The 57,671-nt window shown below is 62.8% G+C and carries 49 protein-coding genes, 1 tRNA gene and 2 pseudogenes (2 of these 52 only partly in view); 16 read left to right on the plus strand and 36 right to left on the minus strand.

Features of this window, described 5'->3' with window-relative positions:
* Positions 1–897 carry the 3' portion of a beta-N-acetylhexosaminidase gene (locus tag PALO_RS10265; protein ID WP_015583497.1) on the plus strand. The gene continues 648 nt to the left of window position 1, outside the view, so the window shows 897 of its 1,545 coding nt (coding positions 649–1,545); its start codon lies off the left edge, out of view; the stop codon is at positions 895–897.
* Here PALO_RS10265 and PALO_RS10270 read toward each other — a convergent pair.
* Genes PALO_RS10270 through PALO_RS10295 form a run of 6 tightly spaced genes read right to left on the minus strand, consistent with a single transcriptional unit; the run spans position 881 to position 9,118 of the window.
* Positions 881–2,179 carry a glycoside hydrolase family 125 protein gene (locus PALO_RS10270; RefSeq protein ID WP_015583498.1) on the minus strand — a complete coding sequence of 433 codons (1,299 nt, stop codon included), beginning with the start codon at positions 2,177–2,179 and terminating at the stop codon, positions 881–883. The genes PALO_RS10265 and PALO_RS10270 overlap by 17 nt on opposite strands.
* On the minus strand, positions 2,176–2,820 hold the full coding sequence (locus tag PALO_RS10275) for an HAD family hydrolase (protein WP_015583499.1): 645 nt from the start codon (positions 2,818–2,820) through the stop codon (positions 2,176–2,178). Before PALO_RS10275 ends, PALO_RS10270 begins: the two co-directional genes overlap by 4 nt.
* The gene (locus PALO_RS10280) at positions 2,814–3,869 is read right to left on the minus strand and encodes an alkaline phosphatase family protein (RefSeq protein ID WP_015583500.1); all 1,056 of its coding nucleotides are present in this window, start codon (positions 3,867–3,869) and stop codon (positions 2,814–2,816) included. The genes PALO_RS10275 and PALO_RS10280 overlap by 7 nt, the downstream gene beginning before the upstream one ends.
* The gene (locus PALO_RS10285; RefSeq protein WP_015583501.1) at positions 3,866–6,988 is read right to left on the minus strand and encodes an alpha-mannosidase; all 3,123 of its coding nucleotides are present in this window, start codon (positions 6,986–6,988) and stop codon (positions 3,866–3,868) included. The genes PALO_RS10280 and PALO_RS10285 overlap by 4 nt, the downstream gene beginning before the upstream one ends.
* Positions 6,981–8,369: a 6-phospho-beta-glucosidase gene (locus PALO_RS10290; protein ID WP_015583502.1), complete on the minus strand. Its 1,389-nt coding sequence runs from the start codon at positions 8,367–8,369 to the stop codon at positions 6,981–6,983. The genes PALO_RS10285 and PALO_RS10290 overlap by 8 nt, the downstream gene beginning before the upstream one ends.
* Positions 8,366–9,118: a DeoR/GlpR family DNA-binding transcription regulator gene (locus PALO_RS10295; RefSeq protein WP_036910077.1), complete on the minus strand. Its 753-nt coding sequence runs from the start codon at positions 9,116–9,118 to the stop codon at positions 8,366–8,368. The genes PALO_RS10290 and PALO_RS10295 overlap by 4 nt, the downstream gene beginning before the upstream one ends.
* A 353-nt stretch (positions 9,119–9,471) precedes the next feature.
* Here PALO_RS10295 and PALO_RS10300 point away from each other — a divergent pair, with 353 nt between their 5' ends.
* From PALO_RS10300 to PALO_RS10335, 8 genes are all read left to right on the plus strand, one after another.
* Complete coding sequence (locus PALO_RS10300; protein ID WP_015583504.1) at positions 9,472–10,776, plus strand: ABC transporter substrate-binding protein; 1,305 nt, start codon at positions 9,472–9,474, stop codon at positions 10,774–10,776.
* A gap of 102 nt (positions 10,777–10,878) precedes the next feature.
* On the plus strand, positions 10,879–11,775 hold the full coding sequence (locus tag PALO_RS10305) for a carbohydrate ABC transporter permease (RefSeq protein WP_021108154.1): 897 nt from the start codon (positions 10,879–10,881) through the stop codon (positions 11,773–11,775).
* Positions 11,772–12,596 (plus strand): carbohydrate ABC transporter permease, encoded by an 825-nt coding sequence (locus tag PALO_RS10310; protein WP_023033261.1) that lies wholly within the window; start codon positions 11,772–11,774, stop codon positions 12,594–12,596. Before PALO_RS10305 ends, PALO_RS10310 begins: the two co-directional genes overlap by 4 nt.
* 219 nt (positions 12,597–12,815) lie before the next feature.
* On the plus strand, positions 12,816–13,472 hold the full coding sequence (locus PALO_RS10315) for a response regulator (protein ID WP_004810162.1): 657 nt from the start codon (positions 12,816–12,818) through the stop codon (positions 13,470–13,472).
* Positions 13,473–13,600: 128 nt separating this feature from the next.
* On the plus strand, positions 13,601–14,656 hold the full coding sequence (locus PALO_RS10320) for an ABC transporter ATP-binding protein (RefSeq protein WP_015583507.1): 1,056 nt from the start codon (positions 13,601–13,603) through the stop codon (positions 14,654–14,656).
* Positions 14,656–17,133 (plus strand): ABC transporter permease, encoded by a 2,478-nt coding sequence (locus PALO_RS10325; RefSeq protein WP_015583508.1) that lies wholly within the window; start codon positions 14,656–14,658, stop codon positions 17,131–17,133. Before PALO_RS10320 ends, PALO_RS10325 begins: the two co-directional genes overlap by 1 nt.
* A gap of 224 nt (positions 17,134–17,357) precedes the next feature.
* On the plus strand, positions 17,358–18,029 hold the full coding sequence (locus tag PALO_RS10330) for a hypothetical protein (RefSeq protein WP_023032193.1): 672 nt from the start codon (positions 17,358–17,360) through the stop codon (positions 18,027–18,029).
* Between the two features lie 24 nt (positions 18,030–18,053).
* Positions 18,054–18,578 (plus strand): hypothetical protein, encoded by a 525-nt coding sequence (locus tag PALO_RS10335; RefSeq protein ID WP_015583510.1) that lies wholly within the window; start codon positions 18,054–18,056, stop codon positions 18,576–18,578.
* 53 nt (positions 18,579–18,631) lie between these two features.
* On the opposite strand, the gene PALO_RS10340 is transcribed toward PALO_RS10335, so the two are convergent.
* Complete coding sequence (locus PALO_RS10340; protein WP_015583511.1) at positions 18,632–19,042, minus strand: hypothetical protein; 411 nt, start codon at positions 19,040–19,042, stop codon at positions 18,632–18,634.
* A gap of 233 nt (positions 19,043–19,275) precedes the next feature.
* Here PALO_RS10340 and PALO_RS10345 point away from each other — a divergent pair, with 233 nt between their 5' ends.
* The 5 genes and pseudogenes from PALO_RS10345 (at position 19,276) to PALO_RS10365 (ending at position 24,793) form a co-directional block, all read left to right on the plus strand.
* Positions 19,276–20,253 carry a LacI family DNA-binding transcriptional regulator gene (locus PALO_RS10345; RefSeq protein WP_267257685.1) on the plus strand — a complete coding sequence of 326 codons (978 nt, stop codon included), beginning with the start codon at positions 19,276–19,278 and terminating at the stop codon, positions 20,251–20,253.
* Positions 20,254–20,286: 33 nt separating this feature from the next.
* Positions 20,287–21,546 (plus strand): annotated as a pseudogene (locus PALO_RS12945) (ABC transporter substrate-binding protein).
* A 5-nt stretch (positions 21,547–21,551) separates the two neighbouring features.
* On the plus strand, positions 21,552–22,445 hold the full coding sequence (locus PALO_RS10355; RefSeq protein WP_015583515.1) for a carbohydrate ABC transporter permease: 894 nt from the start codon (positions 21,552–21,554) through the stop codon (positions 22,443–22,445).
* On the plus strand, positions 22,442–23,299 hold the full coding sequence (locus tag PALO_RS10360) for a carbohydrate ABC transporter permease (protein WP_015583516.1): 858 nt from the start codon (positions 22,442–22,444) through the stop codon (positions 23,297–23,299). Before PALO_RS10355 ends, PALO_RS10360 begins: the two co-directional genes overlap by 4 nt.
* An 18-nt stretch (positions 23,300–23,317) precedes the next feature.
* A pseudogene (locus PALO_RS10365) lies at positions 23,318–24,793 on the plus strand (arylsulfatase).
* Between the two features lie 74 nt (positions 24,794–24,867).
* Here PALO_RS10365 and PALO_RS10370 read toward each other — a convergent pair.
* Both PALO_RS10370 and PALO_RS10375 read right to left on the minus strand, forming a co-directional pair.
* Positions 24,868–26,577 carry a formate--tetrahydrofolate ligase gene (locus tag PALO_RS10370; RefSeq protein WP_004810137.1) on the minus strand — a complete coding sequence of 570 codons (1,710 nt, stop codon included), beginning with the start codon at positions 26,575–26,577 and terminating at the stop codon, positions 24,868–24,870.
* A 108-nt stretch (positions 26,578–26,685) separates the two neighbouring features.
* The gene (locus tag PALO_RS10375) at positions 26,686–28,122 is read right to left on the minus strand and encodes an APC family permease (protein WP_015583518.1); all 1,437 of its coding nucleotides are present in this window, start codon (positions 28,120–28,122) and stop codon (positions 26,686–26,688) included.
* 356 nt (positions 28,123–28,478) lie between these two features.
* Here PALO_RS10375 and PALO_RS10380 point away from each other — a divergent pair, with 356 nt between their 5' ends.
* Positions 28,479–29,822 (plus strand): MFS transporter, encoded by a 1,344-nt coding sequence (locus tag PALO_RS10380; protein WP_015583519.1) that lies wholly within the window; start codon positions 28,479–28,481, stop codon positions 29,820–29,822.
* 3 nt (positions 29,823–29,825) lie between these two features.
* Here PALO_RS10380 and PALO_RS10385 read toward each other — a convergent pair whose 3' ends face one another.
* The 11 genes from PALO_RS10385 to PALO_RS10435 form a co-directional block, all read right to left on the minus strand.
* Entirely contained in the window at positions 29,826–32,597 is a 2,772-nt protein-coding gene (locus PALO_RS10385; protein ID WP_041710153.1) for an AfsR/SARP family transcriptional regulator, read from the minus strand.
* Complete coding sequence (locus tag PALO_RS10390; protein ID WP_015583521.1) at positions 32,594–33,031, minus strand: TadE/TadG family type IV pilus assembly protein; 438 nt, start codon at positions 33,029–33,031, stop codon at positions 32,594–32,596. Before PALO_RS10390 ends, PALO_RS10385 begins: the two co-directional genes overlap by 4 nt.
* Positions 33,028–33,336 (minus strand): TadE/TadG family type IV pilus assembly protein, encoded by a 309-nt coding sequence (locus PALO_RS10395; protein WP_004810127.1) that lies wholly within the window; start codon positions 33,334–33,336, stop codon positions 33,028–33,030. Before PALO_RS10395 ends, PALO_RS10390 begins: the two co-directional genes overlap by 4 nt.
* A gap of 65 nt (positions 33,337–33,401) precedes the next feature.
* Positions 33,402–33,614, minus strand: coding sequence for a hypothetical protein (locus tag PALO_RS10400; protein ID WP_004810125.1), 213 nt, complete (start codon positions 33,612–33,614; stop codon positions 33,402–33,404).
* A 69-nt stretch (positions 33,615–33,683) separates the two neighbouring features.
* Complete coding sequence (locus PALO_RS10405) at positions 33,684–34,586, minus strand: type II secretion system F family protein (RefSeq protein WP_015583523.1); 903 nt, start codon at positions 34,584–34,586, stop codon at positions 33,684–33,686.
* Positions 34,579–35,454, minus strand: a complete 876-nt coding sequence (locus PALO_RS10410) for a type II secretion system F family protein (RefSeq protein WP_004810121.1) — start codon at positions 35,452–35,454, stop codon at positions 34,579–34,581. The genes PALO_RS10405 and PALO_RS10410 overlap by 8 nt, the downstream gene beginning before the upstream one ends.
* Entirely contained in the window at positions 35,445–36,641 is a 1,197-nt protein-coding gene (locus PALO_RS10415) for a TadA family conjugal transfer-associated ATPase (protein ID WP_187290354.1), read from the minus strand. Before PALO_RS10415 ends, PALO_RS10410 begins: the two co-directional genes overlap by 10 nt.
* A gap of 284 nt (positions 36,642–36,925) precedes the next feature.
* Positions 36,926–37,744 (minus strand): hypothetical protein, encoded by an 819-nt coding sequence (locus tag PALO_RS10420; RefSeq protein WP_015583525.1) that lies wholly within the window; start codon positions 37,742–37,744, stop codon positions 36,926–36,928.
* The gene (locus PALO_RS10425; RefSeq protein WP_256998267.1) at positions 37,744–38,280 is read right to left on the minus strand and encodes an SAF domain-containing protein; all 537 of its coding nucleotides are present in this window, start codon (positions 38,278–38,280) and stop codon (positions 37,744–37,746) included. Before PALO_RS10425 ends, PALO_RS10420 begins: the two co-directional genes overlap by 1 nt.
* A 433-nt stretch (positions 38,281–38,713) precedes the next feature.
* Positions 38,714–39,373 carry a hypothetical protein gene (locus PALO_RS10430; protein ID WP_004810111.1) on the minus strand — a complete coding sequence of 220 codons (660 nt, stop codon included), beginning with the start codon at positions 39,371–39,373 and terminating at the stop codon, positions 38,714–38,716.
* Positions 39,374–39,399: 26 nt separating this feature from the next.
* Positions 39,400–39,972 carry a GNAT family N-acetyltransferase gene (locus PALO_RS10435; protein ID WP_004810109.1) on the minus strand — a complete coding sequence of 191 codons (573 nt, stop codon included), beginning with the start codon at positions 39,970–39,972 and terminating at the stop codon, positions 39,400–39,402.
* A gap of 50 nt (positions 39,973–40,022) precedes the next feature.
* Between PALO_RS10435 and PALO_RS10440 the strand changes: the two genes are divergently transcribed.
* Positions 40,023–40,901: a patatin-like phospholipase family protein gene (locus PALO_RS10440; RefSeq protein ID WP_041710155.1), complete on the plus strand. Its 879-nt coding sequence runs from the start codon at positions 40,023–40,025 to the stop codon at positions 40,899–40,901.
* Between the two features lie 3 nt (positions 40,902–40,904).
* Here PALO_RS10440 and hisC read toward each other — a convergent pair whose 3' ends face one another.
* From hisC to gyrA, 16 genes are all read right to left on the minus strand, one after another.
* Positions 40,905–41,963, minus strand: a complete 1,059-nt coding sequence (hisC, locus tag PALO_RS10445) for a histidinol-phosphate transaminase (RefSeq protein ID WP_015583528.1) — start codon at positions 41,961–41,963, stop codon at positions 40,905–40,907.
* Between the two features lie 242 nt (positions 41,964–42,205).
* Positions 42,206–42,958: an amino acid ABC transporter ATP-binding protein gene (locus tag PALO_RS10450; RefSeq protein WP_023033253.1), complete on the minus strand. Its 753-nt coding sequence runs from the start codon at positions 42,956–42,958 to the stop codon at positions 42,206–42,208.
* Positions 42,955–44,418, minus strand: coding sequence for an amino acid ABC transporter substrate-binding protein/permease (locus tag PALO_RS10455; RefSeq protein ID WP_015583530.1), 1,464 nt, complete (start codon positions 44,416–44,418; stop codon positions 42,955–42,957). Before PALO_RS10455 ends, PALO_RS10450 begins: the two co-directional genes overlap by 4 nt.
* A gap of 156 nt (positions 44,419–44,574) precedes the next feature.
* Positions 44,575–45,924 carry a GntP family transporter gene (locus tag PALO_RS10460; RefSeq protein ID WP_015583531.1) on the minus strand — a complete coding sequence of 450 codons (1,350 nt, stop codon included), beginning with the start codon at positions 45,922–45,924 and terminating at the stop codon, positions 44,575–44,577.
* A gap of 1 nt (position 45,925) precedes the next feature.
* Positions 45,926–46,807: an NAD(P)-dependent oxidoreductase gene (locus tag PALO_RS10465; RefSeq protein ID WP_004810097.1), complete on the minus strand. Its 882-nt coding sequence runs from the start codon at positions 46,805–46,807 to the stop codon at positions 45,926–45,928.
* Between the two features lie 30 nt (positions 46,808–46,837).
* A complete protein-coding gene (locus tag PALO_RS10470) occupies positions 46,838–48,271 on the minus strand; it encodes a four-carbon acid sugar kinase family protein (protein WP_015583532.1) in 1,434 nt (477 codons plus the stop codon).
* A gap of 96 nt (positions 48,272–48,367) precedes the next feature.
* Positions 48,368–49,069, minus strand: coding sequence for a FadR/GntR family transcriptional regulator (locus PALO_RS10475; protein WP_015583533.1), 702 nt, complete (start codon positions 49,067–49,069; stop codon positions 48,368–48,370).
* A 459-nt stretch (positions 49,070–49,528) separates the two neighbouring features.
* Positions 49,529–49,605: transfer RNA gene (locus tag PALO_RS10480), tRNA-Ile, on the minus strand.
* A 94-nt stretch (positions 49,606–49,699) separates the two neighbouring features.
* Positions 49,700–50,083 carry a D-ribose pyranase gene (gene rbsD, locus PALO_RS10485; RefSeq protein WP_015583534.1) on the minus strand — a complete coding sequence of 128 codons (384 nt, stop codon included), beginning with the start codon at positions 50,081–50,083 and terminating at the stop codon, positions 49,700–49,702.
* Positions 50,080–51,021 (minus strand): ribokinase, encoded by a 942-nt coding sequence (locus PALO_RS10490; protein WP_015583535.1) that lies wholly within the window; start codon positions 51,019–51,021, stop codon positions 50,080–50,082. The genes rbsD and PALO_RS10490 overlap by 4 nt, the downstream gene beginning before the upstream one ends.
* A complete protein-coding gene (locus PALO_RS10495; RefSeq protein WP_015583536.1) occupies positions 51,018–51,962 on the minus strand; it encodes a D-ribose ABC transporter substrate-binding protein in 945 nt (314 codons plus the stop codon). Before PALO_RS10495 ends, PALO_RS10490 begins: the two co-directional genes overlap by 4 nt.
* Before the next feature lie 50 nt (positions 51,963–52,012).
* Positions 52,013–53,014 (minus strand): ABC transporter permease, encoded by a 1,002-nt coding sequence (locus PALO_RS10500; protein WP_036909896.1) that lies wholly within the window; start codon positions 53,012–53,014, stop codon positions 52,013–52,015.
* A 53-nt stretch (positions 53,015–53,067) separates the two neighbouring features.
* Entirely contained in the window at positions 53,068–54,579 is a 1,512-nt protein-coding gene (locus PALO_RS10505) for a sugar ABC transporter ATP-binding protein (protein WP_015583538.1), read from the minus strand.
* Entirely contained in the window at positions 54,576–55,583 is a 1,008-nt protein-coding gene (locus tag PALO_RS10510; protein ID WP_004810081.1) for a LacI family DNA-binding transcriptional regulator, read from the minus strand. Before PALO_RS10510 ends, PALO_RS10505 begins: the two co-directional genes overlap by 4 nt.
* A 237-nt stretch (positions 55,584–55,820) precedes the next feature.
* Positions 55,821–56,453: a DUF3566 domain-containing protein gene (locus tag PALO_RS10515; protein WP_015583539.1), complete on the minus strand. Its 633-nt coding sequence runs from the start codon at positions 56,451–56,453 to the stop codon at positions 55,821–55,823.
* A protein-coding gene (gyrA, locus tag PALO_RS10520; RefSeq protein ID WP_015583540.1) for a DNA gyrase subunit A crosses the window boundary here: on the minus strand, positions 56,446–57,671 show its final stretch. 1,450 nt of this gene lie beyond the right edge of the window; the window shows 1,226 of its 2,676 coding nt (coding positions 1,451–2,676); its start codon lies beyond the right edge, outside the window — the gene reads right to left on this strand; its stop codon occupies positions 56,446–56,448. Before gyrA ends, PALO_RS10515 begins: the two co-directional genes overlap by 8 nt.

A 57,671-nucleotide genomic window follows, 5' to 3' on the forward strand; every position in this document is an offset into this window, starting at 1 on the left:
TGTGACGACGTCGCCGAGCATGATCACGTACCTCACGGAGGCGCCTACACCGTCGAGCAGCTGAGCGCCATCAACAAACGGGCAGGGCTGCTGGGTATCACGGTTGTGCCAGAAATTGACCTGCCGGGCCACACCGAATCGGTAGTGGCCGCCTATCCCGCGCTGGGCTGCGGAATACCACTGGATCACCCACGTACTGCTTTCGGGGTGTCGGAGCATCACATCAACCTGACCGACGATTCCTTGGGTTTCTGCCGCGATGCCTTAGACGCCGTGATGGAGATCTTCCCGGACTCACCAATCCACATCGGTGGTGACGAATGCCCCGGAAAGGAGTGGTTCGACCACCAGCAAACCCGGGCTCGGCTTACCGAACTGGGGATCACGACACCACACCAGGCCCAGGCTTGGTTCGAGCGGCAGATCTGTGATCACGTGGTCGCCGCAGGCCGTCAGATCATTGCCTGGGACGAGGTGTTAGAGGCCGGTGCCCCCAAGGAAGTGACGGTGATGGTGTGGCGAGACGCCGACGACATCTCCCGCGCCGTCGCCGCAGGCCACGACGTCATCGGCGCACCCGCCCGGCACACGTACCTGGATCACGGCATTGAAGCGGGTCCGGAGGCACCAGTGACGATAGCTGCCCCGATGACCATGGACGACGTCGCCGGGCTGCAGGATGTACTTGCCGCAGTGGACTCGCCACACCTGCTGGGTGGGCAATTCCAACTGTGGACTGAATACCTGCGCACCCCCGCCCAAGTCGAAGACGCCGCCTTCCCGCGCGGCACATCGATCGCCGAACAGCTGTGGACCGGCGATCCGGCTCGGCCGCAATCAGAGTTGGAGGCCCAGACCCGCCGACTCACCGCAATGGGGGTCAACTGGCACCGGTGATGGCGTCGATACCGGCCACCTTCATCATGAGCAGGCAAGCCATTGAGTTCGACCAACTGAACCACCCGCGCGTGAACCGAGTGGGGTCATGTGGATCGAAACTCTCGTGCGTCCAGCCAGTGCCACCATCGGTGGCGAGGATCGTCCTCAGACAGTCGCGCGCCTCAACGTCGTCCCCAGTGAGCCCCTGCACCGCCAAACCGATGTGCCAGATGTAGCCGTCGGGGCTGTGCGGGCTGCCAATGCCCCGTGCTGTCGGGCCGCTGAACAGGTAAGGGTTGGCCTCGCTGAGCACCCAGTTCCGGGTGGCCTGGTAGAGCGGATCGTCACGGGCAAGGTCGCTGGTCAGAGGCAGCGACAGCAGCGACGGCATGTTCGCGTCGTCCATCTCCACTACTGATCCGAGCCCGTCGACCTCGTACGCAAGGTGATCCGTCACGACGCCGAATTGCCTCACCCCGGCGTCGATGTCAGCGGCCAACCTCGCGGCGCATTCGGCAAGGCTCTCGTCGTCCCAGACACGACAGAATTCGCCAATCTGCCGCAACGCACGTATTGCCATGAACTGTGCCGGGATGTTGTATCCGTAGCGGCAGGCGTCATCGGAAGGCCGGAACCCGCTCCACGTCATCCCGGTGGGCGCTACCGGCCCGCCCGAGCCATCAGCGCCAAGGGTGTCGACGGGTTCGCTGGGGCGCACATGACGATAGGTGGAGCGGGTGGCATGGTCCTGTTCCAGGTTCCAGACCTCGACGATGCGTTGACACCCCTCGTGCACCGCACGGTTGAGGTGGTCCGGACGTCCCGTGGCCTGCCACAACCGCCATGCGAGATCGACGGGGAAGGCCAGCGAATCAACCTCGTACTTGCGCTCCCACAACTCATCGAGCAGATCAACATCGTCGGGGTCGAAATGTGCTCCGGTCGGACCAGAGTTAAAGGCGTTGGCGTAGGGGTCGACTCCGATGCAGTGCCACTGCCGAGCGACCACGTCGCCGATCTGACGGGACACCGCAGGCAGGTCGCACAGTGCCAGGAAGGGCCACAGCTGAGCTGAGGAGTCGCGCAACCACATGGCCGGAATGTCACCAGTGACGACGAAGACGCCGTGGTCGTCACGGGTCATGGTGCGAGTCCACGTGTCCGTCATCCAGGCCACGAATCGGCCCGCAGCCTGCCGACCCGATGCCTCATCAATGTGTTCGCTGACACTCGAACCGATCTGAGCACCGACCTCGTCCAGGCGCCGCTGCAGGGCGGGCGTCAACTCGCACGCCGTCATCGGTAGGGCTCCCATGAGGTCACGCGCTCATCATCCAACCCCGGGACCCACATGTCCCCCTGGCCCTTGAGTCGATCGCCGAGCGCGAGAACCCACGCCCCGGCAGCCTGTCCAGCACGCAACCCGAAGGCAGAGTCTTCGATGACGACACATCTGGCCGGGTCGACTCCCATCCGCCTCGCTGCTGCGAGGTAGGGGTCGGGGGCCGGCTTGCCGGCAGCGACGTCGTCGAACCCAAGGACGGTGTCGAAGAGGTCCAGCCAGCCTTGCGAGGCCAGTCCGTCACGCACGAGGCGGGTGGGGGAGTTGGAGGCCACCGCGATGGGCACGTTACCGGCCAGCCTCCTCACCAGACGGTCCGCCCCGGGCATCGGCTCCGTGTTGTCAGCCAGGCAGGCGTCCAGAAGGTCGACGAGACGCTCACTGGTGGCCTGCGGATCTGCCTGCGGGTGGTCACGCAGGTACAGCTCGACGACATCGTCAACGGTGCCCCCGTCAACGTCGGCGCTGACAGCGTCAGCCAGACAGCCGCCCCACAACCGTTCGGAGGCTGCACGCCATGCAGACAGGGTGTCGAGCAGGGTACCGTCCATGTCGAAGAGAACGCCGTCGACCTTCTCAGGCAAGTGCGTCGTCACCATTCAAAATCCATCTCTCTACTCGGGCCGACTGGCTTCACATCGCGCAAGACGCCGACATCGCTGGCGTCCATGTGACCAGGGTGCACTCCGATCGCCCTGAGCAACAGCGGCGTCAGTTCGTGGCTGCGAATGGGATCGGTACGAAGCAATGGATCGGGCAATGCCCCACCGATGTGGTGAGCTGCCAGGAAACTACGACGCACCTCAACCTCGTCCTCGCCGTGGCCTCCCTCGGGTTTGTGCCCGTGGTCGGTGGTGACGGCGACGAGCCATTGCTCGCCGAGCTGCTCGTGACGCTCTGCGACGGCCTTGACGAGGCGACGGGTGAGTTCATCGACGTGGCGCACGGCTTGGCGATACTGCTCGGAGTCCGCCCCGTAACTGTGCCCAGCGTGGTCCACCCCCTCGAAGTAGACGACGGCGGCGTCCGGCCCCTCGTGCAACAGGTGCCAGGCGGCCCACGACGCCACCTGCTCGTCAGCACGGTCAATCCCCTCGGACAGGTCGGGTCCGAAAAGCTGGTGCTGGCCGGTGCGTTGCTGGTCCACCCGCTGGTGAATGATCGGCCCAGGCCCGTAGGGGCTGACAAAAGCGTCCCACGTGGCTGCTGCGATGGTGCGCGCCGACGGGTTGGCAAAGAAGATCTGGGACAGGATGTCGGGGTGCCGGGCGAGGTCGTGGCCGACGAACTCGTTCCACCACACATTGCACTGCTCATGGGTGGCCCCGGTGAGGATCGTCGTCCAGCCGGGAGCCGAATCGGTGGGCGGAGTCATCCACATGGGGATGATCGTGCCCTGGGAACGGTCGTCACCTCGCACCAGGCGGGCGAGGGTGGGTGCCAGCCCGCTGGGGGCCTGGTCGACGGGCAGGGTGTGGTCGAGGGCTGGGGCGGGGTGCTCGGGAACCGGCTCGCCCTCACCCACCCCGCGCACGAATCGCGGGTCGGCCGGGTGATCGGGGTGGGCGAATCCGGGGTTGTGCTGCAGTGCCTCGGGTAGTGCCATGTCAAGGCGCATCCCATCGATACACACCAGAAGCAGTTTCATCGCTGACTCACTCTCAACGTCAAGATCTGGAAAGGACGCAGGGAGAGGTCAACCGCGCTCACGGCGATCGTCGGAAGCTGTTGGGTCGGGTCGCTCACGCGTTCCTCGAGCAAGTCCACCTCGCTGAGGTAACCGTCCCGGTCCAGTAGTAGACGCACCCGGCTGCGGGCACCGTTTGCTTCGTGCATCCGGATGACGAGATCACCAGACTCGTCGAAGGCCTGTTTGACGGAGTCGACGACGGCGAGCCCGCGTTCCGGTTCGATCCGGGCCATACTGGGCAGATTTAGCACGCCGTCTCGCACGTGGAGCGGCTGGTTGAGCCGCGCCGCCTCGACATGCGCCGACGCGACTGTGGCGTCAGTGAGCAGGCTGTAGACAAGGTGATGACTGCCCCGGTCGGGGTGGGGGTCTGGGTTCTGTGGCGAACGCAGCAAGGTAAGCCGGGCCATCACCCCCAGGGTAGATGTGTGCTCGTCTCCTCCCGCTGGGCTCACGTCATGGCCGTAAGTGGACTGGTTGGCCAACGCAACGGCGTATCCAGGTTCGCCCAGCAACATCCACTGCTGTCCACAGCTTTCAAAGTGGGCGTCATCCCATGACGTGTTGGCACCGATTGGTCGCTTGATATGACCGAACTGGATCTCGTCGACGCTGGTGTCAGCGGCCACGTCGAGCGGAAAGTCGACTTTGAGTACTCGGGCCTGCTCAGTCCAGTCGACGTCAAGGCTGAACTCGACCGCTCGGCTGTCGGCGTCAAGGGTGATGGCCTGAATGAAGCCGGACTCCCCGCGTTCAACTCGCACCGTGCTCCGCAGCGGGTCCTCGAGGACGTCCACCCCGGTGAGGTCATCCACCACAACAGCACTATGGCGGTACTGGTGCTGCAATTCCCATGCGTCGAAACAGTCGGGATAATCGGGGTGCAGGACGAGTCGGTTGGCGCGCTGCCCGGGCAGCAGGAGCTCGCGGTCGGCCACCAGGTCAACAACCGAGCTCACCAGTCCGTCGTGCGTGTCGATGCACACCTCGACCAGTCCGTTGGACATTCGGATCGAGTCGAGCTCCCGCTCCACCCGTACCGGGTGCTCAGGGTCAACCACCGCATCGGTGAGCGGCTGCGCCGCCATGGCTGACACCTGTACGAGTGTGGACCGACCGTCAACGGTGACAACCTCGCGTCGGTCACTGTGGGATGGATTGATCAGACTCGCCCCGGGGATCTCGCCTCCAGACGCCTGTGACAGTGTCTGCCAGGCCTCATCCATGAGCTGATCCAACTCAGCACGAATAGCGGTGAACTCGGCGATGGCCTCCTGATTCACCCACGCGATCGACGAGCCGGGCAGGATGTCATGGAACTGCAGCAACAGCGTACGTCGCCATAGCTGTTCCAACTGCTCGTGCGGGTAGGGATGACCGAGGCGAGCTGCCGCGGCGGCTAACCACTCGGCGGCGGTGAGAGCCTCCTCGGCGCGTCGGTTGCCGTCCTTGAGGGCATGGACAGAGGTGTAGACGCCCCGGTGGAACTCCAAGTACATCTCGCCGCGCCACACTGGCGCCTGGGGGTAGTCATCGCGAGCTTGGGCGAAGTAGTCGTCAGGTGAGCCCAACCGAACCTGAGGCGCGTCCTCCACATTGGCGAATCGGTGGACGCGTTCCACCTGCTCAGCTGTGGGCCCCCCACCGCCATCGCCATACCCGAATGGCAGGATCGAGCGTCGCGCCACACCTTTCTCTTTGAAGTTCGCCTCAGCCTTCTTGACCTCGTCGGCACTGACGATGGAGTCGTAACAATCCACCGGCGGGAAGTGCGTCCAGATACGAGTCCCATCGATGCCCTCCCACCAGAATGTGTGGTGGGGCAAGGTGTTGGCCGTGTTCCAGCTGAGTTTTTGGGTGAAGAACCAGTTCATGCCAGCCAGTCGGGCGATCTGGGGCAACGCACCGGTGTAGCCGAAGGAATCCGGTAGCCACAGGCAGTCCGGGCGTACCCCGAGCTGTTCACGCATCCAACGCAGACCACTGGTGAATTGACGCACCAATGATTCCCCCGAGGGCAGGTTGGTGTCGGATTCCACCCACATGCCACCCACCGGGTGCCACTGGCCACGTTCAATGGCGTCCCTGACGCGCTCGAAGAGTTCTGGCGAGGAGTCCTGAAGCCAGGCGTAGTGCTGGGCGCTGGTGCAAGCGAAGTGGAAGTCGGGATATTCCTCGGCCAGTGACACGACGTTGGAGAAGGTACGCACTACCTTGCGGCGGGTCTCACGCAACGGCCATAGCCATGCCGAGTCGATGTGCGCGTGTCCGATCGCCGTCATCTGTTGAGCCGATGAGTTCGCCCCCGAGCCAAGGTACCCGGCAAGGGTTTCTCGCGCCTGTCGGGCACCGGCGAGGATGCCATGGCGATCGACCTCGTCGGCAGCCTGCTCCAAACCGTGAAGCAACTGGGCGCGGTGGGTGGAGTCGGACGGCAGCTGGCGCATGAGCCCATCGAGGACATCAATGTCGAGCCACAGGTCCCACACCTCCTTGCGACGCACCGAGAGTTCCGCTCCCCTGAACTGCCACAGCGGTTCATCGCCTGCCGTGCGACGATCCCCCAGCTCAGTGGGTCCGCCCAGATGCAAGGTCATGTCGGGGTTACCAGCGGCCTCCACCCACAGCTCGACGCCCCCATCGGTCCCGATGAGCGGCTCACCCTCGTCAGCGAATCGTTGGGCCAGCGCCCCGTGGTTGAGTGCAACCCTATGGTTGCGTGGGTTGAGGGCTTTGAGGGGGCGTCCCGAAGAGGTGTACACCATGGCTTCGGACTGGTTTCCGGCCCAGTCGCCGACGAATCCGAGGTCCATCGAGAGGTCGATCTCGTCGCCGGCGTGGCCTTCGGGCAGAGTGCCGGTGACGTGGAGCCACCAGGTACTCCATGGCGCACCCCACCAGGTTCCAGGCGGGAACGGACGGTAGTTGGCGACGACGGCTTCCTCGAAACTCACCGGTTCGCCGGGAGCTTGCCAGGCCGTCACGTCCAGTGGACAGATCTTCTGGGTGATTTCTCGTTCGAGACGCTCTTTGAGGTGACCAATGCGGTCTTGGGTGAGCTCGGTGTGATCATGCATCGTCATCCACAAGGTAGTCCAGGCCGTCGAAGGCATCGGCGAAATCATTGAGAAGCTGCTCGGCAACGTACACGGAGTCAACTAATGGGTGGTGGCTCAGGGCCAGCAACGCGGCGGTGCGGCTGTGGTTGACAGCGGCATCGATAGTGCGTTGCTCGACGTACTTGGCGTTGATGACGAGCCCGCGAGCATGGTCGGGCAGCGCCGGTGCAGGAAGTCGGTGAATCCCGGAACCGTCCACTCGACACGGGATTTCCACGACGGCGTCGTCCGGCAGGTCGGGGAGAGCCCCCCGGTTCGCAACGTTGAGGATGAGTTCAGCGGGCACGTCGTTGGCGATGGCGTGCATGATCGCAAGGGCGACCTTGTCGTATCCACCAGTTTCCAGATCGGCCTCGTCGCGCTCGAACTCCCCCGAGACCTCGCGATTGGTGGCCATGTACGTTTCTTCGCGCTCGAGGCGAGTGGCCTCCCACAGTCCGGCGACATCGTCAGTGTGTTGGGCCTTGGTGTAGAAGCGCCGCTGCTGGGCTTCCAGAAACGCCCCGCGCGGAGCCTCGGCGTTCTGATCGACGGAGAGGTCGTCGCGAGAATAGTAGTAATAGTGCAGGTACTCGTTGGGTACGGCGCCCAAGGCTTGCACCAGATCAGGACCGAAAAGCCGACCTTCCTCAAAACTCCCGATGAGGTCGGGGCGCTCCATCAGACGCGGCAGGACGTCGATGCCGTCGACCTCCAAGCTGGTGAGCCAGCCCAGGTGATTGAGCCCGCTGTATCCGATGTGGACGCGTCCATCAGCATCGAACAGGGAACCCAGGTCAGCCGGTGCCAGCCCGGCATTCTGCAAGGTGGAGAGGGCGCGACGGGCCAAGCCGACCGGGGAGTCACAGATACCGACCACTTGGTCTCCAAGGCGGTGCTGCATGACCTCGGTCATCACCCCGGCAGGATTAGTGAAGTTGATGACCTTGGCATGGGGGGCGTATCGCGTTATCTGCTCGACGAGGTCGAGCACCACCGGGATACCCCGCAAGGCATATGAGATACCGCCAGCCCCGACAGTCTCCTGGCCGATGACACCGCGCGCCAGACACATCGACTCGTCCAAGGCGCGTCCACGCGTTCCGGCGACGCGAATGGCCGAAAAGATGAAGTCGGTTCCCGCTAAGGCAGTGGGTAGGTCAGTGGTCGCCACGACGGACGGCGCGTTAGGCAGGCCGGGGGCCAGCTGGGACAACACTGTTTCGATGACACCTAGTCGGAGTGAGTCGGTGTCGTAAAGCCGCAGCTCGGTGACTCGTTGAGGTGAGTCGTCGCGAGCAAGGGCCTTGAATACCAGCGGAACGCGGAATCCCCCGCCACCGAGGATGGTGAGTTTCATACCGTGACGACCTCCATGCCTGTTGATTCGTAGTGGGCGTCGAGGTCCGGCGGCAGTGGCCCAGTCGTGATGACCCCACTGACGTCCTCGACAGTGAACGGGGAATGCGCCCCGACACCTGGGAATTTCTCGGAGTCGACGAGCAGGTAGCTTCGACTCGCTGCAGCGACAATCGCCTGTTTGATCTGAGCTTGGGAACGACTTGTGTCACGCACCCGCCCGTTGGCACTCACCCCGGAGCAGCCCAGGAAAGCTAGGTCGGCCTGATGATGAGTCAGCGCATCGGCGACGAACTGACCGTCAAAGCACTGGTATCGCTCCGACCACACTCCCCCAAGCACAACCACGGTGACGTCCGGGGCACTCCTGAGAGCTTCAAAGACGGGCAGGGAAGCAGTGAGGACGGTGACGGAGCGCTCGGTGAGCAGCCCGGACAGATGATGGACGGTGGTGCCGATGTCCATGATGATCGTGTCGCCGTCGTGGACAAGCTCGGCGGCCTTGCGGGCGATCGCAGCCTTGGCGCGAGTGCGGTAGTTCATCACGTCACCGAAATGATCGTCCACGTTCGTGACGAGTTGGATGCCTCCCCAAGAACGCTCGATGATGCCCTTGTTTTCCAGAGCGATGCAGTCACGCCGCGCTGTGGCCATGCTCACGTTCAGATTCCGAGCGATGTCGACGGTTCGCATGGCAGGTCGATCCCGGAGTAGTTCGACGATCGCGTCGTGACGAGCGGCCTTGAGCATGTGCCCATCGTACCGATCCAGGGTCGCCGATCTGCCGATTTTCGTCATTTCGATCAATTTGCACCATTCCGCCACCCGCCGGACGCTACAGTTATCTCACGGGTTGACCCCTTCCGGCCAGCTCAACCATATCCGAATCAAGCATTGACAAGGTTGTTTCCTGGATATCACCTACAGTTAACCTCAGGTGCACACAGTCGTGACACCCTGAACCACTGGCGGGTAAAAGAGCCCCCAACCCCCTTAGAAGGCGTTTTTACCATCGAGGGTCGGCTCGAGTCCCGCCTCCACAATGAACATTATTGAGCGATTTTGTCAGTGACGATTTCCGTTCAACCCCAAGGAGGGACCTCATGAATTTGTCGCGTCGTCACCTGCTCGCCGGCAGCTTTGCCGGACTGGGCGTGTTAGGAGTATCGGCATTGACCGGATGCTCCACTTCCACCGAGCCCTCGTCCGACAAGGGTTCCGGTGATGCCAAGAAGCTCGTCCTGTGGATCTGGCCGGAAGGATTCGACAAGCAGACGCTGGCTGCCGTCTCCAAGGCGCACTCGTCCTACAGCGTGCGTCAGGACATCATCGGCGGCGATTTCAAGCAAAAGCTCACCACGACGTTCACTGCTGGCTCCGGCCTGCCCGACATCACCGGCGTCAAGGGTGAGGACATCGCCTTCTTCCGCGACCACGCCAAGTACTTCGTCGACCTCAACACTCTGGGTGCCAAGGACCTCAAGCCCACCTTCCTGGATTGGAAGTGGGACCAGGCCTCCACCACCGACGGCAAGCAGCTCGGCATTCCTTCCGACATTGGCCCGACGGCCCTGTTCTATCGGGCCGACATCTTCGAGCAGGCCAAACTGCCCGCCGACCCCGACAAGCTCGCCGCCCAGATCACCAGCTGGGACGCCTACATCGAGCTCGGCACCAAGCTCCGGGCGGCCAAGGACAAGACTTACCTCGTGCGTAACTCGGCAGGCTTGTTCGACACGATCTGGCCGCAATCGGGCAAGGGATTCATTGACGAGAAGAAGACCTTCATCGGCGATCAGGACCACGTCCGCAAGGCCTGGGACATCACCGTCAAGGCGTTCGAGGCCGGCATCATCGCCGGAATCCAGTCCGACACGTCCGATTCCACCGCCGCCGTCAACGAGGGACGCCTACCCGCCGACTTCGGTGCCTCCTGGCACCTGGCCGACCTCATGGTTGACGCTCCCGAGACAAAGGGCAAGTGGCGAGTCTGTGCTCACCCCGGCCCGGCTATCAACCAGGGCGGCTCGTTCCTGTCCATCCCTGCTGGGGCATCCGATCCCAAGGCCTCGTTCGAAGCGATCCGCGAACTGCTCAGCGTGGAATCCCAGGTGCGCGAGTACGTCCACAACGGCAACTTCCCCGTGTCTCCGAAGGCCTACGATGATCCGAAGGTGTCCGGGCCAGTGGAGTTTCTCGGTGGGCAGCATGCCGCGAAGGTCTTCGGAAAGGCTGCTGAGTCGGTACGTCCGATCTACGAAGATTCGCACTCCGATGCCGTGTCCGCTCCGTTCCGGGCCCAGTTGGAGCAGGTCGAATCGTCGCACAAGAACCCGGAGACCGCCTGGAACGACGCCGTCTCCGAGGCCAAACGGATCGCCAAACAGCTCCATCTCACCGTCAAGTGAGGCAGCTTTCCGAGTGAGTTCTGTGACGAGATGAATTCTGCGAACACCGCCGTTGAAACCGCGCCCACGGGAGAGCTGCGTCACTCTTCCGTGGGCCGACGGATGCGCAAAGCGTTGCCGATATATGCCGCCCTGAGTCCGTATTTCTTCTTCTTCCTCATCTTCGCGGCTGTACCGATGATCTTCACCCTGCTGCTCGCGTTCACCGACTGGTCAGGGTTGGGCAGCGCGAACTTCGTCGGTCTGGAGAATTTCAAGTACCTGGTCAGCGACCACCTGTTCTACAAGTCGCTGGGCAACACGCTCATTCTGTGGGCGATGGGCACGATCCCGACGCTCATCATCGCCACGATCGTCGCCCTCATGCTGAACAAGACGATGCGGTTCTCCACGACATATCGGGTCATCTACCTCGTGCCGAACATTACGTCGATGGTGGCAATGGGCATTCTGTTCAGCTCGATCTTCGCCAGCCAGTTCGGGCTCGCAAACGCTATCCGCAACATGCTCGGCCAGTCGAACATCGCCTGGTTGCAAAGCGAATGGGGCATCAAGATCGCGATCTCGTCGCTGACGGTGTGGTCATTCGTCGGGTATAACGCTCTGCTCATCCTCGCCGGACTGCAAGCTATCGACAAGAGTCAGTACGAGGCAGCCGCCATCGACGGGGCGAACGGGTGGCGCACATTCTTCCACGTCACTTTGCCGCAGCTTCGAGCCATCGTCCTGTTCATCACCCTCATGTCGACGATCGGTTCGTTGCAGAGCTTCACCGAAGCCCAGGTGATCACCAGCTCCGGATCCACCGGGGCAGCCTCTGCGGGTGGGGTGAACAACTCTGGTCTCACGATGGTGCTCTATTTCTACTCGGTGGCTTTCCAGGAGAACCGGTACGGCTACGGCGCGACAATCGCCTGGGGAGTGTTTGTCGTCGTGCTGTTCTTCTCGATCATCAACTGGCTCGTCACCCGCGAGCATGATCGCGAGGTGGCGCGATGAGACGGCATGTGGGTACGGCCCTGAGGCACATCTTCCTCGCCTTGGGCGGGCTGGTTTCGCTGTTCCCGTTCTATTGGATGTTCGTGCTGGCCAGCCAGCCTTCCTCGGTGATCTACAAGTACCCGCCAGTGCTCACCCCTGGCGACCGTCTGGGCGAAAACGTCCACACCATCACTGACAAGATCAACATCTGGGCGGCCATGACCAACACAGCCCTGGTGGCGGTGACGGTGTCGGTGCTCGTGCTGCTCATCTCCTCACTGGCAGCCTTCGCCTTCGCCAAGTTCAATTTTCCCGGTAGGAAAGTGCTCTTCGCTGTAGTCCTGGCGACCTTCCTGTTGCCCACCCAGCTAGCGACGATCCCGCAGTTCGTCCTCATGAGCAAGATTGGGTGGGTGGGCGATCTCAAGGCCGTCATCGTGCCTTCCCTGGCAAGTTCGTTCGGAGTGTTTTGGCTGCGCCAGTACGCCACCAACGCCATCCCGAAGGAACTCATGGAAGCAGCGACCCTCGATGGCTGCGGGTTCTGGCGCCAGTACGCGCACGTGTGCGTGCCCATCATCCGTCCTGCCATGGCATTCCTAGGGATCTTCACCTTTATCGGCTCATGGAACGACTTCATGTGGCCCCTCATCGTCCTCAACGATCCCAGCAAACTGACTTTGCAGGTGGCATTGAGCCAGCTCAAAACAGCACACGGCACCGACTACGGCATGCTCATGGCCTCCTCGCTCATCGCCGTCGTCCCGCTGTTGCTCGTGTTTGCCGTCGGCGCCAAGCAACTCATCGCCGGTATTTCGGAGGGAGCAGTCAAGAGCTGAACCGCATCGAAACACGACCGACTGCGGCCGCAGCTCTGTTGATCGAACCGCGCGATGGCCATAGTGGGGCTCCTCCTTCTTCGCTCGACCGATGAGCGTCTGGAGCGATTCGCCGAGACCTGGTGTGGCGACGATGACAACCCAGCGAATCCGGAGATCGACAAATTCCTGCACGGCACGCAATCGGTAAACTCCGACTGACGAACAACTGGAGGTGCCATGCCTGATCCGATCCGCGTCATCCTTGTCGACGACCAGTCCCTCGTCCGCTCTGGATTTCGTATGCTCATCGAGGCCGAGGACGACATGGAGGTTGTCGCGGAGGCGTCCAGCGGCGTCGAAGCCCTCGACGTGCTACGGCGAATGCCCGTCGACGTCGCCCTCATGGACATCCGGATGCCGCAGATGGACGGCGTCGAGGCAACTCGGCGTATCACTGAGTCCCCACTGGACACCAAGGTGCTGATTCTCACCACCTTCGACCTCGACGAGTACGTCTACGCCGCGCTCAAGGCCGGCGCATCCGGATTCCTCCTCAAGGACGCCCGCCCCACCGAGCTGTTGAGCGCAATACGCAATGTCGCAGCTGGTGACGCGGTCGTCGCCCCATCTGCCACCCGACGTCTGCTCGACCACGTCGTGCCCACCCTGCCCAGTGATCCCAAGGCTGCCGACAAGAGGCTGGCGGTGCTGACGGACCGCGAGCGGGAGGTGTTGGTGGAGATCGCCAAGGGGGCGACGAACGCCGAGATCGCCCAAACTCTCTACATGGCAGAGGGGACCGTGAAAACTCACATTGGTCGGCTACTATCGAAATTGGAGTGCCGGGACCGGGTGGGCCTCGTGTTGTTTGCCCATGAAGTCGGTCTCATCTGACAACTTCAGACCGGACATATATTCGATATTGGATGCTCCCAGCGTCCACATTATTATTCACGTCACCTAAGGCGTGAGGGGCATCGTCCACCTGTCGATGCCCCCCTTCGGGAACCATGAAAGGCATCATGAGCGACCAGAACCGACCTTACGAATCTGACGAGCCCTGGCAGCCGAGCCACGCCGCCCCCGGCGAGCCGGGATCCCTCGAGTCCCCGCAACACGGTGTCCCCTCTGAGCAGGGCGCCCCATCGGCCTGGGCCAAGCCCTCGCCCCAGCGCGGCGGGGAGCAGGACCAGCAGCTGAGTCAGCCGTGGGTACGACCACAATCGCCTGATCCTCAACCGGCTCACGCCACCGGAACCTTCCCGACACGGGCTGAGTCCGCCCAGCCTTCCCGCGCCACCAGCTCAGCCCGTTCTGACGATCTGGCTCCTGGGATGTTGAACACCCCCGTCGAGACGGACGCTGCCGCTGGTATCGACCTGACCAAGGTCTATGGGGACGGGGAGACTCGGGTCACCGCCCTGGATTCCATCAACGTTCGCTTCACCCGCGGCACCTTCACCGCGATCATGGGCCCGTCCGGATCCGGCAAGTCAACCCTCATGCACTGCCTCGCCGGCCTGGACCGAATCACCTCCGGTCGAGTGTTCCTGGCTGGCCAGGAAATCTCGGGCCTTCCAGACCCCAAGTTGACGACCCTGCGCCGCGACAATGTCGGCTTCATCTTCCAGTCGTTCAACCTGCTGCCGATGCTCACCGCTGAGGAGAACATCCTGCTCCCCCTCGACCTGGCCGGGCGTAAGCCTGACAAGGCCCTGTGGGATCAGCTCATCACCGGTCTGGGCATCGCTGATCGCCTCAAGCACCGTCCCTCGGAGCTATCGGGTGGTCAGCAACAACGCGTCGCCTGCGCCCGCGCCATGATCACCAAGCCGCATGTCGTCTTCGCTGACGAGCCCACCGGAGCCCTAGACTCCAAGTCGGGAACGAACCTGCTGAGCTACCTGCGCCACTGTGTCGACGACCTGGGTCAGACGATCATTATGGTCACTCACGACGCCAAGGCTGCCTCCTATGCCGACCGCGTCCTCATGCTGCTGGACGGTCGCATCGTCGACGACATCGCCTCCCCCACCGCCGAGGCGGTCAACGAGGCGATGGCCGGGTTGGAGGGCTGATGTTCACCGAGGCTTTCCGGGAGTTGCGTCAGCGTCCAGGCAGGATGGCCGCAACCCTCATTGCCATCGCGGTCTCCGTCGGGTTCCTCGTCGGCATCTCGATGTTCGTACGGACCCAAGGAACGGCCTTGGGCAAGGAGCAGGCGGTCGCCACCTCGAAGGCTGACGTCGTCGTCTACAGCGCCGACACCGAGACCAATCCCAAGGACATCACTCAGGGGATTCGCGACACTCCCGGCGTCCGGACCGTCGACATCGTCCAGTCCACCACCATGGCCGCTTCTCATGGCCGGGACTCCACGATGATTGATGTCCACAAGACGCCGGCAGAACCGTTCCGTTGGTCCTCGGTGACCTCGGGCAACTGGCCATCAGGACCCGGTCAGATCGCGCTGTCCAAGGCGGCGGCCGAGAACCTGCACGTCAGTGTCGGGGACACCGTCGACATCACCGGTAAGAACATCAAGGTGGTGGGAATCACCGACGACGCGGACGCCCTGCAGACCGCTCCGGCCTACAGCAGCGAGGACGTCAGCCAATTCCCTGACACCTGGATCGTCAAGGCCAAGGACGGGACGACTCCCGAACAGCTCGTCACCAACCTTGAAAAGACGCTGCCCACCGTCAAGGGCGCCCCCGAGTTCAACGTCACCAAGGGGCAAGGATCGACGATCGAGACCGCGGCTGACCATCAGAAGAAGACCGTCACTGACCTGGCTCAGGGATTCGACGTCACCAAGTACCTGCTGATGGTCTTCGGGGCCATCGCTCTGCTGGTGGGCGCGATCATCATCACGACGACCTTCCTCATCCTGTTGGCCCAACGACGCCGTCAGATCGGTCTCATGCGGGCTGTCGGAGCGTCGAGCAGCCAGGTGAGGAGACGAGTTCTCGGCGAGGCGATCCTGTTGGGTGTCATCGGCTCGGCCTTGGGTGTCGTGCTCGGAATCCTGCTGACGGTAGCTGGCACTGCCTACACGGGCGCCTTGGCCTTCGGGCTGGAATGGCCCTGGAAGGACATCGTCATTGAGTTCTTCATTGGCATCGTCATCACCGTCCTGGCCGCCTTCCTGCCGGCGCTTCGAGCCACTCGCGTGGCACCTCTGGAGGCGCTGCGCCCGGTTCCGACGGTGGAGCAGAGGCGCCGGGTCGGACTGGCACGGATCATCATCTGTTCCCTGCTTACAGTGATCGGAGTCATCACCTCCGTGGTGGCGATCACCGGGCACGGCAACGGAATCATCGGTTGGGCCGTCCTGTCGGCCGCCTGCCTGTCGCTGGCCTTCCTTATCGCCACACCGTTGTATGTGCCGTGGCTCATCAAGGGGTTCGGGCTCCTGTTGCGTCCACTGGGGTCAACAGCCCGGCTGTCGACCTCCAATGCCACGCGCAACCCGACGCGTACCTCCCTGACGGCGGTGGCCCTCATGCTGGCCATCGGGCTGTCGGTGACCCTGCAGGTCGGCATCTCCACGACGCGGACGACGGTCATGGACCAGATCGACGAGCACTATCCGATCGACATCACCTTCACGAACAGTCCCAGCCATGACCCCAACAGCGACGAGCCCAAGGTGGGAACCCTCGACCCGTCGGCTATCAAGTCAGTGCAGAACCTGCCGAACGTCAAGGACTCCGTCATCCTCAAGGGCGGGTTCGTCGAGACGGATGTCTCTCCTCAGACCCACATCGTTTCCGCCGACAAGGACAAGATTGCCAAGGTCGCGCCCTCGATTGCCAAGGAGATGAAACCTGGGGTCGCGCTGATGACATCGATGGGCAACTCACCGAAGACGATGGACTTCTCGTCCTCCAAGGGAAAGGTGTCTCTCGATGTCAAGGAGGTCAACGGACTCCCCTACAACGACATCCTGGTCACCGAAAGGGACATGAATAAGATCGTTCCCTCCGTGGGCGACCAGGCTGCCTGGGTCCACCTCGAGGACCGGAGCAATCTGGCCTCGGTGCTGACGGTGATGATCTCCCCGTCGACGAACATCGATTCGCAGCACATGGATGTTGGCGGCGGTGCCCTCATCGGCGGCATCGTCGAGCTGATCCTCAAGGCCCTGCTCATCGTCATGACGGCTCTGCTGGGTGTTGCCGTGCTCATCGCCCTCATCGGTGTGGCCAATACCTTGAGCCTGTCGGTACTGGAACGACGGCGCGAGTCGGCGCTGCTGCGGGCCATGGGCATGCAGCGGCGCGGACTACGGCTGATGCTGCTCTACGAGTCGATCCAGGTCGGTATGGTCGGTGTCATCGTCGGAATGGTGGCAGGGTTCTACTTCGCCTGGCTGGGCATCCGGTCTATATTCCGGGTGGCCTCGGACACGATTCCGGTGCACTTCTCGATCGACTGGCCCTGGACCCTCGGTCTCATCGCAATCTGCTTGGCGGCGGCTTGCCTCGCCTCGGTCCTCCCGGGCCGACGCGCCGCCATGGCTGCTCCCACTGAGGCGTTGGCAGACGAGTGAGAGTTTCCACCGCCCGATCTGCGTGACGACGACCGGCCGTGTCCTTCGGGGCACGGCCGGTCCTCTTGGTGGGGAGTCTTGTCGTGACGCCCACCGGACAACACTCACGTGAAGACGGACAACACTGAGCGTCACATGGGCAACACCCTGACCCCGGCAGGCAACACCGTGGGCAACGTCCCGTCGATGGACTTGGGTCATCGCCGATCCCGAGAGGTGCTGCCATGACAATGATGATCCACCGCCGTCTGGACTCCCACTGGGCCGAGATGTGCGCCCACCCCCGCGCCGAATGGCGTGCCAATCTCCTCTGCGCCGGGTGTGAGCCCGAGGACCTGCCCCGGACGCTACGTACCGACGACGCGGCTGCCATCCGAGCCCTCATCGCCGCTCGCAGTGGCGCTGGCCAGACATCGGAATTCGCCGGGATGGCGCTGATCCAGGCGATCCTGCCAGCCCTCGTCGTCATGGCAAGCAGGAATCGGCGGGCATGTCTGGACGATTACGTCGGTCAGGCGTGGCTGGTCATCGTCAATTTCCCACTGACGCGCAACCACAAGGTGTGCACGAATCTGGCCTTGGACTGTCTGCACGTCGTCTCAGCGAGGCTACGCGGGACGAGCAGGGAAACCCCGGTCGAGGTCGTGGACATGAGTGCGCCTGAGATGCCGGACGACCCCGGCCAGGTCGCCTCGGAACTGCTCACCGCCGCCGAGGAATTGGGAATCATCACCTCAGTCAGCGCGCCGGTCCTGCGCAGCGTGTGGGTGGACGCTTTGGATTCCGCGTCCGCAGCACGACGTCACGGGATGAGTCCAGAGGCAGTGCGTGCCCGGTGCTCGCGAGCGAGTCGAGCCATGAGGAAGCGCCGTGACGAGTTGCTCGCCGCGTCATGAATAGGATTCTTATGCCTGCGACGTATGCTGTTCGCCGTGACGAAGTTCAAACGTGTCATGGCCCTGTTGGGGGTCATCTACCTGACCACGGTGGGCTGCCTGTACCTGGTGCTGGCCGAACGCAGTGACGATTTCATTCGCAACAGTCAGGTCATCCAGGGAACCGTCACAGCCGTGTACCTGCACGACCCCGTCAATACCGGAGCCACCAGGTATCTCATGCACACCGAGGGCGGCAACGTCGCCACCATCAAGTACACCTATCACGGTGTCACCGACACCGTGCCGTCGAATCCGTATCGCAATGTCAGGAAGTACCAGGTCGGGCAGCAGGTCGATCTGGTCGTCCGATCCGCCTCAGGAAATCCCGAGGATGCCATTGTCGCCGTGCGTGATCGCACCATCCTCGGCCTGCGCCTCGTCCCGTGGGGATTCCTGGCCTGTGCTGTCCTCATGGCGGCCTGGTTCTGGCGTGATTCCCTCAGATCCCAGCGCCGGCGTCGCGCTAGGTCACACCGACAGACGACACCAGCCGCCGTCGAAGGGTGACCGTAATTCCGAGGGAGTCGCAGCAGCGACGGCCTCTCGTCCACCAGAACAGCTCAATCGGTCAGCAGCCAGCCCAGAAACTCCTTGAGATCGCCGGTCTCACCGTCACGTCCGCCGCGACCAATGTGCATTGGCGGTGAGGAGGGCTCCAGCTTGACCCCACGCACCCGCTCCATGAAGCCACCCGGGACGACAAGCTGGTAATACTCGCCGTTCTCGCCGATGGCCAGGGAATGCTTGGCGTTGAGATACCAGCCTCGTCTGTCCGTCCGCGCCTCATGGCCATCCATGAGCTGGGCCCGCAACGGCTCGGGTGTCATGCCCCTGGCCCGAGCCGCAGCAAGGAAGTCGTCGATGAGTCGCTGAGCCTGAGCAGCTTCCTGACGCCGCGCCCTCTCATCGAGTTCGATGCGGAGTCGGGCGTCCTCGGCGCGTTTGCTGGTCACGGATTGAGGGTACGGCACGGCGACCGTCTACAGGTCAGATGGTCGGTACCCCTTGAGCAGGGCTACGCAGGAAAACTACGGATCCCATCTAGTGCCTAGTTTTTCACATTTATTCAATCGTTTGATTCAAACGATTGACTCAACTGTTCTGGGGTCTCTACTCCGAATCTCGGACACAGTCGGACACACAGGCGTGCCCGATTACTCGCAGGAGAGACACATGGCACGACATGTCGGACTCGTTGACGTAGCTGCCCCGAGCAGGGGTCTCGGTGTCGACCGCCTCGTACGTACTGTCCTACAGTCACCACTCCGAAAGATTCACCCCAGAAACCCAAGAACGGGTACGTAAGGCTGCCCGTGATCTCGGGTACGTGCGAAACCGCGCAGCGAGGTCATTACGGCTGGGCAAGTCCCGCACAGTCGCCTTGTTCCATGACGCTCCGCTGGACCGGTTCGTTGAGCGTTTCCAACTCCGCGCATCGCGCAGGTTGTCCGAGCACGACCACCAGCTCGTCAGCGTCGCGATCGCCGATGGCGATATCAGCCCCATCAACAAGCTCATCCGAGCGGGCGCATGTGATGCCGCGATCGTTGCCTTTTCTCGCCCGGGAATCGCCCAGGTCCTCAAGACCCAACCAGAGGCACTGATACCGACCCTCCTCGTCGGCGGTGAACCCGGCGGCAAAGGATACGACCACGTCGTGATCAATGAGCGCGAAGGCGTGTCGTGCGCTCTGACTACCCTTGCCGAGACTGGTAGAAGTTCCGTGGCTTTTGCTGGGCAGCTCCCGACGCGCGAAGAGTGCGAGCTCGATCCCCGCTGGGAGATGTACCGGGACTTCCAGGCAAGTCATGCACGCACTCCACAGCTCCTCTTCACCTCCAGCCCCTTCATCGGGGATGTCTTCCGCGCAGCACTTGAGGCCCTTCAGACGACGAGTTCTCTTCCTGACGCTGTTTACTGCGCCTCAGATCGCACCGCCATCGGCCTCATGCTGGCGGCCCAATCCCTCCATATCGACGTCCTCAACGACATCGCCGTCGTTGGCACCGGAAATTCGGCCGAGTCGCTGGATATGGACCCTTCCCTGAGCTCGCTCGGTCTCGACACCTCAGAAATCGACGATATCATGCGCCATTTCTGGCACCGAATCGACGGGACAGCTGACGCCAGTCAGATTCCTGTTCCCTGGAAACTGTTTTCTCGAGGAAGCACCTCGAACTAAAAATCACCACACCAAGAAAGAGAGATTGCAACGATGCACACTCCTCTGTCCCGACGATCCCTCCTCACCGGATGCTCACCTTCCTCTGGCGTAGGTTCATCCAACGATTCCTCCCCACACTCAGGCGAGCGGACAGGGAAGGAAATCCTGTTCTACCTTTCTGCGGGCCACGACTTCGCACCGTACAAGCGAGTCATTTCCAAGTTTGAGCAGGATCACAAGGTCAAGGTGACCATCCAGACCTTCCAATGGCCTGATCTGCAACAAAAGCTCACTGCTGATTTCCTCTCCGGCACCACCCCGGACATCACAGAGGAGCCGGGCGGATTCTGGGCTACGCAATTTGGCAACGACGGCAACATCATGGCCCTCGACGACTACATCAAGAAGGACAAGGGATTCCTGGACGACTTCGTGCCCGCTGGCCTCGATGTGCGCCAGGCCAGCGGAAAGACCTACGCCGTCCCGATGCACCTGACCATGGGCGGGCTCGTCTTCGCCAACTCGGAAATGCTAGCCAAGGCCAAAGTTCCCATGCCTACTACCTGGGAAGAATTCCTCGAGGCCACCAAGCGCATCCAAGCATCTGGTGTTGAGCACGGATGCGCCCTCAACAACGACAGCTCGTAGGGCACGCCTTGGCTCCTGCAGAACGGGGTCAAGTACACAGCCGATAAGTCAACACCGATGCAGCCAGCGGACGCCGCCGTTGAGGCCATGGTTTTCCAGCGCGACCTCGTCTACAAACACAAGGTCTCCCCTACCCCGGTCACATCCAGCGAGTATTCAGGCCCCCGCAAGCTGCTCACGTCCAAGAGGTGCGGCTTTATCATCACGGGTCCTTGGGACATCTCAGCCGTCCGCACTGAGGACAAGAATTTCCCGCTCATCATCGGGGCTCCCCTCAAGCACAAGGAGCAGAAGACCACCATCGCCGTCTCCGGCCTCATGATCCCCACCAAGAGCCAGAACGCCGATCTGTGCTGGGAACTCATCAAGGTTCTCACCGATGCCGACGTTCAGGCGCAGGTGACCAAGGAAGTCGGAATGGCATGTTCCCGCAAGTCGTGGGCCAAATCAGACGTCGTCCAGAACGACCCCAACATGCGCGTCGTCGCAACCGCTCGAGATCTCGCCGTTGCTCCCGACCGGGCATATTGGCCGAACCAGAACATGGCCAAGATCGCCGATGCGGGAAAGGTCATGTACGAGAACGTCATCCTGTCCAACAAAGATCCCCGTTCGGAAGTTGCCATCTACAACAAGACGGTGGGAAAGCTCCTTAGCAGGTGAATGTGATGACAAAGACATCCCCGGAGCCATACGGGCGCAAGTTCTCCTGGCGTCGCTATCGGACAGCGTACCTGTTCATAGCTCAGGCCCTCATATATTTCGCGTTGTTCTTCTTCCTGCCAATCATCGATGAGTTCAGACTTTCTTTCACCACGGGTTTCACCAAGCTCACCCCGGTGGGCGGAAGAAACTACGTTAATATCATTCACGACTCTGAAATGTGGCATTCATTTGGGATCACGATCATCTACGCGGCCTCCTGCCTCATCTTGTCCTCGATCATCGGCCTAATCCTGGCCCTGGTGCTCAACCAGAATTTCAAGGGCCGTACCATCGCAAGGACAGCAATCCTGACGCCGTACATGACTTCGGTCGCCATCATTGGCTTGATGTGGAGGAACATCCTCGACTCAAACACTGGCATCCTCAATGCCGTTCTCGGCGATCTCGGACTACCCCAACAGAACTGGCTGACGACCGCCCCACTGGCTACCCTCGTCGGTATCACGGTGTGGCAGGAATCCGGCTACGTCATGCTGCTCTTCCTGGCCGGTCTTCAATCCATTGATCCTCAGCTTCACGAGGCTGCCAGAATTGACGGCGCCTCAGCATCGAAGCGGTTATGGAAAATCGCTCTTCCTATGCTCGCACCGACGACATTGTTCGTTGTCCTCGTCGGAATGATCGGTTCACTCCAACAATTTGGACTACCATACATCGTCACCAATGGTGGCTCCGGGAATGAGACATCCCTGTATGTGTATCAGGTATACCGTGAGACCTTCACTAGTGGAAACCTGGGATATGCGTCTGCGATGTCATTCCTACTGCTCATTGTGATCGTCGCTCTCTCAATAATTCAGTTGCGGGTGGGACGAATGAAGGAGGCGATCTTGTGAGCACCACATCTGCTCAGGCCAGGCATCGATCCGAGCAGCTCTTTCCCGGAGCGAGGGTTGTCTCACTCGTCCTCGTATGGATTGCAGCGCTTATTGCGATAGCCCCCCTCGTATACATGGTGAGTCTGGCTTTCCAGTCGAACGCGGAGGCAACGGGAGGAAAAGCCGTTCTCATCCCGTCATCATGGCAATGGGTCAACATCACCCGCCTCTTCGAGGCTGCCCCATTCGGAAGGTTCTTCCTCAACTCTGTCCTCGTCGCAGGCCTCATCACGCTGTCACACCTCATCTTCGCGCCGTTGGTCGGGTATGCCTTCGCGAAATTTGAGTTCCCAGGCAAGAACGCTGTCTTCGTCCTCATACTCTCGACGATGATGATCCCGTTCTTCGTTCGAATGATTCCGCTATATGCCAAGTTCAGTCAGATTGGATGGTTGGACACCTACCAAGGGCTCGTCACGCCATTCTTGATGAGCGCATTCTCGATCTTCCTGATGCGTCAGTCGATGGCAGGTATCCCGGACTCCCTCGTTGAAGCCGCACGTGTCGACGGTGCGGGGGAACTCCGCATCTACCGATCGATCGTCCTGCCTCAGAACAAGCCGGCTCTGACGGTATTGGGACTGTTCACATTTGTCTTCCAGATGAATGAGTTCCTCTGGCCGCTCATCGCCACTCAGTCCGAGGCCATGAGAACCCTCACCATTGGGTTGTCGTCGTTCAACCGCGAGAGCTTCACACTGTGGAACCTGACGGCCATGGGATCCCTCATGCTGTTCGTCCCAGTGTGTGCCCTCTTCGTGGCGACCCAGCGCTACATCGTAACGGGCATCACCATGACTGGAATCAAGTGAGAATATGCAAGACGCATCATGAACGACCAACACGAACAACCAGCGATTGACCGTCCCAACATCGTCCTCGTCTGTACTGACCAGTGGAGGGGTGACTGCCTCTCCGGGCTGGGCCATCCTGACGTCGAGACACCGTATCTCGACCAGCTGGCGAGTCAGGGGGCTGTCGTGGAAAGGGCCTACTCGGCCACGCCCACGTGTGTTCCGGCAAGGATGTCCCTCATGACGGGGCTCTCTGCGGGAACCCATCGTCGGGTCGGTTACCAGGACGGAGTCACTTTCGACGTCGAGGACACTCTGCCGTCGACCCTGTCGGACGCCGGTTACCAGACCCGTGCCATCGGAAAGATGCACTACTGGCCCGAGCGCAATCGCATCGGATTCGACGAGATCGAACTTCACGACGGGTACCTGCACTACTCCCGACAACGCCACCGCGATCCGGCTTGCTATGACGACTATCTCGTGTGGTTGCGCGACCAGACTGGGACGGCCAGTGACGAGGATTACATCGATGACGGAATCGAGTGCAATTCCCTAGTTGCTCGGCCCTGGGACAAGGCCGAGCGGCTGCACCCGACGAACTGGGTCGTCAACCAGGCGACCCGGTGGTTCTACCGCCGCGACCCGACTACCCCATTCTTCCTCTACCTGTCCTTCCACCGTCCCCACGCCCCCTACGATCCGCCGCAGTGGGCCTTCGACCGCTATGACGGGGCTCCGCTGCGACCGCCGGCGGTCGGGGACTGATCGGACACCTTCAGCGACTGGCGCAATGACGCCGATCCGACGAGTCTCGTCGCTCGGTACCGGCCACGCGACATCAGTCGGGCGATGGCTGGTTATTACGGTCACATGACCCATATCGACACCCAAATCAGCCGACTACGTCAGGTCTTGGGCGAATTCGGGGTGGCTGACAACACGTACATCGCCTTCATATCGGATCACGGCGACATGATGGGAGACCATCACCTGTGGCGAAAGGGCTACCCTTACCAGGGATCGACCCACATCCCGTTCCTGCTTGCCGGGCCTGGTATCACCCCTGGTAGCCGAGTAGATGAACTCGTCGAGCTGCGCGACGTCATGCCCACCTTGCTGGACTGTGCGGGAGTGAACACCCCCGATAAGGTCGAGGGCCGCTCGATCCTTCCACTGTTACGCGATGGAGAGTCGCCGTGGCGCACTCACCTGCATGGCGAGCATGTCCTGCTCGGCCAGTCACTGCAGTGGATCTGGTGGGACGACTACCAGTACATCTGGATGTCCGGATCTGGAGAGGAGCAGCTTTTCGACCTTGCGGCGGATCCACACCAACTCCATGACCTGTCGGACGACCGTGCGGACCTACTCGACAAGGGGCGTCGTCTCCTCATCGGCGAACTCACCGGCCGCGAGGAGGGATTCGTCCGCGACGGGTCTCTCGTGACCGGACGCCCGGTGAGTTGTGTGCTGACCCATCCCACTCCCCCGCCCACCGAGGGACGCTGAGTCGTCCCCAGGACAAGGATCACGACAGAAGCGGGGCGAGGAATGATGTCCGCAGCCCCGCGGATCACACTCGATCAGAACAATCCGATGGTCTCCCCGGTGTCATCGATGTCGATGCGCTCGGCCGCCGGGTGACGTCCCAGGCCCGGCATGGTGCGCATGTCACCACAGATCGCGTAGATGTACCCGGCGCCCACAGCGGCCCTCACCTCGCGGACAGGCAGACGCCATCCGGTCGGGGCCCCCTTGAGGGAGGGGTCGTGAGACAGGGACAGGTGGGTCTTGGCGATGACGACCGGGAAGTTCCCGTAGCCGAGATCCTCGAAATGGGCGAGCTCCTTGGCCGCGGCCGGAGCGATGTCGACCCCATCAGCCCCGTAAACCTTGGTGGACACCTTGGTGAGCTTGTCGACCAGGGAGTCCTCGAGATTGTAGGTGTAGCGGAAGTCGGTGTTCTGGTCGCACGCCGCGACGACCGCGCGAGCCAGATCGACGGCGCCGTCGCCACCGTCGACGACATGGGTCGAAGCGGCGAAGTGAGCACCGGCTACCTCTGCCACCTTACGGACGGCGTCGATCTCGTCGGGATGGTCGCTCGGGAAGACGTTGAGGGCCACCACCGGGGAGACGCCGAAGTCTCGGACGATCTCGATGTGCTTGCGCAGGTTGGCGGCACCGGCGAGGACGTCGTCCGGATTGTCCTCGAGCATGGCCGGGGGCAGTGGCTTTCCAGGAACGACCTTGTAGCGACCGGCATGGGTCTTGAGGGCACGCACGGTGACGACGAGGACGGCGGCGTCTGGGCGCATACCACCGACGCGGCACTTGATGTTGAAAAACCGCTCGGCGCCCATGTCGGCGCCGAATCCGGCCTCCGTCAGCAGGTAGTCACCGCAGCCGATGCCGATGCGGTCGGCGATGACCGACGAGTTGCCCGTGGCGATGTTGCCGAAGGGGCCGGCGTGGACGAGCACCGGGCTGTTCTCGGTGGTCTGCAGCAGGTTCGGCTTGATGGCGTCCTTGAGGATGACTGCCATCGACCCGGCGGCATGCAGGTCTTCCGCGGTGACTGGCTCCTTGGAGCGGTTGTAGCCGATGACGATACGTCCCAGCCGGGCGCGCAGGTCTGAGAGTGAGGTGGCCAGGGCCAGGATGACGCCCACCTCGCTGGCCGCAGTGATGTCGAATCCGCTCTGACGGGGGATGCCGTCAATTCGCGATCCGAGGCCGACGATGGTGTTGCGAAGGGCACGGTCGTTGATGTCGACGACGCGACGCCATGAGATGGAGTGAGGCTCGATGTCGAGCTCATTTCCGTGGTGCAGATGGTTGTCGATCATGGCGGCCAACAGGTTGTGAGCCGCACCAATGGCGTGGAAATCACCGGTCAGGTGCAGGTTGAGCTTCTCCATCGGCAGCACTTGGGAATACCCGGCGCCAGCGGCACCGCCCTTGATGCCGAAGGTCGGGCCCATGGAGGGTTGACGCAGAGCGAGCACGCTGCGCTTACCGATCTTCTCCAGGCCTTGAGCCAGACCGACTGCAGTGGTCGTCTTGCCTTCGCCAAGGGGTGTGGGGGTGATGGCCGTGACGACGACGTATTTGCCGCGCGGACGATCCCTGTTCTGCTTGATGACCTCGAGATCAACCTTGGCGACATCGCGCCCGTAGGGCTCGATGCACCTTTCCTCGATGCCAGCCCGAGCTGCCACCTTTTCGATGGGGTCAAGGTGGGCCTCACGAGCAATGTCCAGATCCGACTTCATCGCCATGGCCCCAATCATGGCGCGTTGTCAGGCCCTTTGCACACCTTTACGGACAGCAACATTGCAATCACGCCGTCTCCCGCCCCATGAGCGCGACGTCATGAGGCAGGAGGGCCCGACGAATCGTCAGCTCCTGGCCGGGGTCTGCTCCACCTCACCCAGGTTTTCCTTGAGGTCATCGGCGTAGGAACCGAGCAAGCTGCCGAGGGCCTCGTCCTCCCCCATGGGCTTGGCCAGCCGCCACAGGATGAAACCGATGACGGCCCAGACGAGCAGGACGAGGTACTCACCAGGCCACACCAGCGAGGTGTTCGTTCCCGGCCAGATCGCCATGACGACCGTGACGAGGGCGCCGACAGCTCCCGCCCATGGCAACCATCCGGCATGGTACTTGGAGCGCAGGTGGGGGTACTTCTTCGGAAGGGCGGACAGGGTGATGACGACGATGATCCACACCAGTCCGAGGTAGATGCCACCGGTGTCGAGGAACCACAGCATGGCGCCCGGGCCTAGGGCTCCCAACAGCAAGGTCATGACAGTGGTGAGCAGGATGGCCCTGCGCGGGGCCCCACTCTTCTCGTCCACTGCGGCGAGGCCCTCCGGAAGGAGCCTGGCCCTCGCCATCGCGACGACGATGCGGGAGATTGCCATGAACAGGCCGAGGAAACTCGTCAACAGACCACAAATGGCAATGATCCAGGCTCCCCAGCCGAGGATCGGGAAGCCGGCAGTGGTGTAGGCATCGATGGTGCCCAGGTGCATCTTGGCGACGTCCTGCCAGGGAAGGATCCAGGCCGAGGAGGCCAGCACCAAGCAGTAGAACAAGGTGGCCGTCAGGACGGTGAGAACGGTGATGCGACCGATCTTGCGGGCAGGGATGTCGGCGTCCTCGGCCAGTGCTGCCACCAGCCCGAAGCCTGCCATGTAGGTCATACCGGGCACGACGAAGCGGAGGGTGTCGCCGAGGGCATTGGCGTCGGCTCGGTAGGGCGGGATGAAGTTGCTGGGGCTGCCAGTGACGAGCGCCGTGACGACCAGGGCGAGTCCGATGACGACCATGGCGACGAAGAGAACGGTCTGGATCTGACCGGAAAGGCTCACTCCGAACCAGTTCATTGCCGCAATGATCAGGGTCAGGACGACGCCGATTATCAATACAGTCATATCGACTGATTCCCTGTTGACTGAATACAGGGACACGGATCCCAAATTCGGCCAAATCTTTTCCAAAAGATACCCGAAAGCTGTCACATAAAAAGCAGTGGATGAAAGATAAGCGCCAATGAGGAGCCAACCAGTGGTAAAGGATGCCCTTCTGCCGAGGCCGACGTAGGAGTAGACGACTTCGCCCCCAGCTCGGGGAAACAGCGTTGTCAACTCGCTATAAGCCAGAGCCACACAGGATGCCAGCAAGCCTCCGAGGAGCATGCCGAAAATCATGCCGCCAGCACCGTACTTGTCGAAGAATTTCGAGTTCGTGTAAATCCAACTCGAGCCGATCAACCCGGCCACCCCGAGGGCGAGGAGCTGGAAGAACCCTAGGCCCTTCTTGAGTTCAGCCATGGCACCTCCTTCATTGTGAGCCTAACGCCGCATTGCATTGCAGGGCATTAATTATGCTACATAAAACGATATATTGTTGCGGGCAGAACGATGAGTCATCCGTGGGGCGGCTGTGCATGCGGTGGACACAGCCCCGACGTCGATCCAACGCCGACCGATACGAGTGGTTAGAAGCTAGCCGCTCTACCTTCCCAAGTCCACACCCCCTGTTGTTGAGCTCCTCATGAAATGGCGTTCCAGGGCCTTTTCAGGCTGTCCCCCACCGGCCATGCGGGCGCAACCAGCGACGGATCCGCCCAGGATCTCCTTCACACGACCCTCTAGGATCGAGGCAGGCCGGCCCCGAAGGAGACCATGTGTTCTGGCAGAACCTGCGCCACCTGTGGCGACGCCACGGTTTTCGAAGGATTCTCGGAGTCCGCGTAGCGACACAGGCGGCCGATGGCACCCTGCAGGTGGGAATGGCCTCCTACGTGCTGCTCTCTCCCGAGCAGCAGCCTGACGCATGGTCGATCACGATGGTGCTGGCTATCACCTTGCTGCCGTTCAGCATCATCGGGCCCTTCATCTCTGTCGTTCTCGACCGTTGGTCACGTCAGCGAATCCTCGTCTACACCGACGGCCTGCGCTGCCTCATCGCGATCGGGTTGGGGATCCTGGTCTGGGACGGTGCACGCGACAGACCCTCTCACCTGGCCCTGCTCGTCGGATTGCTCATTGCAATGAGCCTCAACCGCTTCCTTCTCACGGCGTTGGTGGCAGGGCTGGAGTACACCATCGACAAACGCGACTACCTGACGGCTTCCTCGATCATGCCGACGATTGGTCCCCTGGGACTCATGATTGGTGCCGTCGTCGCGGCCGCCGTTCGAATGATTGCTGGACGCTACATGCCAGTGCACCATGCCGACACGATCATCTTCTGCATCTCTGCGGTACTCTTCGCGATTTCTGTGGCACTTGGTCTTCAGTTCTCGCGCCGAGAACTCGGGCCACCATTGCTGGACCGCTCCCAAACGCTGCGTACTGTCGCCGAGGAGGTCGTCGACGGCTTCCGTTACCTGAGAAAGGTGCCCCTGGTGGGCAATTCCATCACTCTCATCGGCGCCCAGCGGGCACTCTTCGGCGTCTATTCGGTGGCCATGATCCTGGGTTACCGCAACCGTTTTCACGTACAGTCCGACATCAACGGGGCCATGGCTGACATGACGATCTGGGCGGTGGCGATGGGTGCCGGCTTCGTACTGTCGGCCGGATTCATGCCGATGCTGGTACACGGGCTGGGCATGAGGAAGGCCCTCATCAGCCTGCTGGTCGGCACCGCCGTCATTCAGGCCTTCCCAGGGGCCCTCCCGAACCGCTGGGGTCTGCTGGTCGCCGGCTTCCTCATCGGCCTTTTCGCCCAGTCCCTGAAAGCCGGGGTCGACACCATCTGTCAGGCCCATGTTTCTGATGGTTACAAGGGCCGAGTCTTCATCGCCTACGACATGGTCTACAACGCATTGTTCGTGGGAGGCTCCGCCTTGGCGGCCCTCGTGCTTCCGGTGCACGGACTGTCTGGCCCGCACATGATTGGTCTGGCACTCTCCTACCTCGTGGTGGCCGGAATCTTCATCCTGGCCACCCGCGCACATGGTGACGATGTCTTCGACAAGGGCAGCGCCATGGGAGGTCTTCCCACCGGCAGTCCTGAGGAGTGACGCTCACACCACCCGGGCCCGCACGTGGCCTTCCATCACCTCCTGGAGGACCGAAATCGTCTCCTCCGACAAGTCGACGCCAAGACGGCGAGCCTGCCGCGACAGCACGTAGACCAACCGTTCGACCTCGCCACGATCGTCGAGTTCGTCAGCGAGTTTGATGCGCGCCACCAACAGCACTTCGTCCTCAGGGCAGGCGACGGTGGCACGTGCCAAGGCCCGGGATGCCAGCTCAAGGTCGCGGGTCTCCATGGCTCGACGGGCCACCTCGACCCCGATGTCACGGATCATCTGAATCATGTCGATGCGCCATTCCTCGGCCCAGTGCCACTGACCGGGAGCGGCGTCAGCCAACGGGGCACCGCGAACGAGGTCCAGGGCCGAGATGAGATTGGCCAGCGGGGCCGTCGAGACCCCTCCCGCGACAAGCAGTTCAAGCCGTTCCCAGTCACTACTGACGACATCTGCCAGACGCAGGGACCCGTCATACCCCTCGGGCAGGTAGGCCCGACCGTCATCACCGGCGCCCAGCCACCGCCGCAGTCGGGAGACGTTGGACCGTCGGGTCGGTTCGGCGACCATGAGGGCGTCAGCCATCTGCACCGATCGCGCGCCAGGATGGCACAGCAACCAGGCGCAGTACTCAAGGCATTGCCGCCGAGCCTTGGTCGGCGGATTCCCGCGAGCTCCCACAAGGTCGACCGGACCAAGGAGGCGCAGGACAGGAGAGGATACTGCGCCGACGGGGACGGGCAACTGAGCGACATCACTCAGTGCAGTTGGCGTGAGCACGTGTTCCTCCTCGACGGTCATATGGGCATCACTGGGCGGCAGTACTGCGCAGGTTTCGGCCACCATCGTCGGAGGGCTGGACGTCTCCTCCCCTCGCCGTGGCTCCCACCAGGGGGCAGGCTCGGTATCAGTTCGAGCAGTGGTTTCGAGCAGCTCGACGACGGCACGGCGCATCGGTGCGGTGACGATCTGGGGTGTGAAAGCCTGACCATCCAGCTCGGCATGATCGGGGCCGGTGACGATGACCCTCCGGCCACATGTGCCTGGCATGACGACGACGACTCCCGCCTCGACCACGGATGACGGGTTCGGAAGCTCGAGGGGTTGAGACGACAACACGATCCTGGTGATCGATGGGTGCTGACTACTGGGACCGTCAGGCAGATCCGCCAGTCCCTCGACGATTTCCTCGGCGTCAGCACACTGCACATCGTCACTTCCGGTCCGTGACAACCACGCGAGGTCGTCACCGACGGCGACAATGTCGATTCCGCCGGACCATGGCGCTGCGACGAGGGACAGACTGATCGATGCCACCACCGCGGAGGCCAACTCAGCAGTGGCGTCAATACCCAGGAGACCGCCAATATCGGCAAGGTCCAGCACGACTGGGGTGTGTGGGTCAGTAGTTCCCAGGACGACGGTCGTGGGCGTCAGGGTGTCGGCGCTGACAGGGTCAGTGCTGACGGCGTCGTCACCGCGTGACGTTGCTTCGTCCCCGTGATCGGCCACGGTGTCGAGCATCCTCTTGGCGCGACGCGGTGGTCCCGACACGGTAGGAATTCGTCGGCCCAGCGGGCGGGTGAAGAGCTGCTGCTGCCGTCGAGCAGCGATTGTGCCGGCCACTCCACCGGCCAGGAATAGGCTCAGGCCCGCCAACCCGGTACGGAGGATCTCGGCAGGGTCCTGACCTAGCCCGGCGGCAGCCACCGCTTCCTCGGGGCGAGGAGTCGGGACATCTGTGGGAGGCGCATCTGGCTGCAGTGCGCTCTGAGCGATGTCTGCACCGGATGCCTCGTCGTCGTGGCCGGGGAGAGCCTTCTCCGGCTCGGTCATCGCAGCTTCGTCCATGTCGGGCACTGACGTCGACGTGGCCTGTTCAGGTTCCGGGTTAGGCACGACGAGCTCCCAGCCGGGCTCGATGTGGTCAGGGTCTGTGATGATTCCCTCATTGAGATGCCAGAGGGACGGCCAGGCTGCGGCATCACCGAGCCAGGTGCGTGCGAGCCCGCTGAGGGTGTCCCCTTCCTGAACGGTGACAGTTCGGACGTCATGGTCGTCAACGGACGGGGTGAGCCGATCGAGCTGGTCCGCATCGAGGGGATGGCCAGCACCGGTATTTCCACTGGGGATGGTCATGGTGACCCCGGGAAGAGCGAGTTCCTGACCGGCGGCCAGGTGATCGACGTCGATCCCGGGATTGGCGGCCGCGATACGTCGCCATGAGGTGCCGTCTCCGTACCAGGTTTCAGCTATCGTCCACAGGTCGTCATGGGGGCCGACGGTGACCGTCATGGCATCCTCGTCCGGGGCCGGCTCAACCTCAGCACTCGCCTGCACCTCGTCTGCAGGCTGCGGCGTCGCGGCAGCCGTCGCCACGATCGGCACCGGGGTGGGAGGAGCGGCCGAGCGTGTCAGAGGGGACAGGACTGTCAGGCTCGCCACGAGTAGTCCGGCCGCGATGCTCTGAACTGTGCCCAGCCCAGGAAGCTTGATGTGGCGACGCTGACTGGTCGCCAGTCCGACGGCCTCCGAGACCACACAGACCGTGAAGACCGCCCATGCCAGCCAGCCGACGACGGTGGCAATCCCGAGAAGGATCGTCCCGTCATCAGGGGTGAGCCAGCCTGACGGACGCAACAGGGTGGTGGCGTCGAGACGTCCCCATGCCACCAGGGCAGCTGGGGAGCCGAGGACAAGGATGATGAGGGCCACGAAGGCCGCGAGACCGCGCATTCGGGCGCGGAGAGATGCGTCATTCATACGTGTCGCTCCCGATGACTATCGACGGTGGAATGTGCCGTCGACTCGACGTGGAGGGCGCCCGGCATCCCCGGAACGAGAAGGTCGGAGAGCCGGACAGTGCACCTCACCCGGGCGGAGGTGACTCCCGTGGACCCCACTGGCAGGGCAAGGGCCGATGAGTCGATGATGATCGCAGGATCGCTGCACCTGGTTCCGGCAAGTTCGGTCATGGCGACTCGCTGGCCTACCGCATGGCCTTTACCAACCGTCGAGGCGACCGATCCCGCGCGAGCGGCTACCTCGGCAGCCGACTGGGCATCGGCCCGTACCTCGGACAGCCGCCAACCCCCTGTCGTCATTGCGGCAATCATGAGGAGACTAGGCAGGATGAGCGCAGCCTCGACGGCGACTGCACCACGCTGGTATCCCCGAAATTGACCATGCCGAATCATGTCCCCTCCTCAACGGCAACGGCGTGACCTTCGACGGGGACGACGGCACCAAACAGGGTCGCTGCCTTGCCCTCGAGGTCAACGCGTACCAGGGAGTCAGTGGTCGACACCCGTACCGTGACATCGGCCAGTTTGGAGGTCTGGGCCACGTCCCGAGCGACAGCTTCGGCATCACCAGCATGGGAACCACGCAAGGCTTGTACCCTGACTGCCGCCCGAGCCGCCTCGGTGGCTGTGGCCCGAGCCTGCAGCACGACCGAGGTCTGGACGACCCCGACCACCACGAGCAGGACCACCGGCCACACCAGCGACCACTGGAGAGATTCGGAAACCCCACGCTCCCGGCCTCGTCGATACGCCTGCCTTGACCTCACTTCGGCAGGTTCGACGTCACGTACCCCTTGATCACGGTGACGACCACCGTTGCGATGGACACGGCCCCCACCAGCAGGATGGCGTTCTCGGTTGATTGGCTGAGTCCCCTCTCGTCGCGCTTCTCGCCGACCGGCGGGATGCCCGCCATCATCGGCAGGACAAGGGACGCGACGGTGTTGACATGTTTCATGGCGACCTCCTTGGTCATTCGCACCGGCCTTTCCGGTGACGTCACTGGCCCCGTTGCAGGTTGGGGTGTCGAGGGTGCGAGGCATGGTCATGACACCACCCCAGCCATGATCAGAAGCGGCGGAGTGATGAGCACCAACCCCAGGACGAGAACCGGGATGACCATCCAGATCGTCAAGGATTCGGAGGTCGTCTGAGCCTCGATCTTTTCCCGGTTGAGATGGGCGTCCCTCATTTCGTTGACGCGTGCTCGCAGAGTTCCGGCCAGGGAGGCCCCCTGATCGTCGAGGCGAAGTACCTCGACGAGCTCAGCAAGCTCGGGAAGTCCCAGTTCCTCGGACAGACTCTCCAGGCCAGCCCACGGCGACTGCTGCTCCAATCGGGAACGCTCCAGCGTGGTGCGAATCCGGGCCAGGACAGGGTGATCACTCATCTGTGCGGCCTCGACGAGGGCTCGGGGCGCTGACTGATTTGCCAACCTCGCCAATGTGACGAGGTCGATGTAGACCAGCACCGCTTCGGCAGCATCCTGACGGACTGCCTTGGATCGTGACCTGATCCGGGTGTCAGGAATGAACCATCCAAGAAGGGCAAGCACAACCGCCAGTCCGACAGGAGTCACCGGGAGGGCGCCACCCCATATCGCTGCGACGACCCGGGCGAGGACGGGCATCGCCATTCCGCCCACCGCCATGACAGCCTTCTCGGCGACCAAGTCACCGGGAGTCCGGCCCTGTAGCGCGAGGGTTCGACGAGACTTCTCACTGATGAGACGTGGCCACCGTGTCGCAGCGCGTGCTCCCCATCTCTCCAGCCGTCCGTCCTCGGAGGCTGGATCGGCGACGGAGTCCTGCCGGATGGACCCGGACAACCCTGCCAGCGCGTCGATCAGCCTCAGGGGAGCACCGCGCCTTCCAGCGATGACGAAGATGGGTGCGGATGCCAGCAGAGCCCCACAGATGGCGGCGAGGACAAGCGTGGACTCAGTCATGATCGGCCTCCCGCCTCAACAGGATCCGGGCGCGGCGTCGAGGCTTGCTGCGTTGCGACAGAGCGACGAGCCCGACGAGGTACAACCCGGCGTAGCAACACAGCAGCACCTGGCCGACGCCGGTACGGTAGGGGGCCAGGTACTCTCGTCCCAGAGCAAGAGCACCAGCCAACACGACGGCGATGATGATGCTGACCTGGCGGACGACCACTCGCGGTTTGGCACGCTCGGCCCGGATTCCTCGGGCTGCCCGAATCCGCTCCTGGAGGGATGCCGCCAGCGCATCGAGGGTGCTGGTGGCCCCCGTCCCCCCTCGTTCTGAAGCCATCATGATCGCGGCAATGACCTGGTCGGCGTCGGCACTGTCCAGGTCGTCAGCAAGTCCTTGAAGGGCAGCCCGGGTGTCCCATCGTGAATCCAGCCGTGCCACCATGCGAGTAAGCGGTTCCACAAGGAGCGCCGGGGCCTGACGACGCGTCGCCCGGATGGCGTCGATGACGGACTTGCCCGTCGACGCGGAACCGCTGACCAGGCGCACCCACCGTTCCAGAGCGCGCATGACGTCGAGGTCGCGCCGGGGCGGATCGGCCAGCAAGGCAGGGACGACGACAGCCAGGATCGGCACGATGAGAATCAGGACCGCCCAACCGGTCACCAGGTAACCAACGGCACCGACACCCAGACCAGTCAGACCGTGCACGCGACTGCGGCGGGACAACCGGGAGAACCAGTTGTCCACCGTTGTCCACAAACTTGTGGATTGTCCTGTGGACAACTGGTGGATGGGGGCTGACCCGATGACGATCATCGTCAGTCCTCCAATCAGGAGAATCCCCAGCAGTGCCGCGACCGGTGTGCTCATGCCCATCTCGTCACCTCCGGCTCGTAATGGGAGAGTTCGGCGACAAGGGCAGGATCGGGGTGGAAGAGACCAGGGCTCGTGGATGTCGGCGCGGCATAGGTGAGATGGGTGATGGGACGGCCGTTTTCCAGCGCCCCGGTCAACTGCCGAATTTCCGTGACATGACGGGTCCGGGTCCCTCCTCGCCAGGTGTCATCGACCAGGGCGACGTGGACGAGGAAGGTGATGTTGTGAGCGATCTGGCGATAGGCCTCGTCGATCGTCATGACACCGCCCATGGCAACTCGTCCAGCCAAACGGTCCATGGTCGAGGTCGCGGAATGGGAGTGGGTGGTGCTCATGGTTCCAGCTCCGGCCTGCATCGCCTCGAACATGGCAGCTGCCTCGACACCACGCACCTCGCCGACGACCAGGCGCGACAGGTTCTGACGCAACGCCTCCGGGATGAGATCGGCAACCGTGAACTCGCCGAGGGATCGACCATCCACCTTCTCCCCCAGCCCGACGGTGGCCTGCAGGGCGACCATGTTGTCGCGATCCGGGTTGAGGTGGGTCAGCAACTCGTAATCGGTTTCGAGGGTTCCGAACCGCTCAGTCGGTGGGATCGCGTCGACGAGAGCCCGCAACAGGGTCGTCTTGCCGGCTCCCTGGTCTCCTGCAATGACGATGGATCGTCGAGCCAAGACGGCCGCGCGCAACAACACACCTACGTGATGGGGCATCATCCCGCTGGCAACGAGGTCGCCGATCGTCACCCTCGTCAGGGTGTGGTGACGGATGACGACCGACGGTCGGTAGGACAGCCCGAACCCAATGGCGTGCAGGCGGTACTCCGAGCCGAGAGCCACCGTCATGGTGGGATGGGCGTCGTCAAAGGGTCGCGGAGGGTTTGCGGACTCCCCCAGGAAGCGGATTGCCTCCACCAGTTCGTCATCGCTGTCAGCAACCGGCGGGCCCGGTTCACGTCGTCCGTCCCCATACTGGATGAAGACCCGATCACAGCCGTTGATCTCAATGTTCTCGGCATCGGGGATCTCGAAGAGCGGCTGCAACCGTCCGTACCCGAAGATCGCATCCACGACGGCGCTGGCGTAGGCCTCTTTGGTGGGCGTGCTCCACAACGCCTGGCCCTCGGCTGTCAGTTTCTCGGCATGGGATTCAACCACCTGACGCACAACCGACCGGCCGAGCATCCTCACGTCATCGCCGCTGAGATCAATTCCATTGCGCTCTCGATGCGATGCACGTTCCGAGGAGATACGCTCCGACGCCTTGCGACGCAGCGCGACGACTGTGCTCCAGTCAACGTCGGTCGTCTCAAGTCGCCTCGGCGTGGGTCCAGGTGCCGCAACTGGAGACGGCGTAACCGACGGGGACATCCGAGACAGCAGACCAGCAAGGTCCTCTCTGCTCTCGATGGTGCCTGCCGGGGTGTCATCGGCGTATCGGCACACTGCCGGAGCGGTCTCGTTGATCGTCATGGCGCTACCCCCACGGCCAATGACGTCGCAGCCCGCGGCCCGTTGATGGTCTCGGTGGAGCGACGGAGCTTGAGTTCCATCGCATTGGCCAGGGTTCGCAGACCCGTGACGTACCGTCCACGAGCCCATCTCTTTCCCGCTGGGTCACCATCGGACAGAACGGCCGCAGCCTGAACGTCACGAGTCACTTCTCCCAACACTGGCAGGCCAAATTGGCGTCCGATCTCGCGCGAGCCGTACGGATGGCCAGGGCCCACGACGACGAGTCCCACAGTTCCGGTGGTGGTCGAGGAGATGGCCTCGACCTCCTTGGATCGCATGGACAGCCCGGCAAGCTGTCGCAGCCGCGATCCCGTCACGATCCCGATGAGTGACGAGCGCGAAATGAGGCTCTCGGGTAAGGCTTCCGGACCCAACCGCCCACCGTCGACAATGACGTCAACCCCAGCCTGACCGAGATCGATCATGGCGCTGACAAGACCTGACCACGCAGCACCCATGAGAGAAGCCTGCCCAAGATGCCCGTAACCGCTGATGAGCCCGACCAACTTGTTGTCGTCATCGTGGGGAAGTGGGATGATCTCCTCCCACATCGCCTGCACCGGATCAGCACCGTCACGACAGGCTGCGGCCAATCCGATCAGTCCAGCCCGCGGTGGAATGCGACCAGCGAGAAATCCTGATTCGATGGCGCGGCCTGGGCACGGGTCAGCGTCGACGAGGATGACGTCGCGTGGCCAGCTCAATGCCAAACCAAGAGCAGTCGTCGTCAGTCCTGGGGCTCCCCCAGGGCTGGTGAGCAGGAGCATCGCCATCATCGTCCCCTCTCGACTAGGGCAATGCGGTCCAACGAGGCCAGGTCAGCAAGCCGGGCCGCATTGCCGGAATCCACCTCCACGTCGACCAGCCAGCCCCCATGGTCGTTGGTGCCTTTGGGGGCTGCGACAACGACGGCGTCGAAGGTCGAGAGTTGAGATGCGGTCTCCGATGCCTTGTCAGAGCTGGTTTCCACCAAGATCACGCGCGCTCCCGCAGGAAGGGAGACGGTGGGTATCCGTCCGGCAGCCAGCTTCAGCCCAACTCGAGAACGCCCCGGTGCCACCCGAAGCGCGCCGACTGAATGGGATCCGAGCAGCTGACCGGCTGAGAGATCGACGAGGGCATGGCGGCCGACAATCTCGTCGAGCTGAGATGCCGGGATGGTCGTCACCGCCCGGTCGACGGCCACGGATGTCAGACCGACATCGGTATTGCGGACGATCTCGCCCTGCCCCACTGCCCGCGTCATGACGAGAACCTGGTCTGTGTGGGACGCGCTGTGCCAGGCAAATGCTCCGCCAAGGCCGCCCAGACAGGCGCAGAGCACGCCGATGGCGATGAGACGGGGCGAGCGACGTAGCCGGGGTATCGGCGTCGCAATGTGTGCAGGAGTCGTCGCGGACATGGCCGTGAAGTTATGGGCGCGCCTCGGCCCCTCTCAAGGGACACACAGCACATCTGTGGACAACAATTTTAAGGGTGTTCCAGATCACATCACCCGCGAACGTTGTCCACAGTTGTCCACAGCCACTGTGGACAGTCCTGTGCACAACACACCGCCCACCACGAGATGATCGCCCCAATGGCACGCCCACCACGTGGATTCAGCACGAGGCGTCCGGATCAAATGTGTCATTCGTTTTTCGGGCTCCTCGACAATTCGGCCGTCCTCCTCGCTGAGGCTCTGCCACGGATCTTCGACACCCGACAGAACCGTCATACTCAGCACTCCCGGGCGCGTCATCTCACGTCAAATGCACCTGACCGGTGAGGGTCCATCCCAACCCCGGATCCACGGCCCCTGCCGAGTCGCACACCACGATTTTGGCCGTCACATCGAGTTGCTCAGCCGTCTCATAGGGATAATTCGCCCCCACCATGAATGACTCTCCGGGCCCCAACACATACGGCGGCCGGGCATTTCCGGGAGCAAAGGGAGTCGTCACCATCTTGTGCGTGGCATCAGCCTCCGGAGCCGGCACCGATACCAGCGGCTGACGCCAACTCCAGTCCGGGTAACGCGCAGTGATCGTCACCGTCCCCAGACCCAGGTTGATCGGCGCCTTCGAGACATTCGTGACGACGTAACGAACCAGCGCAATCGGCGATCCCTTGCGCACGACCGGCGTGCCGTCATCCGGATCAACCATGACGGAGTCCTTGGGAGCCGTCGCGATGGCGGCCTGCTCGACCTCGATACGGATGCGGTCGTCGCTAAAACTCCCCAGTTTCTTGCCCGATCGTGTCACTGGAACAGCCCAGTCCGGATGAGCGTCAGTCCCGACAGCCGGCCAACTCGCCGAGAGTGTTGGAGTGGGTTGCGGATCCGTCAAAGGCTTGAGAGTGCTGCACCCGGAGACGAGGACACAGGAGAGCAGGGCCCATGCCACCACACCGCGGCGCATCAGCTCACCTCCACCTCTTGCCAGATTCAACCCGTCCAGTCAGCACGCAACAGGGCCATCGTCACCGAATCCCAACGACGCCCTTGCCACGACCGTGCTTGTGGAATCCTGCCACATTCTCGGTATCCCACAGCATTGGCACAGTGAATCATTCTGCCATTGCCACCCCAGGTCGTCAGAGTCACCACCTGAGCATCGGTGGCTGCGAAGGTCTCCTCGGTCCACAACCGCAAGGCTCTGCGTCCCACTCCCCGCCCCCACACGGCTGGTTGGAACAACACGATCCCGACCTCCCACCAACCACCTCCAGCTGGCGGCTCCTCAAACCGGGAGACGAATCCAGCACGCTTTCCATCCACCGTCGCCACAGCCCTGTGGCCAGTCATGAGACCCGAGCGCCATTCCTCGGCGAATTCCTCGAAACCACGGCCATCATCGACCCCGAAATACGGTCCGTCCCAGTGCTTCCATTGCGGATCGACGACCTCAACGTTCCAGTGCCACAGCCATTCCAGGTCCTCCTCGACGAGTGGCCGGACATCAACGTCCCCGGCCCGTTCAGGGTCGCCACCATGGGGAACGTCGGTCGGAAAGGTCACTCCCCCATTCTGCCCGCCAAGATCAACTCGCACCGTGGCAGGCTGGACACATGACCACTCCCATGGAACGCACGGCTCTGATCCTCGAGGGTGGTGGGATGCGCGCCTCGTACACCAGCGCCGTCGTCGTCAAACTCTTGGAGATGAGCTGGGAATTCCCCCACGTCTCCGGCATATCGGCCGGGGCAACCCACACTGCCAACTACCTCTCTCGCGACCCCTGGCGTACCCGGCAGTGCTTCACCGACTTCGCCGCCGACCCCCGATTCGGCAATGTCGGCACCTGGATCACCGGGCGCGGATTCTTCCACGCCGAGTACATCTACCAGCGCACCGGTGAGCCCAACCAAGCACTTCCCTTCGACTTCCAGACCTTCTCGGAATCCACTCAGCAACTACGTATTGGCGCTACCCGCACCGACAACGGCGAGCAGAAATGGTTCACCCGCGACGAGATGTCCACCATGGACGATCTCATGGTGCGAGTACGGGCCTGCTCGACGATGCCGGGGTTCATGCCCCCGGTGACCATTGACGGCGTCGAGTACGTCGACGGTGCCATCGGTGACGCGGGTGGTATCCCGATCGACGCCGCCCAGCTCGATGGCTATGACCGGTTCTTCGTCGTCTGCACCCGAACACGCGACTACGTGAAGAGTGAGATCAAACGTCCCCGAGCGATCAACAGGCTCTTCCGGCGTCGTCCTGCTGTCGCCGAAGCCATCATCGCCCGGCCGGCCAAGTACAACGCCACCCGGGAGATGCTGCGTGACCTTGAAACAGACGGGAAGGCATACGTCTTCTACCCGCGAGTCATGCCCGTCACCAACAGGGAGAAGGACGTCACGAAGCTGCGTCAGGCCTATGCACTCGGAATGGCACAGGTCAACGCCGAGCTACCGAAATGGCGGGACTTCCTGGGGATCTGAAACTCAGCCCCTGACCGCAGCAGCCAGCGCGTCGATCGCTCGATCGTTCTCCTCGGGCAACCCGATCGACAAGCGAATTCCCTCGCCACTCCAGCACCGGGCATAGACGCCCCGGGACACCAGGACCTCGTCAACCCGGTCGGTGTCGTCCCCTGTTGCCAGCCACAGGAAGTTCGCGTGGGAGGGACTGATCCCCCACCCCTGCTCGACCAGCGCATCGAAAACCCGGGTGCGTTCGGCGATGATCTGCTGGATCCTCTCGTCGAGCTGGTCCTCGACGGCCAGCGACGCGACCGCAGCTTGCTGAGCGAGAGAGGTCACCGTGAACGGGGTGGCGACGCGACGCAGGTCGTCGCTGATCTCGGGACTGGAGATGGCGAAACCAATGCGCAGGCCTGCCAGGCCGTACGCCTTGGAGAAGGTTCGCAGGACGACGACGTTCGGGTGGTGGTCGAGAAGGCCGATCCCGTCGACGGCACCTTCATCCTTGTTGAAGTGGCAGTAGGCCTCATCCATGACGACGACAACCTCCTCGGGCACCTTGACCAGGAACTCCTCCACCTCGTCGGTGTGCAGGACCGTCCCGGTCGGGTTGTTGGGGGTGCACAGGAGGATGAGCCGGGTGCGGTCGGTGATCGCGGCGGACATCGCGTCGAGGTCGTGACGCAGATCCTCCGTCAACGGCACCGGGACCGGAGTGGCCCCGGCGACTTGAGTCAGGATCGGGTAGGCCTCGAAGGAACGCCAGGGGAAGATGATCTCGTCACCGGTGCTGGCCAAGGCATGCATGAGTTGGCTGGCGACTTCGGTCGACCCGGCCCCGAGGGCCACCTGGCGCATGTCGACGCCGACGTGCTCGGCGATGACCGAGCGCACCTCCTCAGCACTTATCGACGGGTAACGGTTGAACCCGGCGAGCATCCGAGTGACGGCCTCGACGACGCTCGGCAACGGCCCGAACGGGTTCTCGTTGGACGACAGCTTGACGGCCCCCTCACCGGGAGCGGCCCCCGGCTTGTACAGCGGCAGTCCTCGAACAACATCCCGTCGATCCTGGCTCACATCGTCCTCCTATTGTCGTTTCGAGAACTCTTTCATACCTTGACGCTGTTCCGTCTGGCGTCACCCACCATGGTGGTGGAGAACGGGTTCATGATCGGTCCCCTGCCACCAGGAGTAGCAGCCCCGACGGTCAGCAACCCGATCACCACACACGATCCGGGTATATCTGGCTCGCCGACCTAGCGCAACACCACGGACGTGGCGACGCCTTGGAGCGTCGCCACGTCGGATCTCAGGGTGTCTCACAACACCTTCGACAAGAAGTTCTTCGTCCTCTCGTTCTGGGGGTTGGAGAGCACCTCGACCGGGTCTCCCTCCTCCACGAGGTAGCCATCGGACATGAACATCAGTTTGTCGGCGACCTCTCGGGCGAATCCCATCTCGTGGGTGACGACGGCCATCGTCATACCGCCCTCGGCAAGGTCCTTCATGACGTCGAGCACCTCACCGACCATCTCCGGGTCGAGGGCCGAGGTCGGCTCGTCGAAGAGCATGACATCGGGGTCCATGGCCAGGGCGCGCGCGATCGCGACACGCTGCTTCTGACCACCCGACAGCTGCGAGGGACGGGCGCCGGCCTTGTCGGCCATGTGCACCCGCTCCAGCATCCGATGGGCGCGCTCAGCAGCCTCTTTCTTATTGGTCTTCTTGAGCTGCACCGGGGCCAGCATGATGTTCTCGGCGACGGTCATGTTCGGGAACAGGTTGAAGTGCTGGAAGACCATTCCCACCTTCTGACGCACCTTGTTGATGTCGGTGTCCTTGGCGGTGAGGTCCTGTCCCTCGACCTTGACGGTGCCGCTCGTCACCTCCTCAAGCAGGTTGAGGCAGCGCAGGAAGGTCGACTTTCCGGACCCGGAGGGGCCGATGATGGACAGCACCTCACCCTTGGTGATGGTGGCGGAGATGCCCTTGAGCACCTCCAGCTCCCCGAAGGACTTGCGCAGGTCGATGACCTCGATCATGGGGCCGTCATAGGTAGTTGCGGTGGTCACTTGTTCACCTTTCTGTCGACGAAGTTCGACAGCTTCGTCAGGGCGAAGATGACGATGAAGTAGATGATGCCGACCATCAGCCAGATGTCGAAGGACCGGAAGTTCCGGGCGATGATCTGCTGACCCTGATACGTGAGCTCGGCGAATCCAATGACAGCCAGCAGGGAGGTGTCCTTGAGGCTGATGACGAACTGGTTGATGACAGCCGGGGTGCTGATCTTGACCGCCTGCGGAACGATGACCTTGCGCATCGACTGCATCCAGTTCAGGCCCAGGGACCGGGATGCCTCCATCTGCCCAGGATCAACGGACTGGATGCCGCCGCGAACGATCTCGGTCATGTAGGCACCAGCATTGAGGGACAGGGTCAGGACGCCGGCCGTCAGCACGCCGATCTTGATCCCGGTCACCGTAGGTAGACCGAAGTAGAAGAAGAAGGCTTGGACCAACAACGGTGTCCCTCGGAAGATGTCGACGTAGATGGCCGCGATGGCCTTGAGAATCCCGATGCCGGACACCTTGCAGAACCCGAAGATGACGCCAAGGATCGACGCGAACAGCAAGCTCAGCGCGGTGGCGGCCAGGGTCATTCCCAGACCCTTCATGAGGGCGGGGAAGCTGCTCACGAAGAGCTGCCAGAAGGATTGATCGGCCTCGGAGTCGGAGGCCTTGAGGTACTTGTCGACGATCTTGTCGTAGGTGCCATCAGCCTTGACGTCTGCCAACCCCTTGTTGAAGGCATCCTTGAGGGCAGCATTGTTGCCCTTGAGGACCGCGAAACCGTAGGACCCGCCAGCCACCTTGGGCGTGACGGTCTTGAGGCCATTGCCCTGGGCGATGCCGTAGGCCAGTACCGGGTAGTCGTCGAAGACAGCCGCTGCATTACCGGTCTGCACCTCGGAGTACATGGTGTCGGCCTTGTCCAGGGCCTTGACGGTGAATCCGTACTTCTTCGAGATGGACTTGGCGTAGGCCAAGCCCTCGGCGCCGGTCTTGCCGACCACGGTCTTGCCCTTGAGGCCCTCGTATCCGGAAATGTCCGAATCCTTCTTGACGGCCATCTGCACGCCAGACTGGAAGTACGGATCCGAGAAATCGAAGATCTTCTTGCGCTCGTCGGTGATCGTCATTCCCGAGAGCACAGCGTCGGCCTGTTTCGCCTGAACCGCTTGGAGGGCGGCGTCGAAGCCAATCGCCTTGATGTCAACCTTGAATCCCTCACGGGTCGCAATCTCATGGATGAGGTCCATGTCGATACCGACCATCTCACCGGAGGTGTCACGGTACTCAAACGGTGCGAAGGTGGTGTCAGTGGCAATGATGAAGGTCTTGCCCTTGACCGACGAGGAGTCGTCGGCATGTGCCTGGGCCATTCCGGGGCCCACGAGGGTCACCAGGCCCACGAAGGCAGCCACGATGACACTCATGAGACGTCTGACCCGCTGTGACACGTGAATCATGCGGTTTCTCCCAACTTGACGCCGCTATGGCGTCATGGCGGGCATGGTAAATGATGTCGGGAGCTTTCCCGCATTCGTCCCACAGGGCGCACCCGCCCGGGAAAACCCGAGTGGGTGTGTCTTCGCCCATTCCGACGGGGCCTTACAGCGCCCTGATCAGGAGACCAGCGCGAACACTCCCCACGTCAGCAGGAAGCCTGTCAGGCTGAAGATCGTCGACAGCACTGTCCAGGTGCGCAGGCCGTCCTTGACGCTGAGCCCAAGGTACTTCGTGACGATCCAGAAGCCAGAGTCGTTGATGTGCGACAGGCCGAGGCCACCGAAGCCAATCGCGAGCGTGACGAGCGCCACCTGGGTGCTGCTGTAGCCGACGTCGGCGATTGGCTGCGCCATCAGACCAGCGGCGGTGAGGATCGCGACGGTGGCCGAGCCCTGCGAGGCGCGCAGCGCAGCGGCGATCAGGAAGCCAGCGAGGATGACCGGCATGTGGAGGCCGATGAGCACTTCGGAGAATGCTTTACCGATACCCGACGTGACCAGCACGTTCGCGAACACTCCGCCCGCGCCGGTGACGAACACAATTACTGCCACGTCCGGTAATGCCGAGTCGAGCACCAACCCTCGCTTCGCCAGCCCCCACCGCTGCTGATGTCCGACGACGAGGTAGGCCACGATCACTGCTGTGAGGAGTGCGAGCGGGGCGGCACCGATGACTGCCGCGAGTTTCTGCGGCATCGAGCCTTTGGCGAGCATCATGTTGCCCACAGTGCCGATCATGATTTGCACGATCGGCAGCAGGATGAGCGCGACGACGGTCCCGGCCCCCAGCGGCTGGCGAGTTCCGCCGTCGACGGGCCCCGCCGGCTTGGTGGCCGGCGACTCCCCGAGCGTGACGCTCTCCAGCTTGAACAGCTTTGCGGCCATGAAACCGATCACCGTGGTCACAGCCGCAATCGGCAGGCCGATGAGCAGTGACATGCCGTTGTCGGCACCCGTGATACCCGCAGCAGCAACCGGGCCCGGATGCGGAGGCAGGGCGACGTGCACCGTCAGCATTGCACCTGCCACGGGGAGGCCGATGCGCAGGGGATTGATCTTGGCTGCGCGAGCGAAGCCGAAGATGATCGGAGCAAGGATGATGAACCCCACATCGAAGAACACGGGAATGCCGAGGACGAATGCGGCCGCAGTCACGGAAGCGACGACGCGCTTCGGCCCCAGCGCGGCCGAGAAGCGCTGCGCGAGTGAGTCGGCACCGCCGGCCGTCTCGATCAGGCGCCCCAACATCGCGCCGAGGCCGACGACGATCATCACGCTGGACAGTGTGTTGCCCATGCCCGTGGTCATCGTCGGGATGATGTCGAGCAATGGAATACCCGCTGCCAACGCGGTACCGAATGACACGAGCAGCATGGCAACGAATGCTGGCATCTTGACTTCGATAACCAGCAACAACAGCAGCACGATGGCACCGAGTGCGATGCCGAGCAGCGCTCCGGCTCCCATGTCAGCCCCGTTTTGGGGTGACGACGTCGATGATCGACGAATCGTCACGCGCAGCCTGACCGTTCGCGTAGCCGAGCAGGTAGAGTTGCTCGGCTGCGGCCGCGACGGGAACGGCCATGCCCACCGACTTGGCGGCGGCCGTCACGATCCCCATGTCCTTCACGAAGATGTCTTCGCGTGACTTCACCTCAGCCTCCTCGCCACGATAGCGTTGAATGGCGCGGGGACCGCGGTCGCCCAGCATGAAAGACGCGGCAGCGCCGGACATGAGCGCTTCAAGGGCCTTCTCTTGGTCCAGGCCAAGTTGGCCCGCGAGCGCCAGCGCCTCGCCCGCGGCGGCGATATGTACGCCGCAGAGGAGCTGGTTGACCGTCTTCATGGCCTGCCCCTTGCCGGGCGTTTCACCGACGAGCACCAGGTTGGAGGCCATGGCCTCGAGCACAGGAAGGGCGTGGGCATACACGTCGGGGTACGCTCCGACGACGACCAGCAGGTCACCCTTGCCCGCGCGGACGGGGCCTCCTGAGACGGGCGCGTCGACGAGGCCGATGCCGTCGTCCGCAAGCCGTTGCGCGACCTGCTCGACAGCAGCAATACCGACGGTGGAGGTGAGGATGATCGCGCTGCCCTTCGGCAACATCTCGACGATGCCCGCGCCGCCGTAGAGGAGCTCTTCGAGCTGGGCCTGATTGCGCACTGCGACAAGGGCGACGTCCGCGTCGGCGCAGGCCTCTCGCGCGCTGGCGCGGCAGGTGACCCCCTGTTCGGCTGCGAGCTGGACGCGCTCGTCGGCGATGTCGAAGCCCGTCACGGTGAATGACTGAGTAAGCCAGGTGGCCATGGGCAGTCCCATGGCACCCAGACCGAGAACGGCGATGTTCATGGTAAATCCTTTCGGTTGGAGGGGGTGGGATCAAGCTTGGGTGAGTTTCACGACGACCTCGGACAGCGAATCGGCCTGCCCAACGTTGCCAGCGAACACGACAAACGGAATGCCTGCTGCGGGGCCGTCCTGGGCGGACCAGAGCGACACGATGCCCGGCAGCATCGGACCGACGACGTTAGCCCGCCGGAAGCCGAGCCCGTGCGTCGCCACGTCGGATGAGGTGATGCCACCCTTGGCGACGACGAACCGCGGCAACGTCTTCGCCAGCACCTGCTGCACCACCTCGACGACGGCCTCCGAGACTCTCCGAGCGATGTCGAGCGACGCCTGCCCGTCGGGGCCCGTGACGAGGGCCCGGGAAGTGCGGACGACCACATTCCCTTCGGCGAGGTGTTTTGCCGCGCGGGCAGCGACATCACGAACATGCTCATCCCGACGGCCCTCATCGACGATCTGCGCCACCTCGATCTCGAGCTCGAACGGCTGTTGCGTCTCGCGGAGAAGGTTGAGCTGGTGAGTGGTGAGATCCACGTGACTCCCAACGACGATTAGTCCGCCCGGCGTAACGTCACGACCGCTGCGGGAGGCGCGGATCTCGTCGACGCTCACAGGCTCCTTGACAGCCTGTCCGATGCGGCCGCGGAGAAACGGCGGACCTACGCGATACACGAAGTGCGAGCCAGCGGACTCTGCCGCGATGAGGACGAGCGCCAGAGCGCGCAGGTCGTTCTCTTCCACGATGTCCACGACGATCGGCTGCCGGTTTGTCGCCGAGCGCAGCAACGCGATGGCGCCCTCATGGTCGGCGCGGAGCGTGGCGAGATCGAGCACCAGCACGTCGGCGGCGGGGACGGCGCCGTCGGTCTTCTCCTCCACCCAGCGAGGCAAGTACGACGAGGAGTAGCCGAACGTCGCGTCGCGCGCGAACTGCGTCTCGCCGACGGGTGAGAACCCCTCGGCCACGGATCCGGCGTAGTGGGTACCGCGTACCGTGATTCGGCCCGCGTCACCGAAGGCAGGGACGATGACCACGCCGTCGACAGGGCGCGCTCCATGCCGAGCTAGCTCGTCGGCGATAGTGTCGGGCTCCAACGGGAAGTGCCCGCGCAGCGTGGAGTCCGAGCGCGAGACAAAAGCGACGGGGTGCCCTTGACTGGCCTCGAGCGCGGCGGCTACGACCTCCCTGTTGACGCGCGCTGCGTCGTCGGGGGCCAGCGACCGCGAGTTGGTCATGACGTAGACGGCGGGTTTCCCGCTCGAGAAGGCCCAGCGGAAGTCCTCGACTTCCCAGTGCGTGAGCACCGGAAGATCGGCGACGGACTGCGTGCCGGTGGGGTCGTCGTCGAGGACGACGTAGGTGGTGGTGTCGTTCGCTCTCGTACGCGCCTCGACGACGTCCGCTGCCGTCAGCTCACGCGCTGGGGGCATCCCGTCCAAGAGTTCGGCCAACAGGAAAGCCATGCTCTCACTCCTTTGTGCTCAGACCTCTGAGGTCTTTGCTTGATGGTAGACACACCGAAGAATGTTGCGCAAGGGATCGTCGGAGATTTGGCCGGCTCAGTGGTCCGAGGCAAACTTCACGATGTCGTCGCGCGTCTGCGTCATGTGTGCCCGCATGGCGTTCTTAGCTGCCTCCGCGTCCCTGACCTTGATCGCCCGGAGGATGTCGCGGTGGTGGCGCGTCGCGCGCTCCCGCACCTCAACCTGCGCCGAGGTGACCCGACGGGAACGCTGAAGGGCATCGGTCAGCGAGTGCATGACGGGGGCGAGGAAGGGATTGCCTGTCGCGCGGAGAATGCACTCGTGGAAGTCGAGGTCGAGGCGGACGACCTCTTCGATGTCTTCCCTGGCGGCAGCCCGATCATAGTCTGCGAGGCATGTTCGCAGGGCGTCGAGGTCCTCGTCTGTACGGTGCTGCGCAGCAAGTCCGCAGGCGCCAACCTCGATCATCCGCCGCACCTCCGTGAGCTGACGGCCGAGTTCCCGGGGTGAGGTGGTGCGGGCGACGACGTTGATGAGCGTGGGCAGGTCGCGCCACTCACGCTGCTCGGTGACGTAGGTGCCACGGCCGTGCACGACGTTGAGGATGCCACGGTCGGTGAGCGCACGGACCGCTTCCCGCATCGTCGGGCGCGAGACACCAAGGAGATTCGCGAGGTCCTGTTCCGACGGCAACGCCTCGCCGGGCGCAAACGTGCCGTCGACGATGTGGTCCAAGATCGCGTCGATGGCCTCGTCGGCAAGGGGTCGTCGGGCCATACTCTCCTCCGTCCTCCCGGCATGACCAAGTATGGCCAGCCGGTGTGTAGGGACGAGTCTAGTGGTGGAGGCCCTTTCCTCACCTGATCGGAGGGAGGCAGCCGCCCACAGCATTGCTTGGTGCAGGATGCCGCCAAGGTGGCTGTGGCGCGTGAAGGTCACCCCGTCGCAGTCGAGCGTGACCGTCGGCTACCTCGGTGCAGCGATCGCGGGCACGGCCGGTCAGGTTCCTCGTAGTGGTGTAGTGGTGTGTTCTCTCGCTTGGGTGGGGCGGGCGGTAAGTGCAGGATCACACCGCTACACCACTACGAGGAACCTGACCGATGGACGAGGGACGACACTTGTCAGAAGAGGCCAGAACGGCGTACGACAGCCGGTGACAAGACGACCCAAGAGGCGCCTGATCTTCTAGGAATGACAACACTCCCCGACACGTTTCCTTGTCAGAGGCGGTTTTGATGGTGGGCCTAACTGGACTTGAACCAGTGACCTCCGCCTTATCAGGGCGGCGCTCTAACCGACTGAGCTATAGGCCCGAACCTCGACCGGTTTCCCGACTGCGAGTAAAAACTCTAATGGATACTTAATGTTCGGAGCAAGTCGGGATCCAATCGAGGTGTCGTGCTCCACTCAGAACGCCACACCACAATGAACGATGACGTTGGAGTATGGAGTCGTCTCACCGGTTCGCACCACGAAGGAGACACTCGGAAGTGCCTTCTTCAGGTCTTCGTGACTGACGGCTTTGACCTCGTCGATCCGATTCCTCACCCACTCCTCCGGCTCGTGGCCGACAGCCTCGGTGGCGATCGTGGCCCCCTCGACGGCGACCTCGTCCAGGATGGCGTCGAAAACCTCCTGGAACCTCGGAGTTCCCAGCACCAGCGCGAGATCAATCACCGGGACGTCCGCGGGAATCGGCAACCCGGCGTCTGCCACGACGAAGGTCTGGGTGTGCCCCAACCTGGCTACCGCCGCACACAACTGGGGGTTGAGCAGTCCGCTCTTCTTCATGCTTGATCTCCTTGGCGAATGTTCTCGATCTCTCCAATGCTCGGGTAGGAGGCTTGTGCTCCTGATTTGGTCACCGTCAGAGTCGCCACCGCAGTGGCGAAACGGCAACCCTCGACAAGGCTGCGTCCGCGAGCCAGCTCAGCAGCCAAGGCACCGACGAAGGCGTCCCCCGCACCGACCGTGTCGACAGCCACCGTTTTCGTTGCCGGCACCGAATCGAACCCTTCCGGTCCGCCGACGATGCAGCCGGCCGATCCCAGGGTGATGACGACACTGCGACATCCCAGATCCAACAACTCGCGCAGGGCGGCGTCAGGATCCTCTTCAAGGCGAGGCGTCGTCGACCCCAACGCGGCAGCGACGAGGGCCGCTTCGTGCTCGTTGACCACCAGTGGATCGGCCATCCGAATGACCTCCGGGTCAACGTTGATGACCGGAGCCAGATTGAACACGAACCGCTCGGCGCATCGAGCTGCCTCGGCTATCCCGTCACGCGGGATCTCCCCTTGGCAGACCACGACGTCAGCGTCCCCGACCCTCTCGGCCTGCGCATGCACGCTCGCGGCGTCGACCGACCCGTTGGCGGCCGCGATGACGATGATCGAGTTCTCCCCGGAATCGGCCACCATGACGACGGCAGTCCCCGTCAGGATGTCTCGCCGCACCACACCGTCGAGGCCGACGCACTCCGAGAGCAGGGAGAGGGCTGTCTCAGCCGTCGGATCATTCCCGACAGCACCAACCATCTCCACCTGGGCTCCGCAACGTGCCGCCGCAAGAGCCTGGTTGGCTCCCTTGCCGCCGGGGGTCAGGGTGGCCTCTCCCCCGGCCAGGGTCTCCCCCGGCCCGGGGAACCTCTCCACACCGACTCTCATGTCGGCATTGATCGACCCGACGACGGCGACCTTCCCGGATGCTGTCACGCATCGATCACTCATTCGTAGTCCTTCGCGTTGTCCTTGGTCACCAGCACCACCTTGATCGGGGTGGTCTTGGAAACCGTCTTGCCGGCCAGAATGTCGGCGGCCTGGTCCACCGCGACCTTGCCGAGCAGAGCGGGCTGCTGAGCGATCGTCGCTCCCAGGGTTCCAGCCTTGACAGCCTTGATGCCGTCAGCAGTGCCGTCGAAGCCGACAACCTTGACGCTCTTGCCAGCCTTCGATCCCAGAGCGGAGATGGCGCCGATGGCCATCTCGTCATTCTCGGCGAAGATGCCAGCAGCCTTCGGGTGTGCCTGCAGGAGGTTGGTCGTCACGTCGAGGGCCTTGGAGCGATCGAAGTTGGCGGTCTGCTTGGCGACCACCTTGATGCCCGGGTGTTTGGCGATCTCCCCGGTGAATCCCTTGCCACGGTCGCGGGATGCCGAGGCTCCCGGGGTTCCCTGCAGGTGGATGATCTCGCCCTTGTCGCCCATGATCTTGGCGAGCTCCTTGGCAGCCTCGACGCCACCGGCGACGTTGTCAGAGGCGATGAAGGAGGCGACGTCGCCGCTGGAGGAGCTGCGGTCGACGGTGATGACCGGAATCTTGGCCTTGTTGAGGGCCTTGACCGAGGGGGCGACGGCGTCGGAATCGGTCGGGTTGACGATGACGACCTTGGCCGCGGTGGACACCGCATTGGCGAGCTGGTTGGCCTGAGTGGCGGCATCGTCAGAGGCATCCTGGACCTGGAGGTTGATCCCCTTGGCCTTGGCCTCCTTCTTGGCGCCGTCAACCAGCTGGACGAAGAAGGGGTTGGTCTGGGTGGAGACGGCCAGCACGACCGTCCCGGAGGCGGCCGATTCGGATCCGCCGTCGCGGTTGCAGCCCGCCAAACCGGTGGCGGCCATCGTCGCGACGACCGCCGTCGCGAGCATCTTGTGAGCAGTCTTGAACTTCATCGTTCTACCTTTCGTCTTTCAACAGGGTTTTTCTGTTGCCAATGTTGTGTTCAGGACTCTTTCTTGGACCTGAAGACGTCGAATCCGACAGCCAGGGCGATGACGCAGCCAATGACGACCTGCTGCCAGAAGGAGGACACGTTGAGAATGTTGAGACCATTACGAATGACGGCCAGAAGGACAGCGCCAATGAACGTACCGCTCGCCTTTCCGGAACCTCCCGACAGGGAGGCGCCACCAATGACGACGGCGGCGATGGCATCCAGCTCATATCCCAGACCCGCCTGCGGCTGAGCCGAGGACAGTCGACCAGCCAGAACCAAGCCGGCCAGACCAGCGAACAGACCGGCGAGGGCGTAGACGGCGACGAGGATGCGACGCACCGGGATACCGGAGAGGCGGGCAGCCTCCTCGTTGCCACCGATGGCGTAAAGGGAGCGGCCGAGCACCGTGCGCGACAGGATGAACCAGCACACCACGCCAGCCAGGGCCAACATGATGACGGGAACGGGGATCGGCCCCAGGTCAGCGCCCAGGTGGTTCACTGCACCCGAGGTGGCAACCGGCGTTCCACCGGAGATGACGAGTGTCAGGCCACGAGCGACGCTCATCATGGCCAGTGTCGCGATGAAGGCCGGCAGCTTTCCGTAGGCGATGGCCAGACCGGAGGCGGCCCCGGCGAGGAGACCGATGAGCAGGCCGATGATGAGGGTGAGCCAGCCCGGCAGACCGACGTTGGAGAACATCCACGCCGAGACCATGGCCGACAGCGCGGCGACGGAACCGACCGACAGATCGATGCCGGAGGTGACGATGACAAAGGTCATGCCGAAGGCCATGATGGCCACGACGGCTGCCTGAATGCCGATATTGATGATGTTCGGCACGGTGAGGAACACCGGGGTGGCAATGAATAGGGCGATACACAGAATGATGAGACCGACAAGGGCACCATGATTGAGGGCCCAGGAACCAATTCTCCTACCGACCGACGGTTTTTGAGTGGTGGCTGTTGTTGCGATGGTCACGATGATATTTCCTTTCCCGATCATCGCTGATCGAGACAAGACGACATTGTTTCAATACTTTTCGGATTCAGAAATGGTCATTCTGATTCTTCATCGACGGGATCGACGGAGGCCACTGCCAACTCCATGACGGCATCCTCGGTGGCCGTCATGGCGTCCAGGGTTCCCATCGCCCGTCCATGGGCCATGACGAGGATTCGATCGCTCATCCCGATTACCTCGGGCAACTCGCTGGACACCATGAGGACGGCTCCCCCGACTTCGGTGACGGAGTTGATGAGCTGGTAGATCTCGACCTTCGCACCGACGTCAACACCTCGGGTCGGTTCGTCGAGCAGCAGGATTGACGAGCCCGCGAGGATCCAGCGACCGATGACGACCTTCTGCTGGTTGCCACCGGACAGGTTGCGCACCGGCTGATCCAGACCGGCCATCCGCACCCGCAGTTTCTCGGCGACGTCCTGGGCTCGTCGTCGCTGGCCGGATCGATCAACCAGACCGGCGTGGGAGGTCGACTTCATGGTCGCGTAACCGAGGTTCTCGTTGACCGAGGCGTCCAGGACCAGTCCCTGGGACTTGCGCTCCTCGGGCACGTGGCCGATGCCATGGGCAATCGCGCGGGAAACCTTTCCGCCCGGAAGCTCCTTGCCATGAACGCGAACGGTGCCGGAGTCGTACTTGTCAGCCCCGGCAACGGCTCGCAGGACTTCGGTACGTCCGGCTCCCACCAGGCCGGCCAGGCCCAACACCTCGCCGGCATGCAGCTCGAATTCGACGTCCTGGAATGCCCCTTCACGACTGAGTCCCTTGACCGACAGCAGCACCTCTCCGACCTCACCGCGGTGGCGCGGGAACTGGTCGTCAATGTCGCGGCCGACCATCATCTTGACCAGCTCGCGCTCGGTGGTGGAGGCGGGAACCTCACCGACGAGGGTGCCGTCGCGCAGCACGGACACATCGTCACCAACGCGCGGAATCTCGTCGAGGTGGTGGGAGATGAACACCATCGCCACGCCCTTGGCCTTGAGGTCGTCCATCACCTCGAAGAGCTGACCGGACTCCTTGCGAGTCAAGGCGGCGGTGGGCTCGTCGAGGATGAGCACTCTGGCATCCATCGAGAGAGCTCTCGCGATCTCCACAAGCTGCTGGTGCGCAGTACTCAGCGACCCGACGAGGCGATCCGGGGAGACGTCCAGGCCAATCCGCTCCAGAGCGGCACGGGCCTGGGCTCGCATCGGGCCCCAACTGACGAGTCCACCACGGCTGGGGGTACGTCCCAGCATGATGTTCTCAGCCACCGACATCTGTGGAACGAGGTTGAGCTCCTGGTGGATCGTCGCTATGCCCTCGGCCTCAGCAGCCTTGACGGTGGGAAGGTCGACAGGGTTGCCATCAATGACGATGGATCCCGAATCTGGGTGGTAGATACCGCTCATCATCTTGATGAGGGTGGACTTTCCGGCTCCGTTCTCGCCGAGGAGGACGCGCACCCTGCCCGGGATGACGTCCACGGAAACGTTCTCAATGACCTTGACGGGCCCAAAAGCCTTACTGACGTGGTCCAGTCGAAGTACTGGCGATGTTGTCACTGGTCCTCCTTGACCATTCGGGTTGATGCCCTGACGATGAGATGGGTGTCCAGTCGAGCGGAGCTGGTCGGTTCACCAGCCATGGCATGGTTCAGCAGATCAACGGCCACCTTTCCCATGGCGTCGATGTCCTGGGCAACGACGGTGAGGGCTGGATTGGTGAGACTGAACACCGGAAGGTCGTCGAAACCGACCAGGTCGATGTCCTCACCGATGCGAACTCCCCTGTCGAGGCAGGTTCGCAGGGCTCCCATCGACATCAGCGAGTCGGAGGCGAAGACGGCGGTAGCACCGCGATCGAGTAGTTGTCCGGCACCGACGCGTCCCGACTCCTCCTGGTAGTCACCTTCCACCACGAGGTCATCGACGACGTCGACATCATGCTCGGCCAACAGCTGGCAGTAGGCTTGGTAACGCTCCAGACCAGTCGACGTCTGCTGGGGGCCGGTGATGAAACCGATCCTGCGGTGCCCACGTTCCAACAGGTGATCGACGGCCTCCCCCATCCCGTTCCACGGATCGGAGGTGACGGAGGGTAGTGATGACCCCGCGACCTCACGGTCCACGCAGACCACCTGGACCCCGTCGTCGACCAGGTCCTTGACGGCATGTTCTCCCAAGCCGGTCGGGGTGACGATCGCACCGTCGACTCGCTGACGACGAAGGGTGTCGACGTATCGGTTGAACTGGTCAGGGGACTCGTCGGCATTGCACAGCAAGGTGGCCCAACCATGGGCCAGGCAGGCGTTCTCCACAACTGATGCCAGCTCGGCAAAGTATGGGTTTCGAATGTCCGGGACGACCAGACCAATGACGCCGGTGTGGGCCGAACGCAGCGACCTGGCATGAGCGTTCGACAGATAACCGAGCTCCTTGGCCGCCTTGCGCACTGCAGTACGCGACGCTTCCGAGGTCGCGGAGCTGCCATTGAGAACGCGAGATGCTGTCCCGAGGGACACACCGGCCAGCTTGGCGACGTCCTTGATCGTCGATTTGCGATCCATCTTTCCCTCCTCTCGTCGTCGAGTCCGAGGTCGCCGGGGCCTGTCCCCGACCTCACCCATGGAAACGTTTCCACAGATGTATGGCATAAATGAAAGCAAACGAGGAACCCGGTGTCAAGGGAATTGGCAACGGTCCTCGTCAAACCCGTGTGGTCGGCATATGACGACGCGGCTGACAACGCAAAACGTCCCCGGATGCTCACACATCCGGGGACGTTCTCCACGCTTTCAGGGCCCTCAGTCCTCCGCGAGGGTCACCTCCAGACCACCCATGATCTCCGCAGCCAAGTTGTACAGGAAGCTGAACAGGGTCGAGATGGCTGTGAACAGCACCGCGTTGATAGCACCGATGAGGGCCGTCAAACCCAACACTCGCCCAGTGTTGACGTAATCGGACAACTGGAACTTCGAGTTCGAGCTCGGGGAGCTGATGAGATCATTGGCCACCTTGTTCATCGAGTCGAAAGCACCCGAGGCACCGATGATGCCCCAGATGATCCACGTCGCGATGAAGAAGATGATGGCACCGGCGACACCGAAGAGCAGGGAGGTCTTCATGACCGACCACGGGTCAACACGCGTCAGACGCAACCGGGCTTTACGAGTACGCCTGGCAGCGCGAGCGGGCTGATGCGCCTGGGCGGGACGGGAATCCGGCTGATGGGGCGCCTTCTCCCACTTCGTCGCTCTCGCGTCGGCGCGCTTCACCGCAGGGGTCGACGCCGTCGTCCGCTTGCGATCAGACTCTTGACGCGGATCGGGGCGCTGCCGGCCCTTCTCCTGGAAGGTACGACGAGCGTCACCGGCAGTCCAGTGCGTCGCCTCTGGATCATCGGGACCCGGATGCGTCACCTTCTTCTCGTCACTCACCGTTGTCCTCCGGCTTCATGTCGCTTTCCGCCGTATCGACGGTACGGTCGTCGTCCACAGTATCGCCTTGCGGAAGCACATCCCCGGATTCGGTCTGCGTGGCACCACCTTCAGCGGTTTCCACAGCCTTTTCCTCGACGTCCTCCTCGACCGCGTGCTCAGGATTCACCGCGATGATCGAGACGGCGTCGTCACCGTGCACGGAGACGAACTTCACCCCCATCGTCGAGCGTCCCTTGGCGGGAACCTCAGAGACGGCCGACCGTGTGATCTGACCCGAGGTCTTGATGGCGATGATCTCGTCAGCCTCGCTGACCACCAGGCCACCGACGAGGGAACCACGCTCCTCGTTCAGGGCCATGGCCTTGATGCCGAGGCCACCACGTCCCTGCTGGCGGTACTCCGAGACGGCGGTGCGTTTGGCATAGCCACCGTCGGTCGCGGTGAAGATGAAGCGGTCGTCCTCAGGCATGTCGGAGTGAATGATCGACATCGACAGCAGCTCGTCGTCATCTCGGAACTTCATGCCGGTCACGCCGGAGGTGGCACGACCCATCGGCCGCAACTGGTCATCACCGGCGGAGAACCGAATCGCCTGACCCTTGCGACTGATGAGCAGGACGTCGTCCTCGGCCGAGCACTGCTCGGCACCGATGAGCTCGTCGTCCTCGGTACGGAAGTTGATGGCGATGACGCCTGCCTGACGGGAGGAGTCGTAGGCCTTGAGGGCAGTCTTCTTGACCAGGCCCTTACGGGTCGCCAACAGCAGGTACTCGGCGTCCTCGTAGGAGCGCAGGGTCATGACCTGGGCGATCTTCTCGTCGGGCAGGAAGCTCAGCAGTCCGGCGACGTGGCCACCCTTGGCGTCACGGCCGGCCTCCGGCAGCTGCCACACCTTGGTGCGGTAGACACGGCCCATGTTCGTGAAGAAGAGGATCCACTGGTGGTTGGTGGTCGTGAACAGCTGGGCCACCTCGTCGTCAGCACGCAGGCTCGCACCGCGAACACCCTTGCCACCGCGCTTCTGCACGCGGTAGAGGTCGGTGCGGGTGCGTTTGGCGTAACCACCACGGGTGATGGTGACGACGACATCGTCGTCGGGGATGAAGTCCTCCTCGGAGAAGTCCCCGTCAGCCGCGATGATGCGGGTGCGACGCTCGTCACCGTACTTCTCGACGATCTCGGCGAGCTCGGTCGAGATGATCTCGCGCTGACGAT

This window comes from Cutibacterium avidum 44067 (assembly GCF_000367205.1).
Classification (GTDB): Bacteria; Actinomycetota; Actinomycetes; order Propionibacteriales; family Propionibacteriaceae; genus Cutibacterium; species Cutibacterium avidum.

Excerpts from the sequence above, each read along its gene's own strand:
- PALO_RS10270 (WP_015583498.1), bottom strand. The coding sequence starts at position 2,179 with ATGACGGCGTGCGAGTTGACGCCCGCCCTGCAGCGGCGCCTGGACGAG.
- PALO_RS10275 (WP_015583499.1), bottom strand. The coding sequence starts at position 2,820 with ATGGTGACGACGCACTTGCCTGAGAAGGTCGACGGCGTTCTCTTCGAC.
- PALO_RS10280 (WP_015583500.1), bottom strand. The coding sequence starts at position 3,869 with ATGAAACTGCTTCTGGTGTGTATCGATGGGATGCGCCTTGACATGGCA.
- PALO_RS10285 (WP_015583501.1), bottom strand. The coding sequence starts at position 6,988 with ATGCATGATCACACCGAGCTCACCCAAGACCGCATTGGTCACCTCAAA.
- PALO_RS10290 (WP_015583502.1), bottom strand. The coding sequence starts at position 8,369 with ATGAAACTCACCATCCTCGGTGGCGGGGGATTCCGCGTTCCGCTGGTA.
- PALO_RS10295 (WP_036910077.1), bottom strand. The coding sequence starts at position 9,118 with ATGCTCAAGGCCGCTCGTCACGACGCGATCGTCGAACTACTCCGGGAT.
- PALO_RS10300 (WP_015583504.1), top strand. The coding sequence starts at position 9,472 with ATGAATTTGTCGCGTCGTCACCTGCTCGCCGGCAGCTTTGCCGGACTG.
- PALO_RS10305 (WP_021108154.1), top strand. The coding sequence starts at position 10,879 with ATGCGCAAAGCGTTGCCGATATATGCCGCCCTGAGTCCGTATTTCTTC.
- PALO_RS10310 (WP_023033261.1), top strand. The coding sequence starts at position 11,772 with ATGAGACGGCATGTGGGTACGGCCCTGAGGCACATCTTCCTCGCCTTG.
- PALO_RS10315 (WP_004810162.1), top strand. The coding sequence starts at position 12,816 with ATGCCTGATCCGATCCGCGTCATCCTTGTCGACGACCAGTCCCTCGTC.
- PALO_RS10320 (WP_015583507.1), top strand. The coding sequence starts at position 13,601 with ATGAGCGACCAGAACCGACCTTACGAATCTGACGAGCCCTGGCAGCCG.
- PALO_RS10325 (WP_015583508.1), top strand. The coding sequence starts at position 14,656 with ATGTTCACCGAGGCTTTCCGGGAGTTGCGTCAGCGTCCAGGCAGGATG.
- PALO_RS10330 (WP_023032193.1), top strand. The coding sequence starts at position 17,358 with ATGACAATGATGATCCACCGCCGTCTGGACTCCCACTGGGCCGAGATG.
- PALO_RS10335 (WP_015583510.1), top strand. The coding sequence starts at position 18,054 with ATGCTGTTCGCCGTGACGAAGTTCAAACGTGTCATGGCCCTGTTGGGG.
- PALO_RS10355 (WP_015583515.1), top strand. The coding sequence starts at position 21,552 with ATGACAAAGACATCCCCGGAGCCATACGGGCGCAAGTTCTCCTGGCGT.
- PALO_RS10370 (WP_004810137.1), bottom strand. The coding sequence starts at position 26,577 with ATGATTGGGGCCATGGCGATGAAGTCGGATCTGGACATTGCTCGTGAG.
- PALO_RS10375 (WP_015583518.1), bottom strand. The coding sequence starts at position 28,122 with ATGGCTGAACTCAAGAAGGGCCTAGGGTTCTTCCAGCTCCTCGCCCTC.
- PALO_RS10385 (WP_041710153.1), bottom strand. The coding sequence starts at position 32,597 with ATGAATGACGCATCTCTCCGCGCCCGAATGCGCGGTCTCGCGGCCTTC.
- PALO_RS10390 (WP_015583521.1), bottom strand. The coding sequence starts at position 33,031 with ATGATTCGGCATGGTCAATTTCGGGGATACCAGCGTGGTGCAGTCGCC.
- PALO_RS10400 (WP_004810125.1), bottom strand. The coding sequence starts at position 33,614 with ATGACCAAGGAGGTCGCCATGAAACATGTCAACACCGTCGCGTCCCTT.
- PALO_RS10405 (WP_015583523.1), bottom strand. The coding sequence starts at position 34,586 with ATGACTGAGTCCACGCTTGTCCTCGCCGCCATCTGTGGGGCTCTGCTG.
- PALO_RS10410 (WP_004810121.1), bottom strand. The coding sequence starts at position 35,454 with ATGGGCATGAGCACACCGGTCGCGGCACTGCTGGGGATTCTCCTGATT.
- PALO_RS10415 (WP_187290354.1), bottom strand. The coding sequence starts at position 36,641 with ATGCTCGGCCGGTCGGTTGTGCGTCAGGTGGTTGAATCCCATGCCGAG.
- PALO_RS10420 (WP_015583525.1), bottom strand. The coding sequence starts at position 37,744 with ATGGCGATGCTCCTGCTCACCAGCCCTGGGGGAGCCCCAGGACTGACG.
- PALO_RS10430 (WP_004810111.1), bottom strand. The coding sequence starts at position 39,373 with ATGCGCCGCGGTGTGGTGGCATGGGCCCTGCTCTCCTGTGTCCTCGTC.
- PALO_RS10440 (WP_041710155.1), top strand. The coding sequence starts at position 40,023 with ATGACCACTCCCATGGAACGCACGGCTCTGATCCTCGAGGGTGGTGGG.
- PALO_RS10455 (WP_015583530.1), bottom strand. The coding sequence starts at position 44,418 with ATGATTCACGTGTCACAGCGGGTCAGACGTCTCATGAGTGTCATCGTG.
- PALO_RS10460 (WP_015583531.1), bottom strand. The coding sequence starts at position 45,924 with ATGGGAGCCGGAGCGCTGCTCGGCATCGCACTCGGTGCCATCGTGCTG.
- PALO_RS10465 (WP_004810097.1), bottom strand. The coding sequence starts at position 46,807 with ATGAACATCGCCGTTCTCGGTCTGGGTGCCATGGGACTGCCCATGGCC.
- PALO_RS10470 (WP_015583532.1), bottom strand. The coding sequence starts at position 48,271 with ATGGCTTTCCTGTTGGCCGAACTCTTGGACGGGATGCCCCCAGCGCGT.
- PALO_RS10475 (WP_015583533.1), bottom strand. The coding sequence starts at position 49,069 with ATGGCCCGACGACCCCTTGCCGACGAGGCCATCGACGCGATCTTGGAC.
- rbsD (WP_015583534.1), bottom strand. The coding sequence starts at position 50,083 with ATGAAGAAGAGCGGACTGCTCAACCCCCAGTTGTGTGCGGCGGTAGCC.
- PALO_RS10490 (WP_015583535.1), bottom strand. The coding sequence starts at position 51,021 with ATGAGTGATCGATGCGTGACAGCATCCGGGAAGGTCGCCGTCGTCGGG.
- PALO_RS10495 (WP_015583536.1), bottom strand. The coding sequence starts at position 51,962 with ATGAAGTTCAAGACTGCTCACAAGATGCTCGCGACGGCGGTCGTCGCG.
- PALO_RS10500 (WP_036909896.1), bottom strand. The coding sequence starts at position 53,014 with ATGATCGGGAAAGGAAATATCATCGTGACCATCGCAACAACAGCCACC.
- PALO_RS10510 (WP_004810081.1), bottom strand. The coding sequence starts at position 55,583 with ATGGATCGCAAATCGACGATCAAGGACGTCGCCAAGCTGGCCGGTGTG.